The 57,671-nt window shown below is 47.7% G+C and carries 56 protein-coding genes, 2 pseudogenes and 1 other annotated feature (1 of these 59 only partly in view); of the genes and pseudogenes, 40 read left to right on the top strand and 18 right to left on the bottom strand.

Annotated features, from left to right (window positions below; all coding sequences use genetic code 11):
• Positions 1–930 (bottom strand): non-homologous end joining protein Ku, encoded by a 930-nt coding sequence (gene ku, locus PGL02S_RS10410; RefSeq protein ID WP_006212468.1) that lies wholly within the window; start codon positions 928–930, stop codon positions 1–3.
• 696 nt (positions 931–1,626) lie between these two features.
• On the opposite strand from ku, the gene PGL02S_RS10405 reads away from it, so the two are divergent.
• The 7 genes from PGL02S_RS10405 (at position 1,627) to PGL02S_RS10365 (ending at position 7,921) form a co-directional block, all read left to right on the top strand.
• Positions 1,627–1,914, top strand: a complete 288-nt coding sequence (locus PGL02S_RS10405; protein WP_036640687.1) for a hypothetical protein — start codon at positions 1,627–1,629, stop codon at positions 1,912–1,914.
• 3 nt (positions 1,915–1,917) lie between these two features.
• A complete protein-coding gene (locus PGL02S_RS10400) occupies positions 1,918–2,100 on the top strand; it encodes an H-type small acid-soluble spore protein (protein ID WP_006212466.1) in 183 nt (60 codons plus the stop codon).
• Positions 2,101–2,538: 438 nt separating this feature from the next.
• The gene (gene tsaE / locus PGL02S_RS10390) at positions 2,539–3,009 is read left to right on the top strand and encodes a tRNA (adenosine(37)-N6)-threonylcarbamoyltransferase complex ATPase subunit type 1 TsaE (protein ID WP_036640756.1); all 471 of its coding nucleotides are present in this window, start codon (positions 2,539–2,541) and stop codon (positions 3,007–3,009) included.
• On the top strand, positions 2,996–3,787 hold the full coding sequence (tsaB, locus tag PGL02S_RS10385) for a tRNA (adenosine(37)-N6)-threonylcarbamoyltransferase complex dimerization subunit type 1 TsaB (protein ID WP_036640685.1): 792 nt from the start codon (positions 2,996–2,998) through the stop codon (positions 3,785–3,787). The genes tsaE and tsaB overlap by 14 nt, the downstream gene beginning before the upstream one ends.
• Positions 3,788–3,806: 19 nt before the next feature.
• Positions 3,807–4,331, top strand: a complete 525-nt coding sequence (gene rimI, locus PGL02S_RS10380) for a ribosomal protein S18-alanine N-acetyltransferase (RefSeq protein ID WP_006212463.1) — start codon at positions 3,807–3,809, stop codon at positions 4,329–4,331.
• Positions 4,328–5,371 carry a tRNA (adenosine(37)-N6)-threonylcarbamoyltransferase complex transferase subunit TsaD gene (gene tsaD, locus PGL02S_RS10375; RefSeq protein ID WP_006212462.1) on the top strand — a complete coding sequence of 348 codons (1,044 nt, stop codon included), beginning with the start codon at positions 4,328–4,330 and terminating at the stop codon, positions 5,369–5,371. Before rimI ends, tsaD begins: the two co-directional genes overlap by 4 nt.
• Before the next feature lie 528 nt (positions 5,372–5,899).
• Positions 5,900–6,235 (top strand) — a binding site (T-box leader).
• Positions 6,236–6,397: 162 nt separating this feature from the next.
• Positions 6,398–7,921 carry a 2-isopropylmalate synthase gene (locus tag PGL02S_RS10365; RefSeq protein WP_036640680.1) on the top strand — a complete coding sequence of 508 codons (1,524 nt, stop codon included), beginning with the start codon at positions 6,398–6,400 and terminating at the stop codon, positions 7,919–7,921.
• 715 nt (positions 7,922–8,636) lie between these two features.
• On the opposite strand, the gene PGL02S_RS10360 is transcribed toward PGL02S_RS10365, so the two are convergent.
• The gene (locus PGL02S_RS10360; protein ID WP_006212460.1) at positions 8,637–10,589 is read right to left on the bottom strand and encodes an ABC-F family ATP-binding cassette domain-containing protein; all 1,953 of its coding nucleotides are present in this window, start codon (positions 10,587–10,589) and stop codon (positions 8,637–8,639) included.
• A 257-nt stretch (positions 10,590–10,846) separates the two neighbouring features.
• Between PGL02S_RS10360 and PGL02S_RS10355 the strand changes: the two genes are divergently transcribed.
• The 8 genes from PGL02S_RS10355 (at position 10,847) to PGL02S_RS28740 (ending at position 17,914) form a co-directional block, all read left to right on the top strand.
• On the top strand, positions 10,847–11,533 hold the full coding sequence (locus PGL02S_RS10355; protein ID WP_255308622.1) for a 5-formyltetrahydrofolate cyclo-ligase: 687 nt from the start codon (positions 10,847–10,849) through the stop codon (positions 11,531–11,533).
• On the top strand, positions 11,524–12,000 hold the full coding sequence (moaC, locus tag PGL02S_RS10350) for a cyclic pyranopterin monophosphate synthase MoaC (protein ID WP_006212458.1): 477 nt from the start codon (positions 11,524–11,526) through the stop codon (positions 11,998–12,000). The genes PGL02S_RS10355 and moaC overlap by 10 nt, the downstream gene beginning before the upstream one ends.
• A 51-nt stretch (positions 12,001–12,051) precedes the next feature.
• A complete protein-coding gene (locus PGL02S_RS10345; protein WP_006212457.1) occupies positions 12,052–12,543 on the top strand; it encodes a MogA/MoaB family molybdenum cofactor biosynthesis protein in 492 nt (163 codons plus the stop codon).
• A 217-nt stretch (positions 12,544–12,760) separates the two neighbouring features.
• Complete coding sequence (locus PGL02S_RS10340; RefSeq protein ID WP_036640677.1) at positions 12,761–12,997, top strand: twin-arginine translocase TatA/TatE family subunit; 237 nt, start codon at positions 12,761–12,763, stop codon at positions 12,995–12,997.
• Positions 12,998–13,077: 80 nt separating this feature from the next.
• Positions 13,078–13,857, top strand: coding sequence for a twin-arginine translocase subunit TatC (gene tatC, locus PGL02S_RS10335; protein WP_006212455.1), 780 nt, complete (start codon positions 13,078–13,080; stop codon positions 13,855–13,857).
• A gap of 314 nt (positions 13,858–14,171) precedes the next feature.
• Positions 14,172–14,453 (top strand): co-chaperone GroES, encoded by a 282-nt coding sequence (groES, locus tag PGL02S_RS10330; RefSeq protein ID WP_006212454.1) that lies wholly within the window; start codon positions 14,172–14,174, stop codon positions 14,451–14,453.
• A gap of 62 nt (positions 14,454–14,515) precedes the next feature.
• On the top strand, positions 14,516–16,144 hold the full coding sequence (groL, locus tag PGL02S_RS10325; RefSeq protein ID WP_006212453.1) for a chaperonin GroEL: 1,629 nt from the start codon (positions 14,516–14,518) through the stop codon (positions 16,142–16,144).
• Between the two features lie 1,455 nt (positions 16,145–17,599).
• On the top strand, positions 17,600–17,914 hold the full coding sequence (locus PGL02S_RS28740; protein WP_228030050.1) for a hypothetical protein: 315 nt from the start codon (positions 17,600–17,602) through the stop codon (positions 17,912–17,914).
• Positions 17,915–18,628: 714 nt separating this feature from the next.
• Here PGL02S_RS28740 and PGL02S_RS10315 read toward each other — a convergent pair.
• A complete protein-coding gene (locus PGL02S_RS10315; RefSeq protein ID WP_234973101.1) occupies positions 18,629–18,850 on the bottom strand; it encodes a hypothetical protein in 222 nt (73 codons plus the stop codon).
• 418 nt (positions 18,851–19,268) lie between these two features.
• On the opposite strand from PGL02S_RS10315, the pseudogene PGL02S_RS28735 reads away from it, so the two are divergent.
• Positions 19,269–19,483: pseudogene (locus PGL02S_RS28735) on the top strand (hypothetical protein).
• A 4-nt stretch (positions 19,484–19,487) separates the two neighbouring features.
• Here PGL02S_RS28735 and PGL02S_RS10305 read toward each other — a convergent pair.
• Positions 19,488–19,946 carry a DinB family protein gene (locus PGL02S_RS10305; RefSeq protein ID WP_036640676.1) on the bottom strand — a complete coding sequence of 153 codons (459 nt, stop codon included), beginning with the start codon at positions 19,944–19,946 and terminating at the stop codon, positions 19,488–19,490.
• A 107-nt stretch (positions 19,947–20,053) separates the two neighbouring features.
• Between PGL02S_RS10305 and PGL02S_RS10300 the strand changes: the two genes are divergently transcribed.
• The 3 genes and pseudogenes from PGL02S_RS10300 (at position 20,054) to PGL02S_RS28125 (ending at position 21,666) form a co-directional block, all read left to right on the top strand.
• The gene (locus PGL02S_RS10300) at positions 20,054–20,215 is read left to right on the top strand and encodes a phage terminase small subunit-related protein (protein WP_006212446.1); all 162 of its coding nucleotides are present in this window, start codon (positions 20,054–20,056) and stop codon (positions 20,213–20,215) included.
• Between the two features lie 359 nt (positions 20,216–20,574).
• Positions 20,575–21,188 (top strand): annotated as a pseudogene (locus PGL02S_RS10295) (DEAD/DEAH box helicase family protein); the annotation flags it as partial.
• Between the two features lie 340 nt (positions 21,189–21,528).
• On the top strand, positions 21,529–21,666 hold the full coding sequence (locus tag PGL02S_RS28125; protein WP_006212442.1) for a hypothetical protein: 138 nt from the start codon (positions 21,529–21,531) through the stop codon (positions 21,664–21,666).
• A gap of 261 nt (positions 21,667–21,927) precedes the next feature.
• Here PGL02S_RS28125 and PGL02S_RS10290 read toward each other — a convergent pair whose 3' ends face one another.
• Positions 21,928–22,398: an ATP-dependent DNA ligase gene (locus PGL02S_RS10290; RefSeq protein ID WP_228030049.1), complete on the bottom strand. Its 471-nt coding sequence runs from the start codon at positions 22,396–22,398 to the stop codon at positions 21,928–21,930.
• Between the two features lie 243 nt (positions 22,399–22,641).
• Here PGL02S_RS10290 and PGL02S_RS10285 point away from each other — a divergent pair, with 243 nt between their 5' ends.
• Positions 22,642–22,938, top strand: a complete 297-nt coding sequence (locus PGL02S_RS10285; RefSeq protein WP_006212440.1) for a hypothetical protein — start codon at positions 22,642–22,644, stop codon at positions 22,936–22,938.
• Positions 22,939–23,767: 829 nt separating this feature from the next.
• The gene (locus tag PGL02S_RS10275; RefSeq protein ID WP_081742782.1) at positions 23,768–24,142 is read left to right on the top strand and encodes a YolD-like family protein; all 375 of its coding nucleotides are present in this window, start codon (positions 23,768–23,770) and stop codon (positions 24,140–24,142) included.
• 502 nt (positions 24,143–24,644) lie between these two features.
• Here the strand turns inward: PGL02S_RS10275 and PGL02S_RS10265 are convergent.
• From PGL02S_RS10265 to PGL02S_RS10250, 4 genes are all read right to left on the bottom strand, one after another.
• Complete coding sequence (locus PGL02S_RS10265; protein WP_036640671.1) at positions 24,645–25,862, bottom strand: sialidase family protein; 1,218 nt, start codon at positions 25,860–25,862, stop codon at positions 24,645–24,647.
• 48 nt (positions 25,863–25,910) lie between these two features.
• Complete coding sequence (locus PGL02S_RS10260; RefSeq protein WP_006212436.1) at positions 25,911–26,276, bottom strand: hypothetical protein; 366 nt, start codon at positions 26,274–26,276, stop codon at positions 25,911–25,913.
• A 91-nt stretch (positions 26,277–26,367) separates the two neighbouring features.
• Positions 26,368–27,468: a glycosyltransferase family 4 protein gene (locus tag PGL02S_RS10255; RefSeq protein WP_006212435.1), complete on the bottom strand. Its 1,101-nt coding sequence runs from the start codon at positions 27,466–27,468 to the stop codon at positions 26,368–26,370.
• Positions 27,465–28,685 carry a glycosyltransferase family A protein gene (locus PGL02S_RS10250; protein ID WP_253806107.1) on the bottom strand — a complete coding sequence of 407 codons (1,221 nt, stop codon included), beginning with the start codon at positions 28,683–28,685 and terminating at the stop codon, positions 27,465–27,467. Before PGL02S_RS10250 ends, PGL02S_RS10255 begins: the two co-directional genes overlap by 4 nt.
• A 673-nt stretch (positions 28,686–29,358) precedes the next feature.
• On the opposite strand from PGL02S_RS10250, the gene PGL02S_RS10240 reads away from it, so the two are divergent.
• The gene (locus PGL02S_RS10240) at positions 29,359–29,874 is read left to right on the top strand and encodes a DUF4275 family protein (protein WP_006212433.1); all 516 of its coding nucleotides are present in this window, start codon (positions 29,359–29,361) and stop codon (positions 29,872–29,874) included.
• 126 nt (positions 29,875–30,000) lie between these two features.
• Here the strand turns inward: PGL02S_RS10240 and PGL02S_RS10235 are convergent, their stop codons facing one another.
• Together PGL02S_RS10235 and PGL02S_RS10230 are read right to left on the bottom strand one after the other, a co-directional pair.
• A complete protein-coding gene (locus PGL02S_RS10235; protein WP_036640664.1) occupies positions 30,001–30,711 on the bottom strand; it encodes an aspartate/glutamate racemase family protein in 711 nt (236 codons plus the stop codon).
• A 49-nt stretch (positions 30,712–30,760) separates the two neighbouring features.
• On the bottom strand, positions 30,761–30,964 hold the full coding sequence (locus tag PGL02S_RS10230; protein WP_006212431.1) for a hypothetical protein: 204 nt from the start codon (positions 30,962–30,964) through the stop codon (positions 30,761–30,763).
• A gap of 65 nt (positions 30,965–31,029) precedes the next feature.
• On the opposite strand from PGL02S_RS10230, the gene PGL02S_RS10225 reads away from it, so the two are divergent.
• The 4 genes from PGL02S_RS10225 (at position 31,030) to PGL02S_RS10210 (ending at position 33,468) form a co-directional block, all read left to right on the top strand.
• Entirely contained in the window at positions 31,030–31,608 is a 579-nt protein-coding gene (locus PGL02S_RS10225) for a hypothetical protein (protein WP_235187380.1), read from the top strand.
• Positions 31,605–32,873, top strand: coding sequence for a DNA polymerase IV (locus tag PGL02S_RS10220; RefSeq protein ID WP_228030047.1), 1,269 nt, complete (start codon positions 31,605–31,607; stop codon positions 32,871–32,873). Before PGL02S_RS10225 ends, PGL02S_RS10220 begins: the two co-directional genes overlap by 4 nt.
• Positions 32,870–33,208: a YolD-like family protein gene (locus tag PGL02S_RS10215; protein ID WP_006212416.1), complete on the top strand. Its 339-nt coding sequence runs from the start codon at positions 32,870–32,872 to the stop codon at positions 33,206–33,208. The genes PGL02S_RS10220 and PGL02S_RS10215 overlap by 4 nt, the downstream gene beginning before the upstream one ends.
• Before the next feature lie 95 nt (positions 33,209–33,303).
• A complete protein-coding gene (locus tag PGL02S_RS10210; RefSeq protein ID WP_006212415.1) occupies positions 33,304–33,468 on the top strand; it encodes a sporulation protein Cse60 in 165 nt (54 codons plus the stop codon).
• A 99-nt stretch (positions 33,469–33,567) separates the two neighbouring features.
• Here PGL02S_RS10210 and PGL02S_RS10205 read toward each other — a convergent pair whose 3' ends face one another.
• Together PGL02S_RS10205 and PGL02S_RS10200 are read right to left on the bottom strand one after the other, a co-directional pair.
• Positions 33,568–34,005: a hypothetical protein gene (locus tag PGL02S_RS10205; protein WP_051449281.1), complete on the bottom strand. Its 438-nt coding sequence runs from the start codon at positions 34,003–34,005 to the stop codon at positions 33,568–33,570.
• A gap of 386 nt (positions 34,006–34,391) precedes the next feature.
• Positions 34,392–39,740, bottom strand: a complete 5,349-nt coding sequence (locus PGL02S_RS10200; RefSeq protein ID WP_036642623.1) for an S-layer homology domain-containing protein — start codon at positions 39,738–39,740, stop codon at positions 34,392–34,394.
• Positions 39,741–39,996: 256 nt separating this feature from the next.
• Between PGL02S_RS10200 and PGL02S_RS10195 the strand changes: the two genes are divergently transcribed.
• From PGL02S_RS10195 to PGL02S_RS10170, 6 genes are all read left to right on the top strand, one after another.
• On the top strand, positions 39,997–40,809 hold the full coding sequence (locus tag PGL02S_RS10195) for an undecaprenyl-diphosphate phosphatase (protein ID WP_036642621.1): 813 nt from the start codon (positions 39,997–39,999) through the stop codon (positions 40,807–40,809).
• Positions 40,810–40,948: 139 nt separating this feature from the next.
• Positions 40,949–41,584, top strand: a complete 636-nt coding sequence (locus PGL02S_RS10190; RefSeq protein ID WP_006212409.1) for a pyridoxamine 5'-phosphate oxidase family protein — start codon at positions 40,949–40,951, stop codon at positions 41,582–41,584.
• 81 nt (positions 41,585–41,665) lie between these two features.
• Positions 41,666–42,871 carry a phosphoenolpyruvate hydrolase family protein gene (locus PGL02S_RS10185; protein ID WP_194166103.1) on the top strand — a complete coding sequence of 402 codons (1,206 nt, stop codon included), beginning with the start codon at positions 41,666–41,668 and terminating at the stop codon, positions 42,869–42,871.
• 128 nt (positions 42,872–42,999) lie between these two features.
• Positions 43,000–44,211, top strand: coding sequence for a Tm-1-like ATP-binding domain-containing protein (locus PGL02S_RS10180; RefSeq protein ID WP_036642618.1), 1,212 nt, complete (start codon positions 43,000–43,002; stop codon positions 44,209–44,211).
• 58 nt (positions 44,212–44,269) lie between these two features.
• Positions 44,270–45,100 (top strand): phosphoenolpyruvate hydrolase family protein, encoded by an 831-nt coding sequence (locus PGL02S_RS10175; RefSeq protein WP_063455958.1) that lies wholly within the window; start codon positions 44,270–44,272, stop codon positions 45,098–45,100.
• Between the two features lie 231 nt (positions 45,101–45,331).
• On the top strand, positions 45,332–45,775 hold the full coding sequence (locus PGL02S_RS10170; protein WP_006212405.1) for a hypothetical protein: 444 nt from the start codon (positions 45,332–45,334) through the stop codon (positions 45,773–45,775).
• 109 nt (positions 45,776–45,884) lie between these two features.
• Here the strand turns inward: PGL02S_RS10170 and PGL02S_RS28120 are convergent, their stop codons facing one another.
• Complete coding sequence (locus tag PGL02S_RS28120) at positions 45,885–46,061, bottom strand: hypothetical protein (RefSeq protein WP_155984628.1); 177 nt, start codon at positions 46,059–46,061, stop codon at positions 45,885–45,887.
• Positions 46,062–46,249: 188 nt separating this feature from the next.
• On the bottom strand, positions 46,250–46,558 hold the full coding sequence (locus PGL02S_RS10165; protein ID WP_036642615.1) for a hypothetical protein: 309 nt from the start codon (positions 46,556–46,558) through the stop codon (positions 46,250–46,252).
• A 185-nt stretch (positions 46,559–46,743) separates the two neighbouring features.
• Here PGL02S_RS10165 and PGL02S_RS10160 point away from each other — a divergent pair, with 185 nt between their 5' ends.
• From PGL02S_RS10160 to PGL02S_RS10150, 3 genes are all read left to right on the top strand, one after another.
• A complete protein-coding gene (locus PGL02S_RS10160) occupies positions 46,744–47,721 on the top strand; it encodes a LacI family DNA-binding transcriptional regulator (protein WP_036642614.1) in 978 nt (325 codons plus the stop codon).
• Between the two features lie 156 nt (positions 47,722–47,877).
• A complete protein-coding gene (locus tag PGL02S_RS10155; RefSeq protein WP_036642613.1) occupies positions 47,878–48,804 on the top strand; it encodes a prenyltransferase in 927 nt (308 codons plus the stop codon).
• Positions 48,805–48,821: 17 nt separating this feature from the next.
• Positions 48,822–49,553: a DUF6081 family protein gene (locus PGL02S_RS10150; protein WP_036642612.1), complete on the top strand. Its 732-nt coding sequence runs from the start codon at positions 48,822–48,824 to the stop codon at positions 49,551–49,553.
• A gap of 427 nt (positions 49,554–49,980) precedes the next feature.
• Here PGL02S_RS10150 and PGL02S_RS10145 read toward each other — a convergent pair whose 3' ends face one another.
• The 3 genes from PGL02S_RS10145 to PGL02S_RS10135 are packed head-to-tail and all read right to left on the bottom strand — an operon-like array spanning position 49,981 to position 52,926.
• Positions 49,981–50,895 (bottom strand): glycine betaine ABC transporter substrate-binding protein, encoded by a 915-nt coding sequence (locus PGL02S_RS10145; protein WP_006212399.1) that lies wholly within the window; start codon positions 50,893–50,895, stop codon positions 49,981–49,983.
• A 2-nt stretch (positions 50,896–50,897) separates the two neighbouring features.
• Positions 50,898–51,731, bottom strand: coding sequence for an ABC transporter permease (locus PGL02S_RS10140; RefSeq protein ID WP_006212398.1), 834 nt, complete (start codon positions 51,729–51,731; stop codon positions 50,898–50,900).
• Positions 51,724–52,926: a quaternary amine ABC transporter ATP-binding protein gene (locus PGL02S_RS10135; protein ID WP_006212397.1), complete on the bottom strand. Its 1,203-nt coding sequence runs from the start codon at positions 52,924–52,926 to the stop codon at positions 51,724–51,726. Before PGL02S_RS10135 ends, PGL02S_RS10140 begins: the two co-directional genes overlap by 8 nt.
• Positions 52,927–53,298: 372 nt before the next feature.
• Here PGL02S_RS10135 and PGL02S_RS10130 point away from each other — a divergent pair, with 372 nt between their 5' ends.
• From PGL02S_RS10130 to PGL02S_RS10110, 5 genes are all read left to right on the top strand, one after another.
• The gene (locus PGL02S_RS10130; protein WP_006212396.1) at positions 53,299–53,868 is read left to right on the top strand and encodes a GbsR/MarR family transcriptional regulator; all 570 of its coding nucleotides are present in this window, start codon (positions 53,299–53,301) and stop codon (positions 53,866–53,868) included.
• Between the two features lie 172 nt (positions 53,869–54,040).
• Positions 54,041–55,369 carry an alpha/beta hydrolase gene (locus PGL02S_RS10125; protein ID WP_036642608.1) on the top strand — a complete coding sequence of 443 codons (1,329 nt, stop codon included), beginning with the start codon at positions 54,041–54,043 and terminating at the stop codon, positions 55,367–55,369.
• Positions 55,370–55,400: 31 nt separating this feature from the next.
• Positions 55,401–55,961 (top strand): GNAT family N-acetyltransferase, encoded by a 561-nt coding sequence (locus PGL02S_RS10120; protein ID WP_036642628.1) that lies wholly within the window; start codon positions 55,401–55,403, stop codon positions 55,959–55,961.
• 174 nt (positions 55,962–56,135) lie between these two features.
• Positions 56,136–56,636, top strand: a complete 501-nt coding sequence (locus PGL02S_RS10115; protein WP_006212393.1) for a winged helix-turn-helix domain-containing protein — start codon at positions 56,136–56,138, stop codon at positions 56,634–56,636.
• 58 nt (positions 56,637–56,694) lie between these two features.
• Positions 56,695–57,671, top strand: partial view of an MFS transporter gene (locus tag PGL02S_RS10110; RefSeq protein WP_006212392.1) — the 5' portion only. Its footprint extends 352 nt past the window's final position; only the first 977 of its 1,329 coding nucleotides appear in the window; its start codon is at positions 56,695–56,697; its stop codon lies off the right edge, out of view.

Here is a 57,671-nt window from a genome sequence, read left to right as displayed (position 1 = left end):
TCAGGAATCAGAATCGGATTTCTTGGATTTAGTGCTCCGGCGCTTCGGCTTCGGTGCATCCGTATCCGCTTCACCGCCGCTGACCTTGGCGGCAGGCTCCTTGGCCGCGGTTTTCCGGGTGGACTTACGCGGTTTCGGTTTCGTGCCGGGGTCCGTTCCGATCGGCTTCACAGCTTCGATGCTGGCCTGAAGGGCAGCCATCAGATCGACGACATTGGTCTCCTGACGGGCAGGAGCTATCTTGATCTCTTCGCCGGATACTTTGCTGTTGATAAGATCCAGCAGACGCTCTCGATAATCATCGGTATATTTCTCAGGATCGAAGGGAGTCGATAGCTGATCAATCAGCAGTTTGGCCATATCCAGCTCCTTGGAATTGACCTCGGTTTTCTCAGGCAAGTTCGGTACTTGGGAGATCGGGCGGATTTCATCGGGATAGAATATGGTCTCAATCGAAAGACATTCGTCCAGCACCCGAATCGCGGCAAGGCTGCTCTTCGAGCGGATGGCGATTTTGGCGATGCCGATCTTGCCAGACTGCTTCATCGCTTCCAGCAGCAGCCGATAGGCATTGGCGCCGGCTTGGTCCGGCGAGAGGTAGTAGGTTTTTTGAAAGTAAATCGGGTCGATTTCGGTCAAATCCACAAAGTCCAGAATGGTAATGTTTTTACTGTTCTGTTCCGCGAGCTGATCCAGCTCCTCTTTTTCGAAGAGCACGAACTTGCCCTTCTCATACTCGTACCCCTTCGTAATCTCCTCCCAGGCCACTTCCTCTTCACATACAGGGCATTTACGAATGTAAGAGAGCGGGCTGCCGCATTCCTTGTGAATGTAACGCATAGAAATATCCTTGTCTTCTGTAGCCGAGAACATCTTGACAGGCACATGCACCAGACCAAAGCTGATAGCGCCCTTCCATACCGTATGCATTCTATGAAACCTCCTATCAAATTCTAATATGTTTGGGTATGACCGTGTAGTAAACGCTATAAACGCCGACTATAAATGGTGTGTTTCAAAAAGTCAGGTTTTCAGCACCGAGAAGGTTGGATTAAGGTAGGGACTGAGGAGCGGAGCGTAGGCAAAACCTACGTGAGCACCAGAAGGCCCGTCTGAATTCAATATTCGATGTCGATTAAGCTTCATGTGCTGCTTCGTGATCAAAAGATGACTTTTTGAATTACCTCTAAATGTGTGTTTCAAAAAGTCAGGTTTTCAGCACCGAGAAGGTTGGATGAAGGTAGGCCCGTCTGAATTCAAAATTCGATGTCGATTAAGCTTCATGTGCTGCTTCGTGATCAAAAGATGACTTTTTGAATTACCTCTAAATGTGTGTTTCAAAAAGTCGGGTTTTCAGCACCGAGAAGGTTGGATGAAGGTAGGGACTGAGGAGCGGAGCGTAGGCAAAACCTACGTGAGCACCAGAAGGCCCGTCTGAATTCAAAATTCGATGTCAATTAAGCTTCATGTGCTGCTTCGTGATCAAAAGATGACTTTTTGAATTACCTCTATTAGTGTGCCCAAAAAAAGACTCTAGTATGAGTTATAGCCCCGGATTGCATAATTAGAACTGTTTTGAGGCATATTGACGATGAACTCTGCCCGCATAAGGAGGTAATCTTCATCATGATGGAGCCTAATGAAACCAATACGTCAGAAGAGATACAGAAGGACCGGGCTTCTGATCATTCCGCTGCGCAGCCGGTCAACGGTGAAATGGTGGATTGGAACAGCCTGACCTCGGAGGAGAGCGAGCTATCTCGGGAATCTACAATGTTCGATATTGACCGGATGATCAACGAAGGTCTTGGCGGAGGCAATGTCACGCTGGACAACGGGCTGATTGGTCCTTCGACGACCGATACAATGGAGGTCGTGGACGAGTCGCCAAGAGAGACGGAGAAGGGGGATTAACGAATGGATGTACAACGCGCAGTAGAAATTTTCAACTCGAAGGATACGCATAAGGTCAACCTGGAAGGGGAGTCGGTGTGGATCGAGCATGTGGATCAGCAGAACGGGATGGCTACGGTCCAGGTGGGTTCCCGACCAACCAATACGATGACGGTCAACGTTGACCGGTTGAAAGAAGGGGAATAGTTTCCCGCTGGGTATCTGCTTCCGAGAAGCAGTATGAATACAACATGAGCATGAACACCAAAACAACACACCTTGGTCGAGATTCCATGACGCCGGAACCCGGATAAGGTGTGTTTGTGCTGGATTCGTCCGTTAAGTAATCCCCCTGAAAAATAATCAGATATCGCCAGTCAGCAGATCAGGGGGGTTCGGTGTTCATTATTCATTGTGTATCTTTGTTCCGGTATAACTATAATGTTTGATCTGTGACTACATAGTATTAGTGTTCAAACCTAGTTAACGCTTACCTTTTTTCACCTCTGTGAATCGGGAATACTCATTTTCTTGCAGCGGATTGGGAGGACCGATATAATGAAGATCAAGTATTTTTAGATATGGGCAAAATAAATAAAGGGTGGGTTATCTGTGAACAATGGCCGTACGGAAGGCCAGTTTCGAATGACTTCAAGCAGTCTGGAGGAGACGGAGCAGCTGGCTGCATGGCTGGCCATGCGGGCCGAAGCAGGGACGGTCATCGGTCTGGATGGAGATCTTGGAGCAGGAAAAACGGCATTTTCCAAACAATTTGCACAGCATCTTGGTGTGAACGGGGTTGTGAATAGCCCGACATTTACAATTATCAAAGAATATGAGGGGCGCCTGCCGCTCTACCATATGGATGTGTACCGGTTATCGGTGGATGAAGCGGATGAGCTTGGACTGGACGAATACTTTTTTGGCGAAGGGGTTTGCCTCGTGGAGTGGAGCAGCCTGATCACCGAGCTGATGCCTGAGCGGTATCTGCATATCCATCTAGAAACGACAGGGGAAGCTCACCGGATCATCACACTCACAAGCCAGGGCGAGCCCTATCGTGAGTGGTGCCGGGATTTGAATGAAAAATGGGGTAGCATGAATGAACAACAATGACACGAAGCCGCAGCAGCGGTTTTTGGCGCTGGATACGTCTACGGCATCGCTTGCGGTATCCGTGATGGAGAAGGACAAGCTGCTGTCAGAAGTGAATACGAATGCGGACCGCAACCACTCGGTGCATCTGCACCCGGTGATGGCACAAGCGCTTGCAGAAGCTGGAGTTGGTATGGACCAGATCGAGGGCATTGCTGTCGGGATCGGCCCGGGTTCATACACGGGTATCCGGATTGCGGTAACTGCGGCAAAAACGTTGGCATGGGCCAACCACATTTCGGTCGTTGGAATATCCAGTCTGCATGCCTTGGCATGGGGAGGCCTGGAATCCGGGTGGGATTCAGCTTCGGCTGAGAAGGGAACCCACTGGGTTATTCCGCTGCTGGATGCCAGGCGGGGACAAGTGTACACGGCATTATTCGCCGCAAGTGCAGAGCGCCAGGAAGAAGCCCCGGTACGTATAGAAGCAGACGGCATTCGTCTGATGCAGACCTGGGTGAATACCATTGCGGAACGAATATCCCGCCTTCCCGAAGAAGAGCGACCCGTCTGCATATGGTTTGTGGGAGAAGTCGATCTCCATGCCGAGACGGCCCGTCAGCTCGAACCGGGGTTTGAAAACAGGGTGCACATCCACCCGTATTCTCTTGAAGGGCGCTGGATGGGGTACCTGGGAACAGCCCGGCTGTTATCCGGGGAAGCGGACGATTTGCATACACTGATACCCAATTATACACAGCTTTCCGAAGCGGAAGCGAACCTGCTGCGTAAGCGGTGAAGGGAGCGTAGGATTCGTCATGGATCAGCAGAATATGCCGGCAGAAGGTGAAGACGGTTTGTCCTTTCGGTTGATGACCCTGGAGGATATACCGGAGGTTCTCGTAGTGGAGCGCGAAGCATTCACTGTACCCTGGACCGAGGAAGCCTTTCACAATGAGCTGAAACTGAATCATTTTGCACGTTATATGATTATGGAATATGAAGGCCACACCGTTGGATATGCGGGCATGTGGACGATTGTGGATGAAGCACACGTTACGAATATTGCGCTGCTGGAGCAGTACCGCGGCCGCAAGTGGGGCGATCGTCTGCTTACGGAACTGATGAAGACCGCTGCGTATATGGGAATGGAAAAAATGACGCTGGAAGTTCGGGTATCCAACCATGTTGCCCAGCGCTTATATATTAAAAAAGGATTTAAACCAGCCGGTGTCCGGAAGGGCTATTATTCCGACAACCAGGAAGATGCACTTATTATGTGGGCAGATCTGCCCCCTTACCGGGAGGACGATGGCGAGGAAGGAAGTCATGGGCTACTATGAAGGATGAAATGACAGATCGGCAGCATAGCTGCATATTAGCGATAGAAACGAGCTGTGACGAGACTTCGGTTGCCGTTGTGAAGGACGGACACGAGGTATTGTCCAGCGTCATTGCGAGTCAGATTGAAACGCATAAAGCATTTGGCGGGGTGGTGCCTGAGGTGGCTTCCCGCAAGCACGTGGAGAGCATCACGTTAATTATAGAGGAAGCCGTGGCAAAAGCCGGAATTGACATGAAGGACTTGTCGGCGATAGCCGTCACACAGGGCCCTGGTCTGGTTGGGGCGCTTCTGGTCGGTGTTATGGCTGCAAAAAGCCTGGCGTTTGCGCTTAACAAACCCCTGATCGGCACGCATCATATTGCCGGCCATATTTATGCCAACCGATTTGTGGGAGATATCGAGTATCCTTGTATGGCGCTGGTTGTTTCCGGAGGCCATACCGAGCTGGTCTACATGAAAGACGAGGGCAGCTTCGAACTGATTGGCAGAACGCGGGATGATGCGGTTGGCGAAGCGTATGATAAGGTGGCGAGGGCGCTTGGGTTTCCCTATCCCGGAGGTCCACATGTGGATCGTATGGCACTCGAAGCCGAGGGGGTTGTGGACCTGCCGCGCGTGTGGCTGGAGCCGGATTCGTATGATTTTAGCTTCAGCGGCCTGAAATCGGCTGTATTAAATGTTGTGAATCAGAGCAAAATGCGTGGAGAGGAAGTCCGGACGGAGGCCATAGCCCGCGGCTTTCAGGAATCTGTTGTAGAAGTGCTGGTGGAGAAGGCCGTACGCGCGGTCAGAGCTTACGATGCCAAGCAGCTGCTGCTGTGCGGTGGCGTAGCGGCCAACCGCGGGCTTCGCAAAGAACTATCTGAGCGATGCGAGCGGGAAGGAATTTCACTGACCATTCCACCATTTCAGTATTGCACCGATAACGGGGCGATGATTGCTGCCGCAGCGCATTTGAAATGGAAGCAGGGCAGCTTTACGCCGCTGGATATGAAGGCCGATCCGCAAATGCCGCTCGAAATTTGGGCAGCGCTATGAAGCTAAAAGCTTCTTGACACCTCACTGCATAGCACGTATAATCATGATCAAATTCCAGATTGTTGAAACGCGATGAACAGAATTAGTATGGTTACCCTTGGATGAAGAGAACTGCGGGACGGTGCAACGCAGTCGATAGGGACCTGAACTCACCTGGGAGCGGAGCAGGGGAACCTTACGCAATGAAATGGCCTATGGTTAAGGCTTGAATGAGATTGCGGAGTTTGACTTTGCTACGGAATGGCCTCCGTGAGAATGGCTGCGCATAAATAACTTGTTATTTGGCGGCTGAGGGGGTTTTAAGGACCGGGCATGTATAGCCTGGGAGCTTAAAGTCAACAAGAGTGGTACCGCGATAGGATAGCCTGTCGTCTCTTGCATAAAGAGACGGCAGGCTTTTTTGCATGCCGGGATATCTCTAAGCAGGCTGCGGGGAACCATTCACATATTAATGAAAAGGCGCAGCGGGGGCAGGTGTCCGGAGAAGCGGTCCGCAGATAGTAAGGATTCGGCATAACAGCATATCGAATAAACGTGATGAACGGGAGCAGTAGAAGGAAGCTGTCTTACAGAGAGCTGCGGGTAGGTGTAACGCAGCGGCAGCAGCCTTTGAATCTCGCCCGGGAGCGGAAGAGGGGAACAACGCATTCGCTGATGGTTCGACAGGAACCAATGGCTCACCATGCTAAAGTACTCTCTTACGGAGAATCCTCCGTAATCAGGAGGTTCATCTTAACTCATAACCGGCCGGTATGAGGAGCAGATGGACAGTGAGTGGACGCTAACATGTCACAGCGATAGCTGTTTGTGAACAGGCGTCAATTAGAGTGGTACCACGGAGGGTCTAAGCCCGTCGTCTCTTATGTTTAAGAGATGACGGGCTTTTTTTGCTGCCGGCAGCAGCTGGGTGGGATGCGGACGCAAGTCGACGTGCGGACGTAAAGCGAACATAACTAGAATGGGATGACTGAGATTGACCCGGAATATCTATCCGGGATATACCATAACCAGGGAGGAACAAGGAAGATGACGGAGTCCATGAGAACGATCCAAATTTTTGATACCACTTTACGGGACGGGGAACAGGCACCGGGGGCAAGCCTTCAGCCTGAGCAAAAGATTGTGCTGGCCGGCAAACTGGCTGAGCTGGGGGTTGATGTAATGGAGCCTGGCTTCCCAGTGTCCAGTCCAGGTGAGTTTGCCGCCGTTCAGGCCATCTCAAGACAGCTGCAGCAGGTGGAGATTTGCGGATTTGCACGCGCAGTGAAAGGGGATATTGATGCTGCTGTTCAGGCAACCCGGGACGCAGCCAGAAGACGGATCCATCTGTTCATTTCCTCTTCCGACATCCATCTTCGCCATCAACTGCGCATGAGCCGTCCTGATGTTGTAGCAAGGGCACGAGAGATGACAGCTTATGCGAAGCAGTTCAGCGATGTGGTGGAGTTCACAGCGATGGATGCCTCGCGCACAGGAATCGATGACCTGATTGAAATGGTGGAAGCCGTCATTGAAGAGGGAGCCACAATTATCAACCTGCCGGACACGGTCGGTTATGCGCTTCCGAATGAGTATGGCGAGATGTTCCGCCGTGTACGGGAAGGTGCGCGAGGCGGAAAGACGGTAGCGTACAGCGCCCATTGCCATAATGATCTGGGATTGGCTGTTGCAAACAGCCTGGCCGCCATTCAGAATGGTGCCAGCCAGATTGAGGTTACCGTAAACGGGGTAGGCGAACGCACAGGCAACTGCGCATTGGAGGAGCTGGTGATGGCTCTTTCTACACGGGGTGACATGCTGCGTGCGGAGACGGGGATTACAGCGGAAAAGCTGTACGAAGTCTCCCGCCTCGTTAGCGGAGCCATGCATTTTCCCATTGCCTTCAACAAGCCGGTGGTCGGTCGAAATGCCTTCCAGCATGAGTCTGGCATTCATCAGGATGGTCTTCTGAAGGATCGAAGCACCTACGAGATTATGGACCCGGACAAATTGGGCATTCCGCGCAGCATGATCGTGCTGGGCAAGCATTCCGGCCGTCATGCCTTGAAGGATCGTCTGGCCCGTTACGGGGTTCAGCTCGATGGGGCCGAGATGGAAACCTTGTATGAAACATTCAAGGAGACGGCTGACCGCCAGAAGGTGGTCAGTGATGATCAGCTGCTGCAGATGGTCAGCAGCACGCTGGGTAAACCGGCGCAGGTGTATGAGCTGACAGAGGCGCAGGTGATCTCGGGTACGGGAAGAAGCCGTGTTGCAGCCGTAACGCTTCGTCATCTGAGTGAGGAAACGGAAGCCACCTATTCCAGTGTAGCAGAGGGACCCGTGCAAGCCGTCATATCGGCGATTAGCCAAGGCATTAGCAGCGACATCACCTTTGGCGATCTGGAGCTCCATTCTTTGAGCAGCGGGGAAGATGCGCATGCGGAGGCCGCGGTTACCGTCGAGAAGGCCGGCAAGATTTTCCGCGGAACGGCTGTACACCAGGATATCGTCATGGCAGCGGGTATGGCCTATGTCGCTGCATGCAACTCGGCATTGATGTCGGTGTAGGCCGAACAGCAGAGTTCGGGATACAACCTCAACCGAAAGTTTGATTACGCAGAGTTTCTCGTCGCGTTGTTGATTCACATGAGAGCGGTCGTTGTCATATACACCTGCCTTGATTCAGGAACGGAAGATAAGCTCATGACATTATAGATGGGAACGGAACTGGTGGAGCCCATTACGGTGTGGATGCTGGCAAGCGTGCAGATGGAGGATTACAGCAGATGGTGCTGCTGACGAGAATTACTTCGTAAGAAGCGGGAGGAGAATCCCCGTGTAATGAGCCGTTTCCCACAGCTAGCGACCTTCCGACTCTCAAATGAGGAAGGTCGCTTTTTTATAAAAACTCAATATAACTTGGATTGAAATAGAAGTAATTCTATATAGCAGCTCATTACATAGGAAATATAAATCTGTCAAGTTGTGAACAACGTTATCCACATATTCGCCTGAAAATGTGCATAAGCAAAAAAAATGTCGATAAATCAGTGTTTTGCAAAGCTTTGAAAAAAGGGGACAGGATTTTCAGGTTTTATGGTCAAAACTGTGGATAGTGTGCATAACTTGGTGGATAAAGTTGGATATAGGACCGGAAATGCGTGTTTAACAATAAAAAAATGGCCATTTCGGCCATTTTCAAATTGAACTTATGCACCATTGTTGGGGATAAGTTTGTGTATAAATGCAAAACCTCATTTGAAACACTTTTGTGAAATTTTTTTTACGATTCCAGCAATGACTCCCATTCGGCAAAAATCTGCTCAAGCTGACGTTTTTTCTCCTCTAACGATTGCTGCCGTTCCTGGAGGGCCATATAATCCTGATAGATCTCAGGCAGTGTCATTTCGGTCTCCAGTTCGGAAATTTCCGATTCCAAAGTATGAATCTGCTCCTCAAGACTTACGAGCTTGCGCTGACGGTTGCGTTCCTCCCGTTTCGCTTGCTTCTCAGCTTCAAAGGAGACGGCCCCTTGTTTCTCGGCTGAAACCTCTGCTTTCCCCTCCTGTTTCAGGGTGTGGCGGGCAAACGGCTCGGAGGGCTCATCGTTCATATCCAGAATTTCCTGCTTTTTCTCCGTATAGTCGTCATAATTACCCAGGAAATGTTGAATGCCGTCCGGATGAAGTTCGAGTATGCGCTCCGCCATTTTATTAAGGAAATAACGGTCATGGGATATGAACAATAAAGTACCTTCGTAATCCATCAGCGCCGATTCCAAAACCTCTTTTGCAAATAAGTCAAGATGGTTCGTGGGCTCGTCCAGTATAAGCATGTTGGCTTCCAGCAGCATGAGTTTGGCAAGTGAGACACGTGCTTTTTCACCGCCGCTTAAGGAGCTGACCTTCTTGAGCACATCCTCGCCGCTGAAGAGAAAGTTGCCGAGAACGGTACGAATACGCGCTTCTTCCATATGAGGATAGGTCCCCCACAGCTCTTCCAGAACCGTGTTGCTCGGGTTAAGCTCTGACTGCTCTTGATCATAGTAGCCGATTTTCACTTTTGTGCCCCATTGCAGCGATCCGGCTGAGGGCTTCATCGTACCGATCAGACATTTAAGCAGCGTTGATTTGCCGACCCCGTTAGGACCGATCAAAGCTACGGTTTCTCCACGACTGAGGTCAAAGGAAGCTTGTCTGAACAAGGGCTTGCCTTCCTCAAACGAGAGCGACAGGTCACGTACATGAAGCACATCTTTACCCGACATATACTCGGCTTCAAAAGAGAAGTGTGCCTTCTTAAGATCACCCAGCGGTTTGTCCAGCCTATCCATCTTGTCGAGCGCTTTGCGCCGACTCTGCGCGCGCTTGGTTGTTGAAGCTCGAACCAGATTGCGCTGAATAAAGGTCTCCATACGGGAGATTTCATCCTGCTGCTTCTCATATTGTTTAAGCTGGGATTCGTATTCGGCGGCTTTCAGCTCAATGTAACGGCTGTAGTTGCCCGTATATTTTTTGGAATGACGGCGTTCAATTTCAACGATGGTTGTAACAAGCCGATCCAGGAAATAACGGTCATGGGAAACGACGAGTAATGAGCCGGAATATCCGCGCAGATAATCCTCCAGCCAGGTGAGAGTCGCGATATCCAGATGATTCGTCGGCTCATCGAGCATGAGCAGATCGGGTGCCTGAAGCAATATTTTTGCAAGAGCAAGCCTGGTCTTCTGCCCGCCGCTTAATGTAGCAATGGAGGTGTCCGGCGAAAAGCTGCCAAAGCCCATGCCGTGCAGCACGCTGCGAATCCGTGTTTCGATCTCATACCCGCCTTGATCCTTGAACCAGTCGGAGCGGATTGCGTAACGATCCAGGAGCTCCTGATATTTTTTGGGGTCCTCGCTCGATTTGGGGTCGGCAATTTGCTCCTCCATCTGACGAAGCTCACGCTCCATCTCCAGCAGAGGGGTGAAGACATCCAGCATCTCATTCCATATCGACGAATCAGACTGAAGCCCGCTGTTCTGGGCAAGATACCCGACGGTGGTTTCCTTAGCCTTGAATATCTGTCCGCCATCGTAAGACATTTCGCCAGCCAAAATTTTAAGGAGCGTCGATTTGCCGGCTCCATTCACACCAACGAGTCCGATTCTTTCGCGTTCAAGCACTTGTAAATTGATCCCGTCCAGTACGGGCGTAACACCATATAATTTGGTAATGCCATTGGCTTGCAGCAGCATGTTATGTGAAACCTCCATCATTCTATATGATTCATTCTTCATTATAAGAAAAACGTCTACCGACGTATATTCTAAGAAGATAGACCGCGTTTAGAAATTGTTTCTGTTGCGATATCAGGATGGCCATGCTGTTGAGGTTCATGCGCTTCTGATATCTTAAAATAAGTGTACATGAAAATGGCCGAACAATCGACCATGATTGGCGACTTCCGGCATTCTTGGCTAAAGGAAGGAACAGTGGTAAACTAAACTTAATTATGAGCGTGAGAGGAACGATCACGTTGTTGAACCCTGAAGAAGAAATTAAGCGGGTATCCGCAAAGCATGCCCTGCGCAGGAGCATGACCTTACGCAGGGATGAGTTATCCGATGAAGAACGGACCAAGCGGTCGAAGCAGGCCTGCGAGATGGCTTCGGAGGTTATGAAAGAGCGCCATGTTCAGAGCATGATGATTTATGTTCCATTCCGTTCCGAGCTGGATTCGCGGCCGCTTGTCGAGTGGGCATGGGAGCATGGGTTGCAAGTTATCGTTCCCCGCAGCCTGCCCCAAGATCGATCGATGGAACTGTATGAGCTTCAGAAATGGGATGAGCTGATCCCGGGAGCATACGGTATCCTGGAGCCCGATCCCCAGAGGTCTAAGATGTTTATGAATGACGTACCTGATATCATCTGGGTACCAGGGCTTGCGTTTGACAGGAACGGCGGAAGACTAGGGTACGGCGGCGGTTATTATGACCGGCTGGCGGACAGGCTTTGTCATGAAGTGCATGATGCGGCTCGCCTGAAGGAGCCCTTGTGGGTGGGAATAGGTTACGAGGTTCAGGTGTTGGAGCATGTTCCAATGGAAGAACACGACAGAGTCTTGGACGGTTTGGTTACCGACCTGGGATATTCAGGGAAGGCCGGACCTGGTTTACGGAGGGATAACGAATGGAATTGAGTCACTTTAATAATCAAGGAAGAGCACGAATGGTAGACGTCAGTGAGAAGGATGTGACGGCACGGACAGCGGTAGCGAAGACCACGGTCCGAATGCAGCCGGACACGCTGATCCGCATCCAAGAAGGAAAGATAGGCAAGGGAGATGTACTCGCGGTAGCACAGGTTGCAGCCATAATGGCAGCCAAGAACACGTCGAACTGGATTCCGATGTGTCATCCTCTTCCGCTGACCGGTGTTAACGTGGAATTCAGTGATAATGCAAGAGATGAATTATATATAGAAACAACTGTGAAAACGACAGGCAAAACCGGTGTTGAAATGGAAGCTTTAACGGCTGCTTCGGCAGCTGCCCTCACGGTCTATGACATGTGCAAGGCATTGCAGAAAGACATGATCATCGGTCCGACCCAACTGGTGAGCAAAACCGGCGGCAAGAGTGGGGATTACATACAAGAAACAACTTAGGCATGCATAGATACAGGAGATATTCGGACGAGTGGGAAGGAGAGAGAGCAGATGGTGTGGAAAACGGCGATCCTGACGGCGAGCGACAAAGGTTCGCGGGGGGAACGCGAGGATACGAGCGCTCAGGTTATTCGGGAATTGGTGGAGGAAGAGCTGAGCGGTGAAATTATCGAATACCGGATCGTACCGGATGAGCAGGACGAGATTATTGCTGCACTGATTGAGCTTACGGACTATTACCAAGTGGATCTCGTGCTGACGACAGGGGGAACGGAACTGGCGGTTCGTGATGTTACCCCTGAAGCAACAAGACGGGTCATTGAGCGTGAGGTGCCTGGCATTGCGGAAGCCATGCGAGCTACGGTTATGCAGAAGAATCGAAGTGCAATGCTGTTTCGAGGCGTATGCGGCGTTCGCGGCCGTACCCTGATTGTCAATCTGCCGGGCTCCCCAAAAGGCGTGCATGAGAATCTGGCTGCCGTCATGGACCAGCTTCCGGAAGCATTGTTAATGGTAACGGGGCAGTATCGGGAGCAGCTCTGAGGGGAACCCTATTAGATAATTATGTAAATAAACTGTCACGATTCTAGACTGTTTATGTGATTTACATTATGGTATGATGGCGATATATGAGCTTGTCAATTGCTGTCGTGCGATAATTTCTTTGAAGTTAAAACCTGTTGTAGTGCAAGGCATGATGGATTTAGGTCATCCTGAAGTCCTTTTGAAGGCATAGAGCAGGACGAGGAGGAGAATAGATATGAGTCAAATCGGAGTGCCGGGTATTATTTTGCTCGTCATTTTGGCGCTGCTCTTATTCGGACCGAGCAAGCTTCCTGAGCTTGGACGTGCGGTCGGAAGAACTTTCCGTGAGTTTAAGGATGGTGCGCGCGAGATTATTGCTGACGATGCACCTGCGAAGAAGAAGGAAGAGGCTCCCCAGCAAGCCGTTGCCGCTGAACCGTCCAAGGTTGAAGACAAGCGTCTTCCGGAATAATACTAGAATGCAAGGCGTGAAGTCCCTTCCTTCGGGAGGGATTTTGTTTTGCCAGGGTCACATACAGGGTGGTGTCTAACATGTCAGAGCAAGTGAAAGATATGGCGCTTGTCGAGCATTTGGGCGAGCTTCGCAAACGAATCATTATCGTTCTCGTGGTATTCATAGCCGGACTGATCGCAGGGCTTTTTGTTGCGGAGCCGATCTATCATTATTTGACGGCAGCGGAAGAAGCGAAGAACTTTGAACTGCATGCTTTTTCCTTCTGGGATGGCATCGGGATTTATATGAAAATCGCTGCGATTTTCTCATTGGTTATCTCGGTTCCGCTGATCTTCTATCAGTTATGGGCGTTCGTAAAGCCTGGACTTCGCAAAGAAGAGCAGAAAGCGGCCATTCGCTACGTACCCTACGCGTTCCTTCTGTTCATCGTGGGCATTTCGTTCGGATATTACATCGTGTTTCCAATGACGCTGTCATTTACTACAGCGATTACACAGAGTATGGGGCTGCAGGAAACCTACGGGATTGCCAATTATTTAAATTTTATGTTCAATCTCGTTTTACCCTTGGCCCTGCTGTTTGAGCTGCCGCTTGTGGTAATGTTCTTAACGAAAATCCGCATTTTGAACCCGCTGCGGCTTCGGAAAATGCGCAAAGTGTCTTATTTTGCACTCGTATTCATAGCGGTTGTTATTACGCCGCCGGACTTCATATCGGATTTCCTGGTCACGATTCCACTGCTGCTGCTGTATGAATTCAGTGTGTTCCTGTCCTCTGTGATCTATCGCAAGCAATTAGAGGCGGACATGGAACGAGACAGCCGGTACATACGGGCGGACGAAGAGGATGAAGATTAATATTTACTCAAGCATGAAGAGCACCTTCGAGATCGGCAGAAGGCGCTCTTTCTTTGTATAGATGTTTGTATAGGCGTCCTTAGGACTCAGGCATATTTTGGCTGGTCATGGATACAATGGAGAAGGGGGTTGAGAGACAACCCCAACCGGAGTCCAATTTACAAAAAAATGATCAAAAAATCATGCAAAGGACTTGAAATTTTGAGACAACTTGAGTATCATAAAATTGGTTGTTAGCACTGAGGCTTGTCGAGTGCTAATACATAAAGCTTTGAAAAAAGCATCACAACATATTTAAAGGAGGCTATTTTTTCATGATCAGACCTTTAGGTGAACGCGTATTGGTAGAACCGATCGAACAAGAAGAAACTACGGCATTCGGGATTGTACTTCCTGACTCCGCTAAAGAAAAGCCGCAAGAAGGTAAAGTTATTGCTGTAGGCAGTGGCTCCCTGAAAGACGGCGCTCGTGTACCTTTGGAAGTTAAAGAAGGCGACCGCGTTATTTTCTCCAAATACGCTGGAACAGAAATCAAATACGAAGGTAAAGAATATTTGATTATGAAAGAAAGCGACATCCACGCGATCTTAGGCTAAATGAACGCCTGAATATATCATGTTCCAATATTCATTAATCCACTAGGGAGGTATGTAATACCATGGCAAAAGACATTAAGTTCAGTGAAGACGCCCGTCGCGCAATGCTTCGAGGTGTAGACGCTTTGGCAAATGCAGTTAAAGTAACACTCGGACCGAAAGGCCGTAACGTGGTGCTTGAGAAGAAATTCGGAAGCCCGCTCATCACGAATGACGGTGTAACCATCGCTAAAGAAATCGAGCTGGAAGATGCATTCGAGAACATGGGTGCTCAGCTCGTTAAAGAAGTAGCTACCAAAACAAACGATGTTGCCGGTGACGGTACAACGACTGCAACGGTTCTGGCGCAAGCCATGATCCGCGAAGGTCTGAAGAACGTAACAGCTGGTGCAAACCCAATGATTATCCGCAAGGGTATCGATAAAGCGGTTAAAGCAGCGGTTATTGAGCTTCAAAACATCGCAAAAGAAGTGAAAAACCATCAGGAGATCGCTCAAGTCGCTTCCGTATCCGCGGCTGACGATGAAGTAGGTCAACTGATTGCAGAAGCTATGGACAAAGTGGGTAAAGACGGTGTTATCACTGTTGAAGAATCCCGCGGCTTCTTGACGGAGCTTGAGGTTGTAGAAGGTATGCAATTCGACCGCGGCTACATCTCTCCATACATGATTACGGATACGGATAAAATGGAAGCTGTTCTTGAAAATCCATACATCCTGATCACGGATAAAAAAGTAACCAACACGCAAGAGATCCTGCCGATCCTTGAAAAAATCGTACAACAAGGCAAACCGCTTGTTCTGATTGCAGAAGACATCGAAGGCGAAGCGCAAGCGATGCTGATCGTGAACAAACTGCGTGGAACATTCAACGCGGTTGCTGTTAAAGCTCCTGGCTTTGGCGATCGTCGCAAAGCCATGCTGCAGGATATCGCTGCATTGACTGGCGGCCAAGTGATTACCGAAGAGCTCGGTCTTGACTTGAAAACAGCTTCCATCGATCAATTGGGTACAGCTCGTCAAGTGCGCGTAACCAAAGAGAACACAATCATCGTGGATGGCGCTGGCAACAAAGAAGACATCGATGCTCGCGTGAAGCAAATCCGCAACCAATTGGAAGAAACCACTTCCGATTTCGACAAAGAGAAACTGCAAGAGCGTCTGGCTAAATTGGCTGGCGGCGTAGCAGTTATCAAAGTTGGTGCGGCTACTGAAACGGAATTGAAAGAACGCAAACTGCGCATCGAAGATGCCCTGAACGCAACTCGCGCTGCGGTTGAAGAAGGTATGGTGTCCGGTGGTGGTACAGCGCTCGTGAACGTATACAACGCTGTTTCTGCTGTGGAAGTACAAGGCGATGAGAAAACAGGCGTAAACATCGTTCTGCGCGCTCTGGAAGAGCCAATCCGTACGATTGCAGCCAATGCTGGTAAAGAAGGCTCTGTCATCGTAGAGCGTCTGAAAAAAGAAGAGATCGGTATCGGCTACAACGCTGCTACAGACGAGTGGGTGAACATGTTCGAAGCAGGTATCGTTGACCCTGCGAAAGTAACGCGTTCCGCTCTTCAAAACGCAGCTTCCGTTGCGGCTATGTTCCTGACAACCGAAGCGGTTATCGCTGACAAGCCAGAACCAGAAAAACCAGCTATGCCTGATATGGGCGGCATGGGCGGTATGGGCGGCATGATGTAAAAAGGGCCTCAAAAGCCTGCCATATCAATGAAAAAGAGACCTCTCGGGGTCTCTTTTCTTGTATAAGGTCACAACAAGGTCACATTCCTTGCGAGGAGAGGCCAGCTAGGATGTCTGAAAATTGAATGTTCATCTTGCTCATCGTGACCGACACGTTCTTCGGCTTGTTTTTTCGTATCTCCTCAACGTTTGATTTGATATTGCGTTTTCCGGTGACAATCCTTTATACATCCCCACTTAAATCCTTGTTTATTTTTTGCTGGTACCTTGAAAAAAGCTAGCCACTATTCCATCGACCTCCTAAATAATATTAATTGCTCAAGTATCGTCTCTTAATAATGGGAAAATAACAATTTACGGGATCCCAAAGCCGTCTGTCTTATTGGAAAACTGCAATCATATCCCATCGGTAGACGAGTCCATGGAAATGCGTAGAGGATATCTGGATCAGCTCAACAGGGATGCTATGGAAAGGATACCTCAGCTTTACTGGATATCTTAAGGATGAGATCCCTGGGAAGTGTTTCATGATGAACGATGGATCGGGAACAGTCGTGTGCCTCAGTGTTCAGTGGAACTAAAACAGAAGCTGGCACGTGAGTGGGTAGAATCAAGGTAGGGCCCTGATGAAGCCTTGATATATGTCGGCATGAAATACATCGTATGGAGGCCATACAGCGCGGTTGGGCTCCTTATGAAGTAAAAGCACTGATGACGGAAGCCCCATATTGGGACAAACACGACGAAATGCATTAAGGCTCTAAAACAGGATGGGATACGCAAGCCACGACTTTATGATATGGGATTCGCTCATAACAACTGCGGTGGATTCTGTGTACGAGCTGGACAGGGACATTTTATAAATCTGCTGCAAAAAAAAACGGGATTTATATCTATTCCACGAACAGAAAGAGCTTGAAATGCAAGAATATCTCGGGCGTACTGATGTTTCCATCTTGACAAGAGGAGGTAAAGGGCGATGAGGAAAAATTAACCCTTCGTCAGTTACGCGAGGAATGGGAGTCTGGACTAGGAAACCAAATTGACTTGAACGACATAGGTGGATGCGGTTGTTTCGCATCCGATGCTTAACCCTTGGGGAGAGTAATCCTCCCAAACTATATACGAAATAGGTTTACCAATTAAACGCAATCCAAAGAAAACCATAGATAAATGCAAAGCAACCCAATATACCAAGTGCTGAGACAAGTGAAATTATTAGAACCACCTTTTTACCGCTCAAAAAAACACCTCCAGAAAAGTGAAAAGTCCCCCTAATCCTTGGCTGGGGCGGGGGTCAATCGATAATATATTCCTCTCAACGATTATATCACAAAGGGGATTGAGGGGACTGGCGATGCATGGGGGCAAGGGGAACTCTTTCCAACAGCGAATGAAGCGGAGATCCAGCGCACAAAATTCCTGCTCGGAAAATATAAAGAGATGACCATGCTCATGCAAGATTTTGAAAAATTCGAAAAAGAATTAAGGCAAGTGGCTATTGATGGTGAAGCAGCTCGGCGCATCGATCAGGAGGACCTGCATGCTGATAAGACGGCCAATGCTACGATTCTGATCGAAAAGCAGCGTTGGGTGTATAAGCAGTACAAGCAGTACCAGTTTTATACTCATCAGCTTCGCAGGGCTTTCAGTTTGATTCAGGACGAAGAGGCAAAGAGAGCTGTCGACTACAGATATATGCAGGGTTACTCCTATAAGGAGACATTGTTGTTCTTCAGGCATGGTCTAAGTGACAGCACTATTCGTTGAAAAATATCTGAAGGCACTGAGAGCATGGCAAACAATTTGAAACTCATGGGGTTCTTTGAGCAGGATGACGCGGAGTTTTAGTGAGCAGGAAAAAAATGAGTAATTTCCATTGATTTCTTAGTCCAATTCAATTTTAGCCACCTTCATATAATATATTAACTCTTTTATGGGAGGAGGAATATCTCATGAGACATCATCATAAAAAAGTTATTGTTGTTATCCTTAAACCTGGGCAAATAGCAGTAGTTAAGTGCGAAAAGCACAGAAAACATCGTCGCGTATAATTTTTTTGTCGGTGGACCTTATCTTAAGATAAGGTCCACTACCACTTTTCAAAGGGTTCATACGTTCATACTATTTCTTAATTAATGGTTTGGTTTGTTGCCTTTTTTGACTCTAAAATGAACACAACCTGAACGTAATTTGACCGTATGTTGAGCACTACATGACGGTTTTTCGCATAGAAAAAGGCGAGAATGACACGCACCGCTGCATGAATGCGGCATATGACCGGGGCGTAACTCTTCTCGCTTTTTCTATTCAGTATTTTATTACTGGAACTAATTGCTGGATGAGATCGGGCCGCTGTATGAAGACATAAAAGTAACGAAGCCCATTTTCTCAGATATCAAACTCAATGACCACTTTCATTTCTTTGTTCAGAATAAATCATTAAATGTGTAATAGCAAAATAACAAGAAACTGGAAGGTTATCTAATACATCTGAGGTAATGGAGTTCCTGGAGGTCTCCACCAAGATTCAACAGTTCTCCAAGCAGTATCATAATCGTAGCCTTTTCCCATTAAATATCCAATGGCAACTGCTTCTGTTAATGCATGTTGATACCCAAGGTAGTGGGCTTCTCGTAATCCATGTCTAACAGCCGGGCTTATGGTTGCAAGAGTTTGATGTTGAAGATGTTGTTGATTAGTCATATTCATTTTGTTACTCCTCACTTTTAATAAATGATTTGTAATAATTTATGAGGGTATAGGTAGAGGCGGAACATGTCCTTTAAATATTTCAAGTGAGATTGTGAGGTTGCTCGTTCAACTAATGGAACACGATAACTCAAAAAATCAGATTAGCAATTACAAATTCAAATTTGGCTACCGAGGACTAATTGGATAGTAAGAGATATTCGAACTGACTCGGAAACCTTTATTGTTTAGATGTAAACGTCTAATTTGGGCGGTTTTTCTTATGTTAAGGCAAATTAAAAGGAGGACGCTGTAACGTCCTCCCCATAGACCAGGGTATCCCCCGGCTGAGATAGCGGCCCGCCGCGCGCGGCATTTATCGACTCCGCCGCTATCTCGCATTCCATCATAATGGAAAGCCGAGGGAACGACAATGGGAACACCTGAGAATAAGGATTTGCTTATGCAGCATGAGCTCGCAGTCATGGAAGGTATCCTCGAGAGCAAGGGCAATACCGGAAGATCGTCAAGGCAGGCATAGCCAAGTGGGTAAAGGACTTTCAAGATGGCCGGATTGAGATCAAGACGGTGGATGACCTGAAGAAGCTGATTGAAATAGATATTGAGATACAGAAAGACACATTCTAAGCTGTCAGAAAAGAGGCCCTGAAAAGCCATTTAGTCGGGCAATTACTCCGATTTGTCCCACATGATAAGTCTCGTGATCGAACACATGATGAAATATCCAGCGTAGAGTTGGAGGAGAGGCGGTTGCCAACCCATCGGAATATGTAGGTAGCGGGATAGCCGGATCATTCTCAAGATAATGGATTGAATTGAGCTTGAGATCAGTCTGTTTCCGAATGTCTATGTAGGCTTGTAAAAGCTGCTGGGGGCTTTCAATTTTTCGAGGTAATTGTAGCTCTGTCTTCGAAGCAACAACATTGATCCATTCATCTTCGCTACGAGCGATATGTTCAACGATCCAAGCTATTGAGTTAGGGTGATCGGGGTGTGCTCCATACCACTGTTCTACGGTCAGTTCTTTTAAGTACGGAATTAATGTCTTTCTTACATCATTTCGATAGGGGAAAAAAGTTGCAAGGTTCATATGATTCCTCCTGATAGATTTGTTCATTCTGGTTAAGTCTATCAAAACCTATAGTGGCGTCAAGGAGCATTGAGCAATTGATATATCGGGGGTGGTGATGGTGTAGCATGGCTGGAGAGAGAAGTCCCGAACGGGACAAGGCAAAACTGATGTGGCTGGGGAACGGCGGGACGATGAAGCTAAAGGACATCGCTGCTGCTCTTTCTATTGGGGAGACTCAAGTTCGTAAATGGAAGTTCCAGGACAAGTGGACTGCCCGATTTGAATAGTAACGTTACCAATGAATCGAAAGGTAACGTTACTAAACGTGGCGCTCCCAAAGGGAACAAGAACGCTGTCGGTAATCGCAGCGGAGCACCCCCGTGCAATAAAAGAGTAGTTGGTAAAATAAGGGCGGGTCTGGAGGACCGCCAAGAAACAAGAAGGCCGTTACAACGGGGGAGTATGAAACGATTTGGCTTGATGCTTTGGGCGAAGATGAGCGGGATCTGGTGATCAAGTAGATACTGATCCAATTCAACAGGCGGATGAAGCGATAAAACTGCTGTCTATCCGTGAGCGCCGGATGCTTCAAGCCCTGAAGGAGATTACAGAGCGGCATAGAGCGAAGCAAACGGAGCGTTAGCCGATGAGTAAGCCGTATAACGTTGTTACTGATTTGTTTGATCTATATTGGGATGACCCGGTTGCTTTTGCTGAAGATATGATGGGCTTTGATCCAGACGATTGGCAGTGTGACGTCATGATGGATGTCACTCAGTTCCCGAGGACCAGTGTCCGCTCTGGTCAGGGTGTAGGGAAGACGGGCCTTGAGGCTGCATTGGTCATTTGGTTTCTGTGTTGCCGTCCGAATCCCAAAGTGGTATGTACGGCGCCAACCAAACAGCAGCTGCATGACGTTCTTTGGGCCGAGGTGTCCAAGTGGCTGGAGAACTCCATGGTGAAGAATCTCCTGAAGTGGACCAAGACCAAGGTCTATATGATAGGCCATGAACAGCGGTGGTTTGCAACGGCCAGGACGGCCTACAAACCCGAGAACATGCAGGGTTTCCACGAGGATTACATGCTTTTCATTGTTGATGAAGCATCGGGTGTGTCCGATCCCATCATGGAAGCCATCCTTGGTACGTTGTCCGGTGCTGAAAATAAACTGTTGATGTGTGGAAACCCGACTCGAACGAGTGGGTTTTTTTTTATGATTCGCACAACCGGGACCGTAGTCGTTTCCGTTCTCATAAAGTGGATATTGGTGGCGGCGGTGCTGCTTATTGTATCGGCAGTTGGAAATGTGTTCGGGTTTGAAATTTCCGAGGAATTAAGCACAAATATTACCGGGTTAGCGATGGCAATCCTCGGCCTCCGGTGATCCTCGGGATCATCTCCAATCCCAAAGAGGGAACAGGATACACCGATAAGGAAGACAAACCGAAAACGAACAAGTTTCTGTAAAAAGCGGGACCCTACCGGCTACGTGCTGGTAGGGTCATTTTGCGTTCATTTGTTTTATTTACCGCTTCGCCTTTACCAAGTCACGATTAATTCATAAGCTATGATGTATTCTAAATTAAAGGAGGAAATACTCGTGAGTGAATTTGTAGGCGGAGTTGGCGCAGGTTCCTGTGCAGGTGGTTACGGTTTTGGTGGTGGAGGTATAGGAGCAATTTTGGTTCTTTTTATCTTGTTAGTGATAATTTCTAGTGCCTTCTGTGGTTGGATATAATAATAATCTATCACGGCTTTTATGCTCGGTTATACTCGCCTTAACATTAACGGTAGAACAGTGGCGTAATCCGATGGCATCGGTAAAAGAAGCCTGCTGGCATAGGCTGGCGGGTTCTTTTATATTTCTTCTCATCCTACGGGTTCCGTTAATACTGGCGTCCGCAACAGCCCCGATTTGAACCAGTTTCTGAATTTAACCCGCCAAAGGCTATTCTTCCGCTTACCGACCATCCCTTCAAGTTTTCGGTTCACCATCTGATCAAACAATCCTTCTCCCGCACCTTCCACGAAGGGTATGACGCAGAAGTGCTGATTCCGGCATACGTATGCCGGCAAGGATCTCTTTACGCTGCAGCAGCGGCATCTTCCGTAGGTCCTGATTTTTATACTGCAGGATATCGAACACCACATATGTTATTGGGGACGTCGCTACCAGATGCTTGATGCGTTGATCCTTACTAGCCTTAAACCGGGTCATGACTTCTTCAAAGTCCACGCCCTCTGGCCCTGTGCATGCTACCTCACCATCCAGGAGAATGTCATCATCAAACGGAACCAATAATTCGGGGTATTGTTGGGTACATTCCGTCTCATGACGTGTATAAAGCCTGATCCGGCCGGACTGCTGGGAGAACAGGAGCCTATGCTCGTCAATCTTTGGTTCGAATATATAGTGCGAATCTGAAAAAGGAGCTGGTGCGGTTGCGAGTAACATCGGATCAATAAACATAAACAACACCTCTTTACCGAATTATAGTGCTTGGCAATGTGATAGGAGAGGTGGTAAGTAATGGTGGTAGCCTTGATGTCATCTAGCTTAGTTGCTCGAACAAATGGAAGATTCGACAAAACATTTAACATGATTATACCAAATTAAGGTGCTTTAAAACTATATACTCCAATAATATCCAAATGTTACAATTGAAAACAAAGTTAATGTGAATTAACTTTATAAATATCGGGAGGTGTTAGTATGGTTAAGATGGGAAAAAAATTAGTAATATTCTCTTCGATCATTGCAGCTTTTATGACTGTAGCAGCACCAGTATCTGCAAGTTCTATCTCACAGACAGAATCTGAGATAACGCCTCAATATTGTAACCCATGTAAAGTAAAAGCAGGTTATATGTACCCGAAAAGCCAGTATAGCAGAGACTATTTTACGCCATTACATTACATTACTGTTGATGGAGTGGAGTACTTTTTTTGGTACATAGATGATGACAAATCTACAGCCACACATTGGTATACTGTTTGGAAAGAAGAATAACAAAAAAAACGTTGGGGTTTTGAATGCATAACCTTAAGGATTTTTTTGGAGTACACAATAAGGAAGAAAGCGTAAGTGTTTAGAATTACGAGAAGTCTCAAGAGTTCAAACCCTATCGGTTATACTGGTAGGGTTTTTTATTGATATTAGCCAACTTACACGCTGTATATCTGTGAGAGCTATGTATTTCTTTATTCAGAATTTTACAAATTAAAACGAACGGTGTGGTTCGATAGAATACCCTCCCAGTCCCCACCCCAAAGCCTAACATTAACAACTTCAATTTTTGATCGCCAAATCTAATTCTTTACCACACATATTTACTATTCGCCTTCTGTTCAAGAATTAATTTGCCAGTTACGTGCCTTTTCCTCCATTTTACATTGATAAAGGAACTAATGTTCGCCATATAGTACAAACAAATGTTCTCGTAACAAGAGGTGGAATTAATAAGCATTGGTCTGAAGCCAGATGAATCAAAATTAGTGAAGGATTTTATCTTGTTACCTCTCTTGCTCGATGTGATGGAAAAAGATCAAGGTATCCTGTCCGCTGCAGCCTTAAAGATGCCTGTAATAACAAACACCATAATTAAACGACTGCAGAAAGCGGCACTAGCTGACTTGTCACAGGTACGTCAAGACATGCGTCGGCGAGGAATGAAGGTGTACGAGGAGCGAAAGACCCGTCTTGGGCGTGGAAGTTGAATTTTTATGTAGAGGATATCACCAAAAATTGTCCGTGCTTTGGGGGCTGGTTGAAGCAGAGATTGAGCAGAGGTCGTACACGTATTTGAGGTTCGATATCTCAGACAAGAGGGGAATATCAATTGACAACGCGCAAAAAGCTGGAGGGTAACAGGCTATGGGAATCAAGTCGGATGATGCTGCCAGAGCATAAGGAAACAATAATCCGCCGGCAGCTGGAGGAGGGCAGGAAAGATCGAACGACATTGGATCCACAGGAAATGGAATTAATCGAACAAGCGCTGGCTGAATCTTTTCATGAACACCGTGCCCTTACTGTAAGGCTGTTTGATGAGTATGAAGATACAGAGTTAACAGGTATTGTCGTACTGATCCACACGTTCAGACGGGAAATCAAATTGTCCATCTCTGAAGGAGGTTGGCAATGGATCAAGATCGATGAGAATTGTTTCTACTCACTGAACCTATTTTCAAAGAGGACGATGTGGCCTTATTAAAAGGTCACAAAAAAAGTCACAAAAATTCCGGTCGAATATGAATACTGGCGATTGATTAATTTCGAGTGAGTCAAATTCGACTTTGATTTATACCTAAAATTTCAAAGGTGAACCGAAGCGAATTATAGTCAAATATGGGCGGCATGATGTAAGTAAGGCCTTAAAAACCTTATAATACCGCTATTTAAAAGGCTCCCGAAAGGGAGCCTTTTATTATAAATCACAAAAAAATCACATTCTCTGCAAAAATCAGAAATCAAGAATATCAGCGAAATGGCTTTTGATCTTCTCATCAGCATTTTTTTCATCTTTTCAGTCGGAACCTCTGAATGAAAAAGGCATGGATTGATGCAGGACATGGTGGTAAAGATCCGAGGGCAGTCGGTAACTGGGCTGAAGGACAAGGATATTGTTTAGGTATCCTTGGGTAAACAGCGTCTTGCTGCCGAGTATGACGGTGTGCAACCAGATTCCTTCTTTGACTTGGTTCCTCACCCCATGTTTATTGGTTATCACCAACCCATATGTTTTCAGTCCCTGTGCGGGTGTCGGTCCAAGCTGTTACGAGCCGACCTGTTTGAGGAACTATCGCATTTCCGATGTAGTCCCCTATCACTTGTAACCCCGCGACACTAAACGAAGTTGTCGTAATACGGGTGTTGATGAACGTAGTTCCACCGTCCCTGGACGTGGCAAGAAATACGTCAAGATTCAGCGGACTTACCCGATTGGTGTAATAGGATACGAATACCGCTCCATCTGTTGGCGAGACGGTGATGGCCGGGAAAAAATTTTGGGATCCTACCGGACTGTTTGCAATGGGTTTAGGTGCTCCCCAGGTCTGGCCAAAGTCTGTGGAAATTGAGAGAAAGATATCGGAATAACCTTCACGATAATCTTGCCACACGGCATAGACGTTCCCTCGTGATGCTGGTGCATTAGAGATGTCCGCTGCAAGTGAAGGATACGTCAGGCAACGGAATTGATAACCAGGAAGCGGCGAGGGTACTACAACGACAGATGTTATTATAGTCTGAGCCGCAAATGTTGATCCACCATCTTGTGAGATGCGAACGATAAATTCAGATGTTCCTGGAGGTTGCGTAATCCATCCTACAATGAGTATTCCATTTAACGTGATTGCGATACCAGGAAATTCTTCAAATACATTTACTGAAGATAGGAGCAATGGCCTTTCATACGAGTTTCCGCCATCTTGCGATCGATTGAAGAATATCGTATTCCCCGGGATGAATTGCGTGTTGTAATCATGCGTATAACCAGTATAAATGTTTCCAAAGAATGGGCTGGACCCAGCCTTATCGCTGATAACCACCACCTGATCGTCATTAACGAACTGTCCGAATCCTTGGTTCACGATGACAGGTGCTCCAAAAGATGAAGCGTTATCGTTAGAAATATAACTTAAGATCGAACCGCTAAGTCCATCAGCATCAAAGGCGTGTGCTGCCACGACAAACGTATTAGGGAAAATATAATCAATATGAGGAGCTTCTATTCCAGCGAACCCAGCTGGTAAAGGCAGCAACACCGTGCTCCACGTTGCGCCGGCATCGATAGACTTGTATAATCCAATATTTGCCGGACCTGCTCGAAAATCTACAGCCACCACCACCATAACAGAGGGGTTAAGCCAATTTACGGCGATGGTTGGCTCAAACTGGCTACTCGCACTTGGCGAGATTTGGATATTTACCATGGTCACCACCCTTGTTAACATGAAACAGATCATTCTTATTTTTTCAGATTACGGGTTGAGCTGCCCAATTTGAGTGAGTTCTTGCTGTAACACCTTTTGGTAATGAATAACATTGCCGGATGAATCAGTTCCGAATACGTTGATAACAGTGTCTGTCGGAACCGTCCCTGTCACAAGAAATTGGACCTCATATGAAGAGTTGCCAGCGATATTGAAATTAAGAATTTGGCTGGTATTTGCGTTGATATTTAGCATATTGGAATAAATCAGCGCCTTACTCACCAAAGTATTCCACACGTAAATGTGATAAACCACATTAGATGAGAAACTGAGATTATCATTAGCAATGTTAATTACAATGTTCGAAGCATTAGGAGAACCAGTATTCGTAATCATGCCTGTTGTTAACGCCATATAACCACTGCCCTTCAATTAGTTTTTACTAGTATACGTATTTAGATCTCCGGGTTGTGTGGACAAAGCTATATAGCTATTAGCCTTTTTGTTATCTCAGTCTGTTTCTGTTAACTCGACGACCTTGGTCTAGATGATTCAACATGGTGCTAAACCGATTAGCATATACGCTACTGGAAAAATGCCTTTTGATATGAGCTTCTGCGTTAACGATCAGTTGCTCTCTCTCATTCTTGTTAGTCAACAGGGATATTGCCTCCAGAGTGGCTTCCTCTATTCTACCTTGAGTATAAAACTTACCCGTCTTGTTATGAGTGATAAATCGCCTAACGCCTCCTGAATCAGTAGACAGAACCGGGCAGCGGCACAACATAGCTTCAGCAACAGCATATCCAAATCCTTCAGAAATCGAGGTCGAAAGAAGGAATCCCCCTGAATCACCAATGATGCTTAGATAGTCCGCCATAAGATCATGAGGTACGTTTGAGTAACGGATAAGACGAGCCTTGAGAGTTGGGTTATTCGCAAGTATCTCGTTAAAATCCTCAAGTTCTGCAGGATCGGCCATCGTTTCGTCTTCAAAGAGCCACAAATATAGATCTGGATACAAACCGATGAGCGTCTGTCCTAACAATAAAAAATCACGCCAATTTTTATTAGACTGTAAACGCCCCACCCAGCCTAAAATCGGGAAGGGTTTTCTGGGATAGGCTGTATATCCGAAGTATTCCCAATCCAGAGGATCATCAAAACTGTATTGAGGGATTTCGGGATAGTTCGAACTCATGAGTTCTCTCAGTTGTTGATTATAAGGATAAAGTATTGCATCCGCGTGTTCATAAATTTGATCTTTGAAGGACTGCGTTAGAAGGAGCCGCTCTTCATGTCTTCCCAAACCCTGCAATTCAAAAATGAGTCGGCCGCTGTACCCAAAGCTTCTTAACTGTGCGAGCATGTTAATGTCAGAGCATACCGTTATTGCATCATAACCTTCGCGCTTAATGATTTCCCGGATGGTTTCCTTTTCACAAGTAACAAATGTCGTGATGTTCTTGATGTTGTTTCTGCCCTCCCCATCGAATTTATAGAGAAGATGGGATTCAACTCCGTGCGCTATCAACGCTTTGCTTCGAATCCGGTTTAGGGTCTCCATCCCTCCGCTCGGGTTGTAAAACATAAACAACACTTTCATGATGGATCACCAACGTGTTTAACCCTTTCTTCAAGTAAATGAACTAGATTATTGGTTCGGAACAATTCATTGGAAAGCACGGGCTTAATCAAATCCACGGTACGGTAACCAATGACCGCGTGATTATCCGTATAATACGTGGACCATATGTTATGGCCTGATTTATGAAGCTGGTTGATCAGAATTTGTAAATCCATTACATTCTGAAAACCTTTTAAATCGAGCAACATGGTAAAAGGAGTATGAAGACTTCGAACAGTAGCCAGAACAGCCACATCCTTCTCCCAATTCGGGTACGTTGCATAGACTGAACATGGATGCGGGATCTGTTTCAGGGCAGCACTCACATGTTGATCTGAAGAGAGGTCCAACACATAACATATATAGTTACTGAAAACTTGCTCATAGAGATTTTCAATTCGATCTATCGTTTCTTCCGAAACTTCACGCAGTGGAAGCAGAATACTAATTTCCGGGGCAATTCCCCTCCGCCTTCTTGCATCATGTCTGGCCAGATGATAAGCATATCGCCATTTCCGATGAGCATCCGTGGTCTTAAGTTGTGCTGAAACGCTGAAGGTCGAGTCCACTCGATATTCCATTAGCTCAACTGGAATATATTTGATGTCACAGTAGTCCGTAAGCTTTAGCCAATAATCATAATCCTCAACCGGAGCCAAACTGTAACCTCCTGGTACTTTCTTAGCGTAGCATGATTTATACATAAATGAGACACCAACGATGGAGGAGTCAAGCAGCGCCTCTTTGGGTTTCCCTTGATACTTACGCAATGCACTGAGTGCAACCTCATCGTTCAAAGGTTTATTGTCGTTATCAATTGATTGGAAAGAACTATACACCAGTCCCAGTTCCTCAGGGCCTTTCAGTAAGGCGGCACGGAGCACCTCCAAAAAATGCGGACCATAGATATTATCGCTCGATACCCAAGTCAAGAATTGGATTCTTCTATCCTTAAACAACTCTGCAAACCCCGTATTAAGTGCATGTGGAACTCCTTGGTTGATGGCGTAAGAGACCGTGTTCACTCGGGAATCGTTACCTACGAGAGACTGGACCAACGGTTCCATTTCGGGAGCCCCATCGATGACAATGACCATTTTAAACTGCTGGATTGTTTGGTTCAGCACGGAATGAAGTGCCGCTTTCAGGAATTCAGGTTTTTGCTTATAAAGAGGCATGACAATCCCCAAATCCACCAAGGCTTTCACCACTTCCCTTAAGGATTTATTAACAGTGTATTGAGGCCTTTAGTCCTTGCTTGTGCGAATAACCATCTATGTATCACTAAAATGCTCTTAGTTTAGAAAACGATAGGTTTCATTGTTCTTGAATCGATGAATAAGTGGACGAGCGGCTTATTTTTACATTGATAAAAGAACGAGTGTTTGCATATAATACAAACAAACGTTCTTATAACAAGATACCGCGCAAAAAGCTGAAGGGTAACGGGCTATGGGAACCAAGTTGGATGATGTTGCCAGAGCATAAGGAAACAATAATCCGCCGGCAGCTGAGAAGAGGGGAGGAAAAGATCGACCAACGTTGGATCCCTCAAGAAATGGAGTTGATCTAACAAGCACTGGCATGAGAACTCCTTGAGTGCTGGTAGGGGTCAGATTATCAAAGCAACTATAGGCGTGGCGACATCACCACGACAAGCAAACAAAATCTTCGAACTTCTCTCGCTGCCTGAATAATCGACCGCACGGAATTCATCGAGAACGCTACCGGGTACTCCTACAGCTCTAGGAATCAAGGGAGAGTGCGAATTACCTCGGTCTATCTCTAGATTTTAATGTTCAAAGTTACTCCGTTTGCACTTCGGGTTATAATTATTAATGAAAATTAAGGATCGGAGGGTGGTGCTTTATGGATTCATCTAATTATAGGAACGAAATTAATCAGATGTTAGACAGCTTACCAGAAGAAGAATTGAGGAAAGTTTTTTGGTTTGTTAACGTTACCCTTGGAAAGCACTTATACAATAAAAATTTGCTGGATAAAGGTGTAGTTATATTAGAACTAATTGAGGAAGCAAAAGAAATTATAGATTTATGGGATAGGGCTTTTGCTAAAAACATTAGCGATGAAATCAAAAAAGAGATCCATTATCATCAATATAAGTGGCACATATTTAGCTACAAAAAGAAAGAGTGTTTAGAAGGAGAAGCAGCGAGGGATGCATTTGATATTCTTACTAAAAATGAATTATATGTTATGTATCAAAACTCCCCCGATATCGTATTTGAGTATAAAAACGCTAAGGATGTAGTATCGGCCAATTTTGATTCTGAGCAAGATATCTATATATTCGACAAGAGTTTCAAATGGACTTACGTACATACCCATGAATCAATGTGTGGGCCATACTTTTATAAAAAATGAACTTGTATAGAAGTAGTGGCAGTAATGTTCGGTTGTGGTTATATGCAAAAAAAGTGATAGATCAAGTTTTGGTTATCCACTTTTTTATGAACGTTCTATTTCGCGTAACAAGGGCCCTTGCATTAATCAACTATGATGGAGGGTCTCTTTTAAAGCAAAGTCAACAGCACTTTTAGCATGGAGTGTTGCTGTATCATATACGGGTATATTGCAATCATCCTGTGAGATGAGCAGCGTTATTTCTGTACATCCCAGAATAATACCTTCTGCGCCTTGTTGTATAAGATGATTTATGATCTTTAAGTAGATTTGCTTAGACTCTTCACTAATGATGCCAAGACAAAGCTCTTGATAGATTATGTCATGTATAACCAATCGATCGTCTTCATTTGGCACAATAACCTCGAGCTCAAACTTTTCTGTAAGTCTGCCCTTGTAAAAATCTTGTTCCATGGTAAATGCAGTACCCAATAACGCGACCTTCTTAATTCCATCTGTAACGATTCTCGTTGCTGTCGAATCTGCAATATGGATTAACGGAATCGATATCGATTCTTCAACTTCTTTTGCCATCTTATGCATGGTATTCGTACAGATGACAAGTAAATCCGCTCCAGCCGTTTCAAGTTTTTGTGCTATATCAATCATAATTCTCGCAGCCTCATCCCAGTTCCCTTGATGCTGCAAAGTCTTAATTTCTTGGAAATCCACCGAATACATGAGGCTTCTTGCAGAATGATGCTCGCCTAGACTTTCCTTTACATATTGATTAATGATTTGGTAGTAGAGCTGTGATGACTCCCAACTCATGCCGCCAATAAGACCTATAGTTTTCATCCTAAACACCCCGTTTTATGTAGAAATTATCGGTGAAATAACTCTGCCGTTATTTTTTTTGCACTGTTGAATGATTGCTTTTTTCCTCTTTCGTTTTCAAATTCATATAGAGCAGTATGCTTCCAAAGAATGATATTTCAATTGCCCCCGTAATGATCCGCATGGGGCGTGTTTCTTTAAAATCAAATAAAATATGTCCCAGACAGTACAATGCCGAGAGAGCAATGATCCACCGAAGTATTACTTTTTTCACTAGCAGTCACTCCCTTACCTAGAAACAATAATACTACAAGTGAGGGGGAAAACCACCTTTTTCGGATGTTTGCAGATTTAGTTCAATATTATATATTCATTCGTTTGGTTGTTGAAGTGAAGCCTGTAATGAATGGAATGGGAACAGCTTGCTGCTTTTCGCAGGAGCTGTTTTTGGTTTGGAGTAAATTTACATTGATAAAAGAACGAATGTTCGCATATAATACAAACGAATGTTCCCATTGCGAGGTGGATATAAATATGTTGAGCATTGGACTTAAGCCAGATGAAAGCAAGTTAGTAAAGGACTACACATTATTGCCTTTATTGCTTGATGTACTGGAAAATGATCGCAGTGTTCTTTGCCAATCTGATTTAAAGACATCCGAAGTGACCCGTGTTATGATCGACCGTTTACAGACTGCAGCCTTAGCCGATTTAACGGCAGCGCGAAGGAGCATGCGTGAGAATGACTTAAAAGTGTACCAGCATCGAAAGACCAATCTAGGCATTGAAGTTGAATTTGTGTGCAGAGGATACCACCATAAACTGTCCATGCTTTGGGGACTGATTGAAGCGGAAATTGAGCAGAGGTCCTATACCTATTTAGGGCTGAACATTGCAGACAAGGGGGGGCCGCATTGAAATCAAACAACCGGGTAGTCATGCTGGCGGATTGCCAGTCCTTTTATGCTTCTGTTGAAAAAGCCGATCATCCAGAGTATAAAAATCGCCCCCTGGTAGTTGCTGGTGATCCGGAAAGGCGTTCAGGAATCGTGTTGGCTGCATGCCCACTTGCAAAGGAAAAAGGAATAACGACAGCCGAGAGGCTGGGCGAGGCGCTTGCCAAATGTCCAGACCTCGTTGTCATCAAACCACGTATGCAAAAGTATATAGACGTCTCGATGCAGATTACTGAGATATATAAAAGCTACACGGATTTGGTCGAGCCCTACAGCATTGATGAACAGTTTCTCGATGTCACGGGTTCCTTACACCTCTATGGAACGCCAGTGGAGCTGGCCCAGATCATTCAGCGGCACGTCATGGAGGCGACAGGTGTTCGTGCTCGGTTTGGAATTGCCGAAACCAAAATACTTGCCAAGACGGCATGTGATAACTTCGCGAAAAAGAATCCGTCGGGACTCTACATTTTGTCAAAGGATACGCTTGCAGATACCTTATGGAAACTGCCGGTGAGCAGCATGTTTATGGCCGGCAGCAAGATGACGCGCCATTTTAACGTAATGGGTTTGCCTACGATCGGCAGCGTTGCTCAGACTCCCCTCTCTAAGCTAAAACAAATGATGCGTCGTAAGTTTGGCAAAAACTCCGATATCTCCGCTGAAATGTATTGGCGCATCGCTAATGGAATCGACGATAGCCCCGTGCGTCCGGGAACGCACCAGGTAGACCCCAAGTCAGTCGGTCATATGATGACCTTGCCTCGTGATTATGCAAAGCTGGAGGAGATCAAGGTCGTGCTGCTTGAGCTCACGGAGCTGGTTTGCCAGCGATGCCGTGGTCTTGGTTTTATGGGGCATGTAGTATCAGTCGGTTGTATGGGGGCTGACTTTGACCGTCCCACAGGATTTAGCCGACAAATGAAGATGGATGATCCCTCGAATATAACGAACCAGGTTTATCGCTGGGCATGCCGGCTGCTTGAGTCCTATTGGGACGGCTTGCCGATCCGGAGGGTGGGTATTAGTTTGTCGCAGTTTTCCCCGGATACGGAATATCAAATGTCTTTGTTTGATACAGGACGGGAGCGGTCGATGGCTCTTGAGCGCGTGACGGATGCCCTTAAGAATAAATATGGGAATTCGATTGTTATTAGAGCGGTATCCAAGACAGATGCAGGCCAAGCGCTGGACCGATCAGCTAAGATAGGAGGACACTATAAATGACAACACGAAAAAAGCTGGAGGGTAACGGGTTATGGGAATCAAGTCGGATGATGCTTCCAGAGCATAAAGAAACCATTATTCGAAGACAACTGGAAGAGGGAAGAAAAGAACGACCGACATTGGATCCACAGGAAATGGAATTGATCGAAAGCGCGTTGGCCGAGTCTTTTCACGAGCATACTGCAATTAAAGTTCGATTATTCGATGAGTACGAGGATAAGGAGCTGACAGGCATTGTCGTTCTTATTCATACGGTTAGACGAGAGATCAAGCTGTCCATGGCTGACCGTGAATGGCATTGGATTAAGATCGATGAGATTATTTCCGTTCGATAAAAAACAAGTCGCATGAACAACAGGATAGCCATTTGCTCCATTCCAGGCAGGGAAAACCCGACTGATGTCGAAGTTTGTAGTGGGGGGGTGCTTACATGCTAAAAACATTGAAAGTTGAACTCTTTAGCGATTCTGATTTGGACCAGCTGCAGGATCAGGTTAATGAGTTCCTCTATAAACTTCATCCTGATGATGTCAAGGATGTTAAGCTTTCATCTGCCGATGGAACATATGATATTTTAATCATTTATAAACAATAAAGAAAAAAGAAAAGCATCGCTGAGGGTGCTTTTCTTTTTTTGACTTGGCATCGTATTAAAAAATGCGCTCTTGTTATACCGAAACCGTAACATTATGGATTATAGCAATAACGCTGATAATTTCTGGTATTCTTTTTGATCGCATCTAAAATATATAGTACTTTCAAGAGGCCCATCTTGATAGGTGACAACTGCCAAAGAGTTATCCTTCTTTCGCCCACCGATGGCAGCTCCGGCTATTAGACCGATTCCTCCAGTCAATACTCCACCCACTATAGCCCCTGCCGCTGCTTTTCCTGAGCTTCGTTTTCCTTTTTCGTCCCATTCTATTTTTGTCACCATGATCTCATTCCCGTTAAGCAAAAGAGTATATTTGCTGCTACCGTTAGCAACTTTAATTTCTCCTGCTTTAATATTGGGGTGACCACCTAAATAATCAAGACGAATCGATCTCTCAGCAGCGCTGGCCCTACCTGCTTCTAACCCCTTTTTAAAGTCTTTTTTAAAGTCCTCTTTGAACTTATCAAATATTCCCATCCGTAGTCACCTCTTCATTAGACAGATTATAAAAATAGTCTATCAGAACCAGGTAAATATTTCTATATTTATTGTATTTATTTGAAAAAACGACTCTTTTAAATGAAAAACAAAAAATGATATAGTTCAAAGGGACTATTTAATGAAAACGATGTCAGCAATAGGAATAAATGACCCACCCACACTTTTTATGTCCCCCTAATGAAGCTTTAAGGTTCCATTAAGCTACATCTCTTATGATGGAATCACCTCTTAACATATAGATCAGGAGCCCCTCTAATTCCGTGGTTAGAGGGGCTTCTCTTGTCTGCATATGGTTGTACAGACCATAAACGCATGCAAAAACCCGCCTCCGGTAGATCCTTGAACCGGAGGCGGGTTTATTTTTATTTTACGAGGTCGTTCAACTGTTCTTTAAAGGCTTCCACGATCTCGCCATTCCGCTCTTTGCGGGCGGATTGGTGGGAGACGGACGCCTCCTGGATGTCACCAAAAGCCCAGAAGCTCTTTGGTACATCCGGCCAGGTAGGATCGATGTCCACCAGCGGTCCGCGGTACAGCATGCGGTTAATTAAGGCTACTGCTTCGGAACGGACGATGGCTTGGTTCGGTCGGAAGGTTCCGTCCGAATAGCCTTGAAGCATACCGTGACGAGCCAGTGTTTCAATGGCGGAGGCAGACCAGCTGCCTGCCGTTACGTCGTTGAAGTGAAGCTCCAGCGACGTCGCTTGGTCCAGCTTCAAATAACGTGCCATGACAGAGGCGAGCTCGCCCCGGCTGACAGGCTGGTCCGGATGGAAGGAGCCATCCTGGTAGCCTTCAAATATTTGATGCTTGGTGACGGTACGGATGTATGAATAGGCCCAGTGGCCTTCCGGTACATCCTTATAGCTGTCGGCTGCACTCTCGTAATCCCCAAGCAATCTTGCGATAATAGCGGCAAGCTCGGCGCGGGTCAATGATTTATGCGGCTTGAAGTCGCCGTCCGGGAAGCCAAGAATGTAACGCTCATGCTTCAAAGCTGCCGCATTTGCACCATACACGAGCAGCTGAAGCCGATCGGTATTGGCTTTGCCCGATACATGGTCTCCAGATGCTGTATATTGAGCGGACAGCGTAAATGCTTGTTCATCTACGCCTTGAGCCAGTTGTGGCCATTTAAGTTTAATATGATAACTCTTCAATTGGCCGGCATCCAGCTTGTCTACGTCCCATACGATCTTGCCGTCGATCACTTTACCGCCGGCGGCATCGATGACTTCAACGCCTTTTGGCAGGATAAGTTCAATTTGTCCACCATGAACGGTGGAGCCGGAAAGATTCTTGTAGCTTAATTTTACAGAGGCCTGGCCTCCATCCGGATGGATAGAGCGGCTGATCTCCAGGTTCACATTTACGGCTGATAGATCAATGGGCACCGGTTTTGGTGCCTCAGGGTCAGGCTTTGGCTGAGGTTGGATAGGTATTCCAATGCCGCCGGAAGAGCCTGAATCGTCGGAACCTCCAGAGTTGGCCGACCGGATGGTGAACGTACGGATCGACACCGTACTCAGATTGCCAGCCATGTCCATGGCAAGAGCCTCTACACGGTACGTACCGACAGAGGAGATCGGACGATCCGGCGTGAATGTCCATTGATCCCCGGGACCCGGAATAGCCAGGCCTTGTGCAACAACGCGATTGTTCCGGTCGTAGACCGAAACGGTTACGCTGGTGGCGGGTTCATTAGGACTCACAACGATTTTATCCACCGGGGCGTTTGGACTTCCAATGTAGCCGTCTGCCGGTGAATCAATGGTAACTACAGGTGCAACCGTATCGATGGTAAAAGGATAGGCTTCGCTGGAAAACGCATCACCATTCGTGTCTCTTCCTTTGGAGATAACGGTATAGGTTCCGTCAGCAGCTATCGGCTCATCCGGTATGAAGGTCCAGCGCTCCGGATCGTTTGACAGCTTAAGGGCTTGCCCCGGAATCAATTGGCCCAGTCCATCTCTGACTTCAACTTCAATCAGATCGGCAGAAGACTCGATCATACCGGTAATTACGGTTACGGGACCTTGAATGTGTTGACCATACTGCATAGGGCCAGTAACCGAGATGCGAGGTCCGACAACGGTGAAGGTCATGGTGTCATTCACGATTTTGCCGAGTACGTCCTTCGCGGTGGCTGTCACCGTATAGATATCGTCTCTCCAGTACGAGTCTGGCGTAAATGTCCATTCTCCATTAGGAAGAACGGTTACGGTTCCATTTACAGGACCATAGGTTGCGCCAGTCACAGTCACCACAACATGATCATGAACCGGAGTGCCAGCATCCCTGTAAGTCCCCTGAACAGGCAGTGTAATGTGCTGAATCGTGGAGCCGTTTGCCGGAGCGGTTATGGCAATCCCCACATTGCTTACCGGAAAGTCTCCGTTCACCCCGGAAACCGGTCCAAGCGGCCGCAGAACACGAGACGGGTCAAGATGATCGATAATGCGATCCCCTGCCTTGGGAGTATACGTTAGTTGTACATTGGCGTTCTCCGGTATTTCGATACCGTTCGGGAGAGCCAGAACCAGGGTATCTTGATCCGTTGTCCCATTTCCGATCATATCAACCGGATATACCGTGGCACCGTTATCCCATGTGAGAGATAGTTCGGGCTGACCGATCACATCCACGGTCCGTTCAAATTTGACGGTCACGGTATTGCGGTCTGTACCCACAGCAGCAGCGGCCGGTTCAAAAGCCGAGGTCTGGTTCTTGACATCAAAATGTTCGAGCCATCCCAGACTGCGCTGAAGGGGGAGGAGTTCCTTGATATCTGCACCGGCAATGCCTGTGCTGTAATTCATGGTGATATTGGTTGGCGCGCTGTCATCTGCTTTGAAAGGAATGCCTGTTGCAGGCAGATTGGCAGCATCCAACGTGAAGATCAGCGTTTGGCCTGTCGGATCGGCCGGATCCATCTCCACATTTATTGCACTCACCGGAGCAGCGATCCCATCAAGCTTGAAGCTAAATGCCGGGGCGCTTCCAGGGAGACTCGCCGCGTTCAGCGGCTCCGCAAATTCCACCTTGACCTTGTTGCGTGACTCATCATTGATCACTTCAGCCGCTGTCGGCTGCATCTGGTTGCGCACCGGGTCGTTCAGGAACAGATCCAGCTGCTCGTTCGAACCGTCGGCCTTCTTAATGAGGTCAGCAGCATTCAGCTTACCGGGCTCATACGAAATGCTCACTTCAGCAGCCAGTGGGATCTTCCCGTTCCAAGCTGGCGGTACGCCAGGAGCGCTGTTCAGATCCAGCTTAAGCGTTAAATGCTTGTCCGTATCCTGCGTGAATGAAGTTCCCGCTGGCGACAACGCCAGTTTCACCGGCGGCAGCACACCGTCGTTAATCGTCACTGTGAACGCGGTCATAGCATTAGCTGCCACAGGTTCGATAGAATCAGGGAACGTGATGCGGATCGAGTCGCGATCCTGAGTATTCACGACCTCATGACTTACGGGAGCAAAGCGGTTCTCAACAGGCACGGTAACGCCTCCATTGACCGGGAAGCTCTCCAATGGGAGGCCGCCTGTACCGGTTCCGGTGACAGAGCCCTTATCCTTGTCATAGTTCAAGGGCGTTTGCACATTGGGAGGTATCACATAATCCACCGGCAGGCTTGGAGGATAGTCGGGAGAATCGGCATCGATCTCCAGTACAAGCCGGAAAGGATCGTCTTCATCCTGAGAGTCCTTGGCATGCCCCTTTACAACAAGCGGAATCTTCACCGTTGCTGAGGGATCCGCCGGGTCAGGAACTTCAATGTAAAAGCCGCCGGTATCATGAGGATCGTAAGTTACCGGCATATCAAGTGTGGTGACAATCGTTTTACGGTCGTCACCGACCTTGGCATTTGTGACGACCGGAGCGCTTCCTGACTCGAAGTAGACAGGCGTCGTATCGAAGTTGCCGCCGCCATACACTTTGCCGTTCAGCTCGCCGCCGATCCGTGCCTTGGCATAGCTCAGGTGCGGGTAGTCGCCAAGGTTCCAGAGGTTGACGCTGGCAACACCGTTGGCATCACTCGGAACGGTGATTTCCCGGACCAGAACCTCTTGTCCATTCCGATCATAACGCTGTGTTCGAACCTCGTACCCGTCTGCGGTCAGATACATATCGGAATCGTCGGCAAGCGTTTCGGACCATACCTTGCGTCCGCTGCCGATGTCGACCTGAGTATTTGCCAATACATAATACATGGAGAAGGTAACCGGATAACCGGCGATAAGGTCCCCATCGATAGTTCGGACCTCCGCTTGGATCTCTGCAGTAGATCCCCCGGCTTTTATGCCGTCCATTGGAGTATCTCCGGCTGCACCGGTCACAGGCTTAACGCCCAGTACGCCGTTACTGCCATTAGTATCCTTCTGGAAGAAAACAGGTAGGCCGCTTGCATTTCTTAAAGGCACCGTATTTACAATTTGGATATGGGTCGGGGCCTGCTCTACTTCCTGTTGTCCTTGATTCGTGCCAGGCACAATCAGTCCGCTGTAGTTGTTAAACTGCCAGGAATAGATGTCATGGTCCTGATAGGAACCGCCCGTGGCTGCCGTAAATCCGATGTAGGCATCATCCTGAAGCAGCATGGACGAAAGGTCCTGCGTGTCAGACATGATGGGTTTCACGGGAATGACAGATCCGCCCGAAGTACGGGATACGAGCTGTCCATTTTCCAAATACGGGAATTGGGTAACCTCCTGGGTTGCAACTTCGTTCCCGGCGATAACCAGTTTGCCGTCGGTTCCGACTTGAGGCACAAGATAGGTGCCGTTATTGTTCTCGCGGATCAGATAGACATTAAACTTCTTTGTCAGTCCGTCATAGTCGATCCAGGTATGGAACAGCTTGTACGGATCCGATGCCGCCTCGCCAGGAGTTTGGGCAAGGGACAGCTTTTTGATATCCATATTGGCGATGTTCTTGCCGTCGACCGCACCTTTCGGTTGAGCATCATGATCCACGTTGCCGTCCAGGACGAGGGCTACGTGGGAGGCGCGGTTGCCGCTTGAAGTTCCAATAGCTCGGGGATCATTCCGCGGTGTGCCGTTGTCCAGACCCTTGTTGTACCAGGTATCGTATTCCACACCGATGCTCTTGGCTACGCCGGAATAACCGAGCCCGCCGCCGCTGGCACCTGCTTCGTTGGACGCAGTTTGTACCACGAACACGATGCCGTCCGCTTGGGTTCCCCCATGCATTTTAAAACTGAAATACGTACTGAATGAGCGGTTGTTGGATAAGGTTACGCGCTCTTTGTTAAACATGCTTCCAAACGATTCCGGCTTGTTGGTAGCCAGACGCATCGGAAACAGGCCGTTTCCGGCATCCTTGAAGCCCACAATATTGTTTGGGCTCTTGATTTGAGAATCGCTGTATGGAGCGGTGCTGGTTCTCACACCGTAGTTATACTGCAGGTCTTTAGCGATGACTTTACCCAATTGGGTTAGGCCGGTTGGAGGTGTTTCGGTTTGGTACGCAAAATTCGCATAATTTCCGACCCTCGGATTGTTTGACGAAAAATCGGTGTTCTTGAGTGATATGTAGTTTTTCGTCTCATCCACTGCTACATTCGCGGCCGCTGAAGCTGTACCGGTCGACCATAGCGGAAAAACAGCAGTGAAACAAAACACAAATGCCAGGCAGGAGCTGATCCAGCTCTTGGCGCTGCGCCTTGGTCCTGATTCAAATCTTTTCAAAACTTTACCCCTTTCTACTCTCATATTGTTGTATCCCCTGCGGAAATGAAACAGGGACGCCTCCTCCAAAAACCGCAAGAAATCACTAAAGCAGTATATAAAATCGATCTCTACAAAAACTCGACAAAATCTGTCGTTTCTCTACAATATATCAACATACACATAGGCGAGGTTTGATTGTTGCTATTTTTTTGGGCTATGATAGACTAGTGTTTTTTATAAGAAACACAAATGTTTCAAAGAGAGTAGGAGAGTTATGGAAGATTTGATCTTGTGGTTGAAGTACTTGCTGCTGGGCATCGTGCAGGGGGTTACGGAGCCGATTCCGGTATCCTCTAGCGGTCATCTGATTGTAGCCCAACGATTAATGGGCATGGAGCAGAATGGGCTGTCATTTGAAATTTTGACCAATACGGCGTCGCTGATTGCGATTGTGTTTATTTTTCGCAAGGATCTGCAGAGATTGATTGTGAATGGCCTGAATTATTTGCGCACACGAAAACCGGAGTATAAATCCGATTTCATGTTCATTTTGTATATTGTTGTGGGTACGATCCCCGCTGTGCTTATTGGCTTGCTGTTTAAGGATCAGATCGAGTCGATATTCTCCTCCGTACGTACGGTAGGAATCGCGCTGCTGTTCACGGGAGTTGCCCTCTGGCTGATTCGGAATCTTCGCGGCCGCAAGCAGGATAATGACCTGTCCTTCAAGGACGCGCTTATCGTAGGGCTGGCCCAAGCTGTTGCGCTGATACCAGGCATTAGCAGATCTGGCTCAACCGTAATCACTTCGATTGCTGTGGGCATGAAGCAGGAGACAGCGCTGCGGTTTTCTTTTATGCTCTATATTCCAATCAGCCTTGGAGGCATGGTGCTGGGCATTTCGGATATTGCGTCCGATCCTGACATTTCCAAGCTGATGATGCCTTATCTGCTCGCGTTTATAGCTACACTGATCTGTACTTATTTTGCAATGAAATGGTTCATGAACATTATGGCGCGTGGGAATTTGAAGTATTTTGCATATTATTGCTTTGTTGTCGGTATTCTGCTGCTGGTGTTCTTATAAGAATGAAGAAGGGCTTCGCATAGGTTCCGTGAACTTGTGGGGAGCTTCTTTTATACCGTATCTACCGTACCAGCAGCCGAGGATGAGAAACAGAAAGGGTACTTTTTGAAGTTAGGTATCTAATGGGAGAGTGATTCTGATGATAAAAGGACCTTTTCAATCCGTGATGACATCGGAGGAGGAGCTTCGCGGTTTGTTCGGGGAATCCAGTCATGTGGTCAAGCATAAAACGTTGGATCGAATGGATCATCACTGTAAAGACTTCATAGCAAAGAGTCCGCTGCTGTTTATGGCAACCTCCGATGCATCGGGGTATTGTGATGTCTCACCGAGGGGAGATGCGGCGGGGTTTGTTCACATCATGGATGAATCCTGGTTGGTCATTCCGGAAAGGCCGGGTAATCGACGGTTTGATTCGCTGCGAAATATACTGTCCAACCCGAGGGTCGGCCTCGTGTTTGTCATTCCCGGTTTGAAGGAGACTTTGCGGATCAACGGCAGCGCCGTCTTAATCAGAGATGAGGACCTGCTTGACCTGCTGAGCGTACAGGGAAAAAGGCCATGGCTTGGGATTGGGGTACGAGTGGAGGAATGTTTCATTCACTGCGCAAAAGCTTTTATGCGTTCACAGGTTTGGGATTCTGGTTCCTGGTTATCCAGAGAACAGCTGCCGAATCCGTCCAGGATTATAGCGGATCATGTGAATCAAGACCATGTGACGGAAGAGTCCGTTGCCCAGGCGCTTCAGGACAGTTATAAGAAACGTCTCTATTAAAGTTGGTTTATAATAGGTTTGCGGCATTAGGAAACGATACATATAAGCCCGGTCACATTGAAGATAAGGGGACCAGTAGCTTTGATAACGACCAGAGAACAGATTTTAGATACATTACATAAAGGAATCCAGACCCAGGAACGAATCATCGGCGTGGCAGTCGGAGCCGGGATCTCGGCCAAATATGCGGTAAAGGGCGGTGCGGATCTTATACTGGCCCTGAATTCAGGGCGTTTCCGGCAGATGGGGCTCGGCTCCCTTGCGGGGCTGATGCCTTACGCGAACTGCAATGATATGGTGATGGAGTTCGGTTCACGGGAGATCCTGTCGGTGGTCCGGGATGCGCCGGTTATATTCGGTTTGTGCGGAACGGATCCGACCATTCATCTGCCGGGTTACCTGGATTTAATTCGGAGCAGCGGTTTTTCCGGCATTATCAACTACCCTACGCTGGGATTGATCGACGGGCAATTCCGCGAAGCCCTGGAGGAAGAGGGAATCACTTACCGGCAAGAGGTAGAAGCCATCCGGCTCGCCCATGAGCATGGAATGTTTACGATGGCTTTTGTGTTTAACCCGGAGCATGCCTTGTGGATGCTGGACGCGGGAGCTGATATCATCTGCGCACACCTGGGCGTCACGGCGGGCGGTTTGATGGGAACCAAAAAAGCATGGTCGCTGGAGAAGGGAGCCGAGATCGCCAGAGAAATTTTTGACGTATGTGACGCTTCGGGCAAGAAGCCGATCAAGCTGGTGTATGGCGGTCCGGTCCACACGCCGGTGGATGTCCAGTATATGTATGACAACACATCGGCTATGGGCTACGTGGGCGGCTCCAGCTTTGAACGGACACCGACGGAGGAAGCCATCGTGGATGCAACACATCGCTTCAAGGCAACCGGCCATCTGGAGCAGGACCAGCAGCTGATGGATAAGCTTGCACACCTCGCGGAGCCGATGGATTATGTAACTTACGTAAAAGAGTATATTGCTGACCATTATGCGGACAATATTTCATTGACGGAGCTGGCAGAACAGATTCATGTTTCCAGAACGCATCTGAGCGCGCTGTTCAACAGAGAAGTGGGGTGCAGCTTTCCTGAATATATAGCCAAATACCGCATCCACAAAGCCCAGGAGATCATGAAGCAGAGCAAGCTGGCGCTCGCTCGAATTGCGGAGCTGGTCGGCTATCCCGACTATGTCCATTTCAGCAAAACCTTCAAAAAGTACGCGGGAACCTCTCCCCAAACCTATCGTCAGCACATCGAAGACAAATATACATAAAGATCGTACATGGATACGATCTTTTTTATTTGAAAGCGCTGTATTATTTATGTATAGGGATCACATGCCGGGCCTCTTTAGGACTGGTGCAAACGATCCTGATAAGCGACATTGAGGAGGTCTGTACGGTGAAGACAATAGCCATAGCGGGAACATTGGATTCCAAGGGTGCCGAGTTTTTATACGTGAAATCCGTTATCGAGAGCCTGGGGCTAAAAACGTTTACGATCCACAGCGGTGTGTTCGAGCCGATGTTTGCGCCGGATGTATCCAACATCGAAGTTGCAGAGGCGGCTGGGGCGGATATACGCGAGATCGCTGCCCGGAAGGACCGGTCGGCCGGGACCGAGGTTTTGGCTCAAGGGATGGAAAAAATCGTGCCGAAGCTGTATGCCGAGGGGAAATTCGACGCCATTATGTCTTTCGGCGGTACAGGGGGAACGTCAATTGTAACGGCAGGCATGAGAGCCTTGCCGATCGGAGTTCCGAAACTGATGGTATCTACCGTTGCATCCGGGAATACGGCACCTTACGTAGGGACGAGTGACATTATCATGTTTCCCTCCATTGTGGATGTATCCGGTCTGAACTCGTTCTCCACGAAGATTTTTACCAATGCGGCTCATGCGGTAGCAGGTATGGTGTCGTTCGAATCGGCACCACCGATGGATAAAAAGCCGTTGATTGCAGCAACGATGTTTGGTGTAACGACACCCTGCATTGATTATGCCAGGGAGCATTTGGAGCGGCATGGGTACGAGGTGCTTGTGTTTCACGCAACAGGTACAGGCGGGCAAACGATGGAAAGTCTGATTGATGCCGGGTTTATAGACGGTGTACTGGATTTGACAACAACGGAATGGTGCGATGAGCTGTTCGGCGGCGTTTTGGCGGCAGGACCTCATCGGCTCGAAGCCGCTGGACGCTGCCAGGTACCGCAGGTCGTATCAACTGGAGCATTGGATATGGTCAACTTCGGTCCTTATGATACTGTGCCTGAGGCATACCGGGGTCGGAACCTGTACAAGCATAACCCCTCGGTTACACTGATGCGGACGACGGTGGAGGAGAACCGGCAGCTTGGCGAGATCATTGCGGACAAACTGAATCTTTCGGAGGGTCCTACGGTGTTGATGCTTCCCCTGCAAGGCGTATCCATGCTGGATGTGGAGGGCGAGGCATTCCGGGGGGCACAAGAGGATGAGATGCTGTTCAATACGCTGAGACAACGCATCAATCGTGAGAAGGTGGAACTGGTGGAGATGGAGACCGACATTAATGATCAAACTTTTGCAGTGGCAGCCGCCGATAAATTGATGGAACTGATGAAGCGTAAGTAAGATTGGAGCAATAGCTCACCAATACACCAAGTATTCATATCTGAAGGAGGAACATATCATGGCAATGAGCACGAGAGCGGACGTATTAGCCAAGTTAAAGGCAGAGGTAGCAGAGGGCAAGGTATTACTGGGAGCGGGAGCAGGTACGGGCATATCGGCCAAGAGTGCCGAAGCCGGTGGCGTGGACCTCATCATCATTTATAATTCTGGCCGTTACCGGATGGCTGGACGCGGCTCCCTGGCCGGACTTATGGCATACGGAGATGCGAACCAGATCGTGGTGGACATGGGAAACGAGGTGCTGCCGGTTGTGAAGAATACGCCTGTATTGGCAGGTGTTTGCGGCACGGATCCGTTCCGGATCATGGATATTTTTCTAAAGCAGCTTAAGGAGCAGGGCTTTGCGGGAGTTCAGAACTTCCCGACGGTAGGCCTGATCGATGGTGTATTCCGTGCCAATCTGGAGGAGACCGGCATGGGGTATGATCTTGAAGTTGAGATGATCCGGAAGGCGCATGAGCTGGATATGCTGACTACCCCCTATGTGTTTGACGTTGATCAAGCGAAGAAGATGGCGGAAGCCGGGGCCGATGTACTGGTTGCCCATATGGGCCTGACTACCAAGGGAACGATTGGTGCCAAGACGGCCTTGACGCTGGATGATTGCGTGGACAAGATTCAAGCGATCTGCGATGCCGGAAAAGCGGTTAACCCGGACATTATGATTCTGTGCCATGGCGGACCCATCGCGGAGCCAGAGGATGCAGCGTATGTATTATCCAGAACCAAGGGTGTCGAAGGATTCTTCGGAGCATCCAGCATTGAGCGTTTTGCCACAGAGGTTGGTATCAAGCAGCAAACAGAGGCATTTAAGAATATCTCGAAGTAAGATATGACCAGGATACAGCAGCGTGTCTTGGTTAGGTCATTAATTATAAAAGACTCCCTGGCAGGAGTCTTTTTTGTCTTTATATAGATTTAAATATAGAATCTTACAGCAAATTACTCGTCTTTCATGGAATATATTTATTTTCTAGTGATAGATACCCGGCCCGTCTATACCAATCCTTGTAATCCAACATACTCTATAATATCTCAAAGGTTGGGAGGTTTTGATAAAATGGCGAATTTTCTAGTGGATAGCCAAGTTTCCCTGAATGCTGCTACAAGCGGATCGATTGCAATCCCGGTATCGACCACGCCTGAGTTGTTCGGGACACTCGGTTTGAATACGTCAGGAGCAGGAGCAGATTTAAGAGTTGTATTTGATTTTACCGTGGCAGTGAGCAGTTTGTTATCGGTGTTGACTCCTCTTACAGTGACGGTTAATCGTATTGTAAGCGGGGTAACAACAACTGTCTATACTGCCACCGAGACACTGCCTTTACTGGCAGGAGTCACGGAGATTACTCTCCTGTCGGGAAGCGGAGTCGACTACCATCCGCCAAATCCCGGATTTATTATTTATCAGGCTCTGATCAGCGTGCCTGGTGGTATTACTTTATTTCCTACCCGCGTCGGTCCGGAAAGCTTCACGGCCGAAGCCTATTCAGATTTTGCATAAAGAAAAAGGGACTCCGGCGGGGTCCCTCTTCTTTTTACATAGGATATGAGTCTGTATTCAAAATACTACCTGTGTCAAGGGTTCTTTAGGCGAACCTCCAAGCCAGAGTCTAATCATCATCCCTCCGCTTGCTCTTGGATGCAGCCACAGCAAAGGCAATAATGACAAGCGGAATGAAGATGAACCAAGGGATTGTAATGGTGCTCCCGATCAGTATGGCCAGCAGCAGCACCACAACCATACCAATAATAATGTACAAACAGCCTCTGCCGAATGTCTCCATCATCCATCAACTCCTTTTGACAAGGATAACGTGACGGACAAGATGTAAGTTTCAGTCTTTCGATAAAAAGGCAGAAGCCTTGCTCTTGCCATCACGCCCTTTGGGTCACGCTGACAATGAATGAAGGTTTCCACCCAGATTCAGTGTAAAGTATGAAAAGCATACCAGAGCAAGCACTCTTTTATGGTGTCTTAATCTTTTGCGTTCATCTTATAATCCTTCAACGCGCTAAGATTGGCTCTGGAATTTCCAAGGGGAGGCTTCTTATCGCCAGGCTGCTGTGGAAGACGGTGAAGCACCTCCCGGAGCAGGGCATTATTCTCCCATACGATTTCATGGATTTCGCCCACCGTATAGAACAATGCGCCCATGATCGCACCGCTGATAAGCCAAGTAATCCCTGTTAACCAATTGCCCTCCATGATGATGAATACAATGACCCCTCCAATAAAACCGCCGATAAGCCATATGGCACCAAGGGTCTTGAACAGTTTAGACATACCGATCCCTCCATAGAGCTGAAGTCATTCGTAACTCATTCATAGTACCAAAAAAAAGTAATTAGTGGATATGATCTTTATGCTGGTTCAGTGGCTTTAACCCGCTCATTGCCTCCCTTTGAATAGGAGAGGCAATCATGATAGTATCAGGAAGGAACCAGTGGATAAAGGGGGCATGACGGAATATGGCAAATATCAAAGAGATTGCTAAGCTGGCAGGCGTATCAGTATCAACGGTATCCAGGGTCCTGAATAATCATCCCTATGTCAGTGAAGATAAGCGGACACGTGTGCTGGAGACGATGAAACAGCTGAAATACGCCCGGAATATGAATGCGGTTCATCTGATTACAGGTAAAACGATGAATATTGCCATCATGCTGCCGTTTATTAATCATGCCTACTTCTCCTTGCTGATGGAGGGAGCCGGCCAAGAAGCGCTTGCCGCCAGTTATCGCCTGATCCTGTGCCAGACCGGATATGCGCCGGATAAGGAGCTGGAAGTACTGGAGATGCTGCGCAACCGCGAGATTGACGGCATCATTATTTTATCGTCGTCGGTTACTCCTAAACAGATCGAAGCCTACTGCACGTATGGACCGATTGTATGCTGCCGGGATGCAGGGGAACGATTATTTTCTTCTATATATATTAACCATGCGGAGGCATTTCGCAGCGCTATGCATTATTTAATGGAGCGGGGACATCGGCGCATCGGATTCACGGTAGGCAGACTGGACAGCCCGAGCACGAGAGCACGTCAAAAGGCATACGGAGCAGTGCTTCAGGAGATCGGGGAGCCTTACCGCGAGGAGTGGATCCTGGATGGCTGTATAGATCTTGAGGACGGCGCTGCCATTATGGATCGGCTGTCGGGCATGAAGGAACGTCCCAGTGCCTTGTTGGTCACGGGCGACCATGTGGCAGCCGGGTTGATCTATGAAGCGGAGAAGAGAGGACTGAACGTACCGCAAGAGCTTGCTGTCATCGGGTTCGACAATCAGCCGATCGGCAAAATGCTGGGGCTGACCACGATTGATAACCGATTGTTCGATATGGGGTCGGAGGCCTTCAGGATTGTTTATGCACATATTCAAGGAGAGCAGAAGGAACCGGTTCGCAAGGAGCTTGCCTTCGAGCTCATCGAACGGTCATCAGTATAATGGCTGGGCAGCCAAGTTCTAACAAACGGATTACAAAGTTCGACAATTATGATATTCTTATTTATGCAAGTTCTATGTTTCACAACGCTAAACGTCTGCAAGCTACTTGCAGGCGTTCTATTCTGTATTAATAGAAGAGAAAGGAGCATATCAAACGTGGATGCCCTTACACAGTTTAAAAAAGCTTCCCGAATCAAAGTCATTCCCGTCATGCTGATTCCGGTTGCTTTGGGAGCACTCGGGGCTTATGTATGGACAGGCCAATTTCATATAGGCCTCTTTTTGTTGACTTTGATCGGAAGCGGGGCTGCGCATCTGTTCTCCAACATGGTGAACGATCTGTGGGACTTTAAGAACGGAACCGATACGGAAGCGCAGGAGCATGTCGATGCCATCTCCACGAATTCGGGCTTCCTTACGAAAGGCGTCTGGTCGCTTCGCAAATTCGAGCTCATCACCTGGTCTCTGTTCGGATTAGCTGCACTGAGCGGCATTATTCTAAGTTTAATCAGTGGCTGGTGGGCATTCGTCTTCGGTGCACTTGGCGGATTGATTGCGTATTTCTATGTCGCACCGCCCATCCAATTCGGATATCGGGGCAAGGGCTTCAGTGAAATTGCTATTTTGCTGTCCTTCGGTATTTTGCCTGTGATGGGTGCATACTACGTTCAAACCTCACATCTGGATATACGGGCGCTGCTGCTGTCACTGCCTATCGGGCTGCTGACAACGCTTATTTTGTTCAATCATCACTTCTTGCATTGGCAGGCGGACCGTCAGGCCGGGAAGAAGACCCTGGTCGTGGTATGGGGTGAAAAAAGAGCACTGAACTTCTCGCGTGTTCTGCTGCTGCTGGCCTGCCTGTCTTTGATAGTCTGCGTATTAGCCGGAGCGCTTCCGCCTTACGCACTGATAGCACTGCTTACGATTATTCCGTTGTATCTTGTATATGGAAGACTGAAGGACAGTAACCGTTCCGAAGCGTATTTACCGCTAATGGGCGCGTCAACCATGACCACCATGCGCTGCGGCGGCGTGCTGATCCTGTCGTTGATCATCCAGGGAATTATTCAGACTTTGTAAGAAAGAAGGGGAATTAGATGGAACAACAACGCGTTTTTGGTGATTTTCACTCCATCCTGTCCGAGAGCGAGGTATGGAAGATCGGCGGTTTTCCGCTGCCGGACGGTTCGTTCTGGGAGTATCGGGAGCCGAATGCTGTCGTTATCGTACGCAACGGAATCCTGTACGTTCGCGCGCCGCTGAGCCGCCAGAATAACCAGATCCAAATTCTCGATAATGCCAAGCATATGTATTATTCCAACGAGGAAGTGGAAGTGCCGGAATCCGGTGAGGTCACCTTCGAGCTGCAGATTCGGGCGCGCACCCAGGGCACGGTGCCTGGCGACCTGTATGACGGCTATGTATCCCTGAACCTGCTTGATTTTAGCACCGGCGGAGCCTTGGATTTCTTTGCTTCGAACGACAAGTATGCCAGCGTATATGCTGTTCTGCCGTTCCCGGGCGTTCAGGTGCCGGAATCGGACAAGACCCGCTACTTCTGTATTTTTAAAGAGGAAGACACACACTTTACACCACTGGAGTTCAATACTTACAAAATTACGTATAACCGTGCCGAGAACGAAGCGGTGTTCTACGTAAATGGAGAAGAAATTCGCCGGGAGAACAACATCCCGATCAAATTCAATAAATTCACCATTGCCCTTGGCATCATGACTGAAAAAGACCTCACGCCGCAAGGCAGCGTATCGGTGCATGGTCAAACCGTGATCGCCGAATACTCGCCAGTAACGGTAACGATAAAAGATTAGCCGCGTGCGCGCCAGCAAAAGCTGCAAGTCTCTCAAAGGGACTTACAGCCCGCAAGAAGCGGCCGGCAAGCCTGTGAGCCCCAATGGGGACCTCACAGCTTGCCTAGCAATAACTCAGGCTAGCTGACCGTGTAGAATAGGGGTCAGCCAAGCCCCGCCACCGCAAAGAGCCATCCCAAGATGAATGGGATGGCTCTTTTTACGTGGAAAGATTGGAGGCCGAAGTCAAGAAAAGAGGATTCATCCGTGGAGGAGACCTGGCGTTCGCCTTTGAAACCGGGAAAATGCCGCAAGAGTATCATCCTGTTTTCCTGGTTTCAACAGCGACCGGAACGGATACATCCTCTCTCCAACACAGGCCGACAATCTTGACTCATTCTTTAGAAGAAAAGCCACCCCATATTCCATGGGATGGCTTCACAAGTATTTATTTTAAATCCTCAATCGAATTAGCTTCCACGTAGGATGGAACCACCAGGCCGGTTTTTACACCTTCCATGTTAGCGCCAAGGTCTTCGACCTTGTCCTTGAATTTATCCCAGTAGTCGGCATGCGTCAATGGCAGCCAAGCTGCTACGGTTGCATCAACGTCGCCGTTGGCAACGCCGGTCCACATCGGGCCTGCTTCGACCTGAAGCGCCTCTACTTTATAGCCCAGTTTGTCTTCCATGATGACCTTCAGCAGGTTGGTGCTGGCAATCTCGGAATCCCATGCGACATAACTGAATTTGAAAGTTTTTCCTTCAACCGGCTGCACGCCTTCAAGCCAGGCATCCACTTTCTCTGTGTTGCTGTCAGCCCATTCCTTAGCAGCAGCTTCCGGATCTTGCCCTTCTTGAATAGCAGTCATAATTTGACCCATATCGTCAGAGGTCCATTTGAAATTGCTTAGGAATTTGTAAGCTTCCGGATGATCTTCCTTCAGTCCGAGACGGGCAATCGTGTGAATTTCTTCAGCTTCGCCGAATACTTTTTTCGGATCTTCCAGATACTTCAGATCATATTTGGCGAACATCCAGTGAGGCGTCCAACCGGTAATGATGATAGGATCCTCGTTCTTGATAGCTTTATTCAGTGTTGCCGTCATGGCTGCACCGGAACCCTCGATCAGTTTCCAGTCTGTCAATCCATATTCCTCGATAGCAGCAGCCGTTGCTTTCATAATACCTGCACCTGGATCAATACCGATGATTTCATGTTTTACTTGTTCGCCGAGGGAAGCGGTGGAGCCGCTGTTTGCTCCATTATCCGTAGTTCCATCCGTACCGCCGTTTCCGCCGCATGCGGACAGGATTAAAATAGCGACCAAGCTTAGCGACAACCAAAACTTTTGATTTTTCAAAATTAAGCACCCCTTTTTTTCGATTTAAATATATTTTGTGTAAAGCGGTCGAGGACAATCGCCAAAATAACGACGGCCAAGCCAGCTTCAAACCCTTTCCCGATTTGCAGCTGAGTCACTGCACGATAAACTTCGGCACCAATGCCTTGAGCACCGATCATCGAAGCGATAACGACCATCGACAAGGACAGCATGATGGTCTGATTAATACCGGCCATCAGGGTTGGCATGGCCAGCGGAAGCTGAACCTTGAACAATTTCTGTCCGGAAGTCGAACCGAATGCATCCGCAGCCTCCGTTAATTCACCGGATACCTGCATAATCCCGAGACGAGTCAGACGAATCGTTGGCGGAATCGCGAAGATAACCGAAGCAATAACCCCTGGAACAACACCCAGACTGAAGAATGTGACGGCAGGGAGTAAGTATACAAACGCCGGCATCGTCTGCATAAAATCGAGAACCGGTATAATAATCCGGGATGCGGACCTGCTGTAAGCCGCCCATATCCCAAGCGGAACACCCAGTAGAACCGATATTAAAGCTGCCGTGATGACCAGACTCAGCGTGCTCATCGTTTGCGACCAGTAGCCGAGGTTATCAATGAGCAGAAAACCGATCGCCGTGAATAAAGTCAGTGGCAGGCGGCCCAAGAAATAGGCGATGACAGCCAGAATGACAATGAACAGATACGGATGAGGAAGCATGAACAGATCTGTAAACAGCTGCACGATTTTCTCGATGATCAAAGAGATCGCGTCAAAGAAGCCGGAGAACACGTCTCCCATCCATTCGACCAGTGAATCAACCCAGCTTGCGAGAGGAATCTTAGGCATCTTGCGTCACCTCCCCACTCTTGCTTTCTCCAGCCAGAGCACCGAGCACAGCACCGCGGACGATGACGCCCATCAACCTGCCGTTATCATCCACAACGGCTAATGGCACTTTGGACATACTTGTAATTTCAAACAATTCATTCAGCAGTGTATCGGGTCCGACGCTCGGGCCGTCCGTGATAAGAATGTCCTCAAGCTTGCGGTTATTCTTCATTGCATCGGATGCATCTTCGGCCGTTATGACGCCAAGCAGCTTCTTGGAACGGTCAATGACAAACAGGTTCGAGATTCCACGTTCGCGCATAAGCTCAAGTGCAACGCGTGGTCCGCGATCCATCGTAATGGTCTCGGGACGGCGCATAACCCGGGAAGCCGTGAGCACCTTGGACAGATCCACATCTTCCACGAAACGTTCCACGTAGTCGTTGGCAGGCTGAGTCAGGATCTCTTCCGGTGTTCCGATTTGAACGATGGAGCCGTCCTTCATCAGGGCAATGCGATCGCCGATTCGCAGGGCTTCGTCCAGGTCATGCGTGATGAACACAATCGTCTTCTTCATTTTGTCCTGAAGCTCAATCAATTCGTCCTGCATATCTCGGCGGATGAGGGGATCGAGTGCGCTGAATGCTTCATCCATAAGCAGAATCTCTGGATCATTGGCCAGTGCGCGGGCAAGCCCGACGCGTTGCTGCATCCCGCCACTAAGCTGGTCGGGCATTTTTTCTTCCCAGCCCTTCAAGCCTACGAGCTCAAGTGACTTCATGGCGGCTTCGCGCCTCTTGCTCTTGTCTACCTTTTGAATCTCTAATCCGTACTCCACATTTTCTACAACCGAGCGATGGGGAAACAAAGCGAACTTTTGGAACACCATGCTGATTTTCTTGCGTCGAACCTCCCGCAGCTGTTCCTTGTTCATTTTTCGAAGATCTTTGCCATGAATCAATATTTCACCCGATGTTGGTTCAATCAACCGATTTAGCAAACGGACCAATGTAGACTTGCCGCTGCCGGACAGCCCCATGATGACAAAGATTTCGCCTTCATGAATGTCGAAGCTGACACGGTTAACGCCAACCGTTATATTTTTCTCTTTCGCAATTCGCGTTTTACCCCAGCCCTGCTCAAGCAGTTGAATCCCTTGTTCCGGATTCGTGCCGAACAATTTGCTGACCTTGTTAACTTGCAGAATAGCCAAAAGTACTCCTCCTTTTAGAATGTATAGAGACGCGTCCAATTGACCGAGTCTGTACCGATGTCGTCTCGTAAACCCATGTCACCCATTGTAACAACCGATACGTAAAGTATCAAACGTTATATCCGTACATAAAGTACGTACAGTAAAAACTGTACAAAGTTATCCTTTCATATGCTCCCATATGCTCCTATATCCTCTGGAGCGATCTTCTTTACTTTTAAAATAGCTTTCCCTACAATAGATCAGAGAATGTGTGTTGAATTGGGATTGATTAGATTTCTTTGAGATCGTTCACACTACAATTCGAGTCCACCTGGTTTGGTTAGGTTGATATGACTTCTTGGATGGCTACAGATAGAGGAGGCTGCAAGCATGGGCTTGTACCATTTAGATGATGAACGGCAGGCAGCCGTGCATAAGATTCGTAAGCGTGTCATTGAGAATATTGGACGAAATATGGATTTGTACGGCATTCCACTCTCGACGGGGCATTTATACGGACTGCTTTATTTTGCGGATAAACCGATGAACCTGGATGAAATGGGACAGGAAATGAAGATGAGCAAGACCAGCATGAGTACAGGCGTGCGGACACTGCTCGATTATAAAATGGTAAACAAAGTGTGGGAGAAGGGTTCCCGCAAGGATCTGTATGAAGTCGAGTACGATTGGTATCAGAGCTTCGTGGACTTCTTTGATATTAAGTGGCGAAAATCGGTGGAGAGCAACATTATGGTTCTGCGCAAAGCGCTGGATGAAACCGAGAAGCTCCATAAGGAGCATGAGCATGATGAAGTATTGGCAGCGGTGCTGCAAGAGGATCAGGCTAAAATGCGTGAGGCCGTCGCCTATTATAAATGGCTGGAGCGTTTGATCGATACTTTTGTGGATGGCGATATCTTTAATTATGTGCCCAAAGAGCCGCCCGAGGGTAAATCCTGATATTGAAATTGGGGAAATTCCCCAGTATAATGACGGGTAAGGCAATGCTTACCTCAGAGGTACAACCTGATTTATCGGGTTGTGCCTTTTTTGTTGTTCAGGTAACGTTTTTTGCCAGTGTAAGCAGCATTTAGTGGTCCTTGTGGTGCAAAAATAGGCAGGAGGGGTTAGAATGGTCAGTATGTCCTCAAGAATGGTGGAAATCGCGGATTTTCCATCGGTTAACCTTGGTAATACCCGAAGTTTGTATGTATATCTTCCGCCCAGCTATCATGTGAATACGGAGAAGCGTTATGCTGTACTCTATATGCATGATGGGCAGCATGTTTTTTCTGCAGACGTGACCGGGGAGTCCTGGGAGATGCATGAGACAGCAGATCGACTTGTTTCCGAAGGACGGATGGAGGAGATTATTATCGTTGGTATCGCAACGGTTCCCCATCAAAGACTGAACGAATACTTCCATGACAATCCAAGGATGCATGAGGTGACCGACCCCCCGTTTGCGGGTGAACAATATGAAGCCTTTATCATTGAAGAAGTGATGCCCTACATGAATGCAACCTTTCGAACGCTGCAAGGGCCGGAATACACGGCTATGATGGGTTCCTCGGCAGGCGGCATTGTCACCTATAACATAGGATTTCGCCGTCCGGAGATTTTTGGAAGCATCGCCGTGATGTCACCCTTTTTCGTGAAGACTGAGTTTGACACTGAGGGCCAACTGCAGGAATATCCATTTTACCAAAGATACGGTACGCATCCGAACCTGCGAATATGGCTGGATATGGGCGGAGCAGAAGGGGTCTTCATGGAAAAATACGCCCGAGTGGAAGCAGAGCGACTCATTCATGACGGCTTTGTACCGGGAGAGGATCTTATGCTGTTCCTCGATCCGGGCGCAGGCCACAGTCAGAGAGACTGGGCAGGCAGAGCTCAAGCGCCGTTGTTATATTTTTTTGGCCATATCGGAGAACCAGCTTCTATTCAACTCCATGGGGATAGCGTTGTGGGCATAAACGGACCTCTCAAACAGCTGAATCCGGTTATTACATATACCAGTGGATTTGTTCAAACGCTCATGAACGGGACATTCCATGTCGAGGATCCGGATGTGCTTCGTGTATGGCCTGACGGAAGCATCACACCCAGAGCTCTTGGCAGCACCCGTATGTTTCTTCAATATGGGGGTTTGACCGCGGATAAAGAAATGAGGGTCGTGGATGAGATGCCCGAGTTTGTGAAGGTCACCGTCCAGGTGAAAGTGCCACCATCCACACCGCCCTATCCATCCATTTATGCCGGATTTGAGCTTCCATACTGCGGAGAGGGTTTGTATAGAGGAAGTGCAATGATACCTCATGGTTTAACTTTTGCTTTCAAGGTATCCAGAGGTTTTGGACTGCATGAGAAGATCGGAACCAGCGGATTAAACCGTCGATCCTTTACAGCTTCATCCGAGATGGATTTATTTTATGAGGTTGAGGACTGGGATGTTTGAATTATTGAATGTAATCGGAGGCTTAACTGACATGACAATCAGATCAGCAAGACAACAAGATGCTCCTGCAGCGGTAAGGCTATTGTATGATGCGCTGCACGATGTAGCGCACCAATTGACAGGGGAAGAAAGCGAAGAGAAGGCGATTGAAGTGCTGGAGCAATATTTTCGTGCGGATGAAGGCAGGCTCAGTCACCGGCAGGCTGCCGTAAAAGAGGTAGACGGCGAAGTAGCGGGCATTATCGTGGCATACGGGGGCGATATGGTGGCGGAACTGGATCGTCCGATCCTGGAGCGTTTGCGGAAGCTGAAGAATGACAAGGCCATCGCCCTGGATAAAGAATCCGATGAGGATGAGTATTATATCGATACCTTATCCGTTTCCCCGCAGTTTGGCGGAAAGGGAATAGGTTCGGCACTTATCAGCCATGCGGAGAAAAAGGCGAAGGAACTTCAGTATGATAAAATCGCGCTCGCTGTTGTGACGGACAATCATCGCGCTCATTCTTTATATGAAAGAAGAGGGTACAGCACGGATAAGGAAATTATGATTAACGGGCACGTTTATTACCACATGGTTAAACCTCTTTAGAAAAAATACACAAAAAAATAAACCGCCTATTTACAAATGGTAATAGGTGGTTTATTATTGTGACATACCGATCTAGAAAATTAGAATGATAAATTAAAGTGGAATGAACGGAAATAACAAATCAAATTATAGAATTGGAATGAACAATTCAGTTAGAATGGAGTGCTGGCAAACATGGATCAAGATCATAATCAGAGCATTGAGATTTCGGTGGAACAAGCCAAGCTGCTCGGCAGTGCACAACGGGTGAAGATTCTCGGAACCATGCTGGATACGGCCAAAACCGCCAAGCAAGTAGCGGACGAATTGGGAGAATCGCCAGGGAGCATTCACTATCATATTCAGAAGTTATACGACGGCGGATTAATAGATTTGGTGGAGACCCGGACTGTCGGCGGCATTGTAGAGAAATATTATAAATCCAAAGCCAAGTGGTTTAACACCAAGGGAACGCAAATGATGGACCCGGTCCTTGCCGACGATTATGCGGCGGCGACCCGAACCAGGATAAGCCTGAGGCTGCAGCTGAACGGCGATCAATATCAAGAGATGACTACGGAATTCAAGGAACTGCTCGAGAAATGGGTGAACAAAACCATCGCGACGAAATCAAGCGACAGTCAGGAATTTGCAATCGGAATCAATGTGATTTCAACGGAGCTCGAAGATAAATAGAGGCCAACACGGCCTCTACCAGGCTTAACTATTAAACTTCGAAATGGAGAGAAGCTGAATGGAAATTTTCAAGAACCGAAATTTTGTGCTGCTGTTTATCGGCCGGATTTTAACGAATATTGGTGACAGTTTATATGCGGTTGCAGCGATGTGGCTGGTCTATGACCTCGGCGGTTCAACCTTGTATACCGGAATTGCCGGCTTCCTGTCCATCCTGCCACGAATCATTCAGATTCTGTCCGGTCCGATGATTGATCGTGTTCCCTTACGTGGACTGCTGGTAAACACCCAGCTGGTTCAGGCCTTAATGTTATTGATCATACCGCTTGCGTTCTATTTTGACTTCTTGACGGTTGGTCTGGTCCTGACCATCACCCCGATTTTATCGACACTGAATATGTGGGTCTATCCGGCGCAAATGACGGCGCTGCCCCGTATTCTTGAGAAAAGACAGCTGACACAGGGCAATTCGTTGTTCTCGATTGCAAATCAGGGCATCGATGTTGCATGTAACGCCATCTCCGGCGTACTGATTGTGGTTTTAGGTGCAGTTTCACTCTACTTATGGAATTCGGCCGGATTTTTCATCGGTGCGCTGTTGTTCGCGCAATTGAAGATCAAGAAATCCACCAAAACTTCTGATAACAACGATAATAATATATCAGAGGCGAGTTCATCAAAATCTAAAAGTATTCGGAACACGATGGGAAGTTATTGGAGTGACATGAAGGAAGGGCTTCGCTACATGCTGGCAACGCCTCTTGCACGGATCCAAATCGGGATTATCGTCATTAATGCAGCAGGCGGGGCAACATTTACGGTCATGCCAGCATTTGCTGACAGTCTTGGTGGGGCCAGCATCTATGGAATGCTGCTTATGGCTTCGGCTTGCGGAAGCCTCCTGGGTGCCATATTGACGCCTTATATGAAGCTTGAGCGCTTACCGCTCGGCTATCTGTTTGCCGGTGCATTCTGTTTGTCCGGAGCTGCCTGGGGATTAAGCGTATTTACCCCATGGACCTGGCTTGTCGTTTT

It is taken from the genome of Paenibacillus glucanolyticus NBRC 15330 (assembly GCF_004000885.1).
GTDB classification, from domain to species: Bacteria; Bacillota; Bacilli; order Paenibacillales; family Paenibacillaceae; genus Paenibacillus_AQ; species Paenibacillus_AQ glucanolyticus.
The sequence above is the reverse complement of the archived record's forward strand: the minus strand, read 5'-3'. Positions and strand labels throughout refer to the sequence as shown.

What these genes read in the sequence shown, in the direction of transcription:
- PGL02S_RS10235 (WP_036640664.1), bottom strand. Translation starts at nt 30,711, where the DNA reads ATGAAAACTATAGGTCTTATTGGCGGCATGAGTTGGGAGTCATCACAG.
- PGL02S_RS10265 (WP_036640671.1), bottom strand. Translation starts at nt 25,862, where the DNA reads ATGGTAAATATCCAAATCTCGCCAAGTGCGAGTAGCCAGTTTGAGCCA.
- tsaD (WP_006212462.1), top strand. Translation starts at nt 4,328, where the DNA reads ATGAAGGATGAAATGACAGATCGGCAGCATAGCTGCATATTAGCGATA.
- PGL02S_RS10340 (WP_036640677.1), top strand. Translation starts at nt 12,761, where the DNA reads ATGAGTCAAATCGGAGTGCCGGGTATTATTTTGCTCGTCATTTTGGCG.
- PGL02S_RS10360 (WP_006212460.1), bottom strand. Translation starts at nt 10,589, where the DNA reads ATGCTGCTGCAAGCCAATGGCATTACCAAATTATATGGTGTTACGCCC.
- PGL02S_RS10400 (WP_006212466.1), top strand. Translation starts at nt 1,918, where the DNA reads ATGGATGTACAACGCGCAGTAGAAATTTTCAACTCGAAGGATACGCAT.
- PGL02S_RS10290 (WP_228030049.1), bottom strand. Translation starts at nt 22,398, where the DNA reads ATGTTTATTGATCCGATGTTACTCGCAACCGCACCAGCTCCTTTTTCA.
- PGL02S_RS10300 (WP_006212446.1), top strand. Translation starts at nt 20,054, where the DNA reads ATGGCTGGAGAGAGAAGTCCCGAACGGGACAAGGCAAAACTGATGTGG.
- PGL02S_RS10170 (WP_006212405.1), top strand. Translation starts at nt 45,332, where the DNA reads ATGGCGAATTTTCTAGTGGATAGCCAAGTTTCCCTGAATGCTGCTACA.
- PGL02S_RS10195 (WP_036642621.1), top strand. Translation starts at nt 39,997, where the DNA reads ATGGAAGATTTGATCTTGTGGTTGAAGTACTTGCTGCTGGGCATCGTG.
- PGL02S_RS10205 (WP_051449281.1), bottom strand. Translation starts at nt 34,005, where the DNA reads ATGGGAATATTTGATAAGTTCAAAGAGGACTTTAAAAAAGACTTTAAA.
- PGL02S_RS10255 (WP_006212435.1), bottom strand. Translation starts at nt 27,468, where the DNA reads ATGAAAGTGTTGTTTATGTTTTACAACCCGAGCGGAGGGATGGAGACC.
- PGL02S_RS28120 (WP_155984628.1), bottom strand. Translation starts at nt 46,061, where the DNA reads ATGATGGAGACATTCGGCAGAGGCTGTTTGTACATTATTATTGGTATG.
- PGL02S_RS10125 (WP_036642608.1), top strand. Translation starts at nt 54,041, where the DNA reads ATGGTCAGTATGTCCTCAAGAATGGTGGAAATCGCGGATTTTCCATCG.
- PGL02S_RS10175 (WP_063455958.1), top strand. Translation starts at nt 44,270, where the DNA reads ATGGCAATGAGCACGAGAGCGGACGTATTAGCCAAGTTAAAGGCAGAG.
- PGL02S_RS10240 (WP_006212433.1), top strand. Translation starts at nt 29,359, where the DNA reads ATGGATTCATCTAATTATAGGAACGAAATTAATCAGATGTTAGACAGC.
- PGL02S_RS10405 (WP_036640687.1), top strand. Translation starts at nt 1,627, where the DNA reads ATGATGGAGCCTAATGAAACCAATACGTCAGAAGAGATACAGAAGGAC.
- PGL02S_RS10160 (WP_036642614.1), top strand. Translation starts at nt 46,744, where the DNA reads ATGGCAAATATCAAAGAGATTGCTAAGCTGGCAGGCGTATCAGTATCA.
- PGL02S_RS10130 (WP_006212396.1), top strand. Translation starts at nt 53,299, where the DNA reads ATGGGCTTGTACCATTTAGATGATGAACGGCAGGCAGCCGTGCATAAG.
- PGL02S_RS10140 (WP_006212398.1), bottom strand. Translation starts at nt 51,731, where the DNA reads ATGCCTAAGATTCCTCTCGCAAGCTGGGTTGATTCACTGGTCGAATGG.
- PGL02S_RS10365 (WP_036640680.1), top strand. Translation starts at nt 6,398, where the DNA reads ATGACGGAGTCCATGAGAACGATCCAAATTTTTGATACCACTTTACGG.
- PGL02S_RS10345 (WP_006212457.1), top strand. Translation starts at nt 12,052, where the DNA reads ATGGTGTGGAAAACGGCGATCCTGACGGCGAGCGACAAAGGTTCGCGG.
- tatC (WP_006212455.1), top strand. Translation starts at nt 13,078, where the DNA reads ATGTCAGAGCAAGTGAAAGATATGGCGCTTGTCGAGCATTTGGGCGAG.
- PGL02S_RS10225 (WP_235187380.1), top strand. Translation starts at nt 31,030, where the DNA reads ATGTTTGCAGATTTAGTTCAATATTATATATTCATTCGTTTGGTTGTT.
- ku (WP_006212468.1), bottom strand. Translation starts at nt 930, where the DNA reads ATGCATACGGTATGGAAGGGCGCTATCAGCTTTGGTCTGGTGCATGTG.
- PGL02S_RS28740 (WP_228030050.1), top strand. Translation starts at nt 17,600, where the DNA reads ATGCAAGATTTTGAAAAATTCGAAAAAGAATTAAGGCAAGTGGCTATT.
- PGL02S_RS10115 (WP_006212393.1), top strand. Translation starts at nt 56,136, where the DNA reads ATGGATCAAGATCATAATCAGAGCATTGAGATTTCGGTGGAACAAGCC.
- groES (WP_006212454.1), top strand. Translation starts at nt 14,172, where the DNA reads ATGATCAGACCTTTAGGTGAACGCGTATTGGTAGAACCGATCGAACAA.
- tsaE (WP_036640756.1), top strand. Translation starts at nt 2,539, where the DNA reads ATGACTTCAAGCAGTCTGGAGGAGACGGAGCAGCTGGCTGCATGGCTG.
- PGL02S_RS10210 (WP_006212415.1), top strand. Translation starts at nt 33,304, where the DNA reads ATGCTAAAAACATTGAAAGTTGAACTCTTTAGCGATTCTGATTTGGAC.
- PGL02S_RS10305 (WP_036640676.1), bottom strand. Translation starts at nt 19,946, where the DNA reads ATGAACCTTGCAACTTTTTTCCCCTATCGAAATGATGTAAGAAAGACA.
- PGL02S_RS10260 (WP_006212436.1), bottom strand. Translation starts at nt 26,276, where the DNA reads ATGGCGTTAACAACAGGCATGATTACGAATACTGGTTCTCCTAATGCT.
- PGL02S_RS10315 (WP_234973101.1), bottom strand. Translation starts at nt 18,850, where the DNA reads ATGACTAATCAACAACATCTTCAACATCAAACTCTTGCAACCATAAGC.
- PGL02S_RS10215 (WP_006212416.1), top strand. Translation starts at nt 32,870, where the DNA reads ATGACAACACGAAAAAAGCTGGAGGGTAACGGGTTATGGGAATCAAGT.
- PGL02S_RS10120 (WP_036642628.1), top strand. Translation starts at nt 55,401, where the DNA reads ATGACAATCAGATCAGCAAGACAACAAGATGCTCCTGCAGCGGTAAGG.
- groL (WP_006212453.1), top strand. Translation starts at nt 14,516, where the DNA reads ATGGCAAAAGACATTAAGTTCAGTGAAGACGCCCGTCGCGCAATGCTT.
- PGL02S_RS10150 (WP_036642612.1), top strand. Translation starts at nt 48,822, where the DNA reads ATGGAACAACAACGCGTTTTTGGTGATTTTCACTCCATCCTGTCCGAG.
- tsaB (WP_036640685.1), top strand. Translation starts at nt 2,996, where the DNA reads ATGAACAACAATGACACGAAGCCGCAGCAGCGGTTTTTGGCGCTGGAT.
- moaC (WP_006212458.1), top strand. Translation starts at nt 11,524, where the DNA reads ATGGAATTGAGTCACTTTAATAATCAAGGAAGAGCACGAATGGTAGAC.
- rimI (WP_006212463.1), top strand. Translation starts at nt 3,807, where the DNA reads ATGGATCAGCAGAATATGCCGGCAGAAGGTGAAGACGGTTTGTCCTTT.
- PGL02S_RS10285 (WP_006212440.1), top strand. Translation starts at nt 22,642, where the DNA reads ATGGTTAAGATGGGAAAAAAATTAGTAATATTCTCTTCGATCATTGCA.
- PGL02S_RS10355 (WP_255308622.1), top strand. Translation starts at nt 10,847, where the DNA reads ATGAGCGTGAGAGGAACGATCACGTTGTTGAACCCTGAAGAAGAAATT.
- PGL02S_RS10190 (WP_006212409.1), top strand. Translation starts at nt 40,949, where the DNA reads ATGATAAAAGGACCTTTTCAATCCGTGATGACATCGGAGGAGGAGCTT.
- PGL02S_RS10165 (WP_036642615.1), bottom strand. Translation starts at nt 46,558, where the DNA reads ATGTCTAAACTGTTCAAGACCCTTGGTGCCATATGGCTTATCGGCGGT.